Raw genomic sequence first — 57,671 nt, forward strand, 5'->3', positions numbered from 1 at the left:
GGTGCGGGGGTTCCTGGACGAGTTCACGTGGGTGCTGCCGGCGGTGCACATCGGGGTGATCGGGATGCTGATCCTCACGCGCTGGTGGGACTTCTGGACAAGCTGATCCGAGGACCGGGTTCGCGCCCCGGAGGCGGACCGAGCCCCATAAAGAAGTGTCATAGGCTTTCCGGGTGGAGCCCGACCTCTTTACCGCAGCAGCCGAAGAGCGGCAGGAAAAAGACCCGTCCAGCAGCCCCCTGGCCGTCCGGATGCGTCCGCGCGTCGTGGACGAGGTGGTGGGGCAGCGGCATCTGCTGAAGCCGGGGTCCCCGCTGCGCCGGCTGGTGGGGGAGGGGAACGGAGGGCCCGCGGGGGCGTCGTCCGTGATCCTCTGGGGGCCGCCGGGCACCGGCAAGACGACTCTCGCCTACGTCGTCTCCAGGGCGACCAACAAGCGCTTCGTGGAGCTGTCCGCGATCACCGCGGGCGTCAAGGAGGTGCGGACCGTCATCGACGGTGCCCGCCGCGCCTCGGGCGGTTACGGCAAGGAGACCGTCCTCTTCCTGGACGAGATCCACCGGTTCAGCAAGGCCCAGCAGGACTCGCTGCTGCCCGCCGTGGAGAACCGCTGGGTCACCCTCGTCGCGGCCACCACGGAGAATCCGTACTTCTCGGTGATCTCCCCGCTGCTCTCCCGTTCCCTGCTGCTCACACTGGAGCCGCTCGACGACGACGACCTGCGCGGTCTGCTGCGCCGGGCGCTCACCGAGGAGCGCGGCCTGGGCGGCGCGGTGACACTGTCCGGTGGCGCGGAGGCTCATCTGCTGCGGATCGCGGGGGGTGACGCGAGGCGCGCGCTGACGGCGCTGGAGGCGGCGGCCGGGGCCGCGCTCGACAAGGGCGAGGAGGAGATCTCGCTCGGCACGGTGGAGGAGACCGTCGACCGCGCGGCGGTGGCCTACGACCGGGACGGCGACCAGCACTACGACGTGGCGAGCGCGCTGATCAAGTCGATCCGGGGCTCCGACGTCGACGCCGCGCTGCACTACCTGGCGCGCATGATCGACGCGGGGGAGGACCCCCGGTTCATCGCCAGGCGGCTGATGATCTCGGCGAGCGAGGACATTGGTCTCGCCGACCCCACCGCCCTGCCACTGGCGGTGGCCGCCGCCCAGGCCGTGGCGATGATCGGCTTCCCGGAGGCGGCGCTCACGCTCAGCCACGCGACGATCGCGCTGGCACTCGCCCCGAAGTCGAACGCGGCGACGACCGCGATCGGGGCGGCTCTCGACGACGTCAGGAAGGGCCTGGCGGGCGCGGTACCGGCGCATCTGCGGGACGGGCACTACAAGGGCGCGGCCAAGCTGGGGCACGCCCAGGGCTATGTCTATCCGCACGACGTGCCGGGCGCCATCGCCGCACAGCAGTACGCGCCCGACGGGGTGCGCGGCAAGCGGTATTACGAGCCGACGCGGTACGGCGCGGAGGCGCGTTACGCCGATGTCGTGGACAAGGTGCGCGAGCGGCTGCGCGGCGGCGGCTGACCGGTTCCGCGTGGCCCGGGGTCCCTCAGCGGGCCGCCGCGTCGAACAGCGTGTGCATCGCCCGCCGCAGCTCCCGGATGTCCCGTACCGGCTCGGGGAAGTCGAACCGCGCGTCGAAGCAGGTCACACCGGTAAAGCGCACCCGCAGCCCGAAACGGTCCAGCGCGACGGGCACGGCCGCGGTGCGGGCCGTGGTACCGGCCGTGGCGCTCGCGTCGGACCGCTCGCCGAGCAGCGCGCGCAGCGACCGCACCTCGGCGCCGTGTGCCGCGTGCAGGTGCTGCAGCAGCTCCGCCTCGTGCTCCGCCAGCGGGTCGGGCTCCGCCGCGACGAACTCCTCGGGTTCCACGCCCTCGGTGCCCCACAGGTCGTCCACCCACGCCTCGCCGGCCTCCAGGCGCAGCACCGTGCGGCCGGGGTCCGCCCGGCCCGGTTCGCGAGTGAGCCGGCCCGTGACCCGGGCCCGGCCCCTGATGCGGTGCGGTACGGAGACGGGTGCGACGTCCGTCACCTCCAGTACCGCGGTCAGTCCGTCGTCCTGCGCGTGCGTGGCGGCCCGTACGGCGGGGGAGCCGGCCGGGAAGACGAGGAACACCTCCCCGTCCGGTCCGATGTGCCGTGAATCGGGCATGAGCTGGTGGGGCCCCGCCGCCTCCAGCCCCGGAATGAGCAGCACCGCCGAGCATGTACCCTGTACGAGAGTTCGTGTGCGCTCGGCTGCTGACGGCATCCGGGCGGTTTCAAGCCCGCTGGGACGCGGCTGACCATGAGCTGATCGGACCTCCGTCGAGTCGGTGCCCTGTGCGTCGAGGCTGTTCGTGATGCGTGTGGTGTTCCCAGGGCGAGACATGCGATCTCCTTTGAGTAAGGTGAGCCTAACCTAACCTACAATGGAGGTCTGGAGAACGTGCCTAACCAGTCGCGTCCCAAGGTCAAGAAGTCCCGTGCGCTCGGTATCGCCCTGACGCCGAAGGCCGTCAAGTACTTCGAGGCCCGTCCGTACCCGCCGGGTGAGCACGGTCGTGGACGCAAGCAGAACAGTGACTACAAGGTCCGTCTGCTGGAGAAGCAGCGCCTGCGCGCGCAGTACGACATCAGCGAGCGCCAGATGGTCCGCGCGTACGACCGCGCCCGCAAGGCCGAGGGCAAGACCGGCGAGGCCCTGGTCATCGAGCTGGAGCGCCGGCTCGACGCCCTGGTGCTGCGGTCGGGCATCGCCCGCACCATCTACCAGGCCCGTCAGATGGTCGTCCACGGCCACATCGAGGTCAACGGCTCCAAGGTCGACAAGCCGTCCTTCCGGGTCCGCCCCGACGACGTCGTGATGGTCCGCGAGCGCAGCCGCTCGAAGGTTCCCTTCCAGGTCGCGCGTGAGGGTGGCTACGACACCGACGGCGAGACCCCGCGCTACCTCCAGGTCAACCTGAAGGCCCTGGCGTTCCGCCTGGACCGTGACCCGCAGCGCAAGGAGATCCCGGTCATCTGCGACGAGCAGCTGGTCGTCGAGTACTACGCCCGCTGACGCGGACGCACCCAGCGCCGCGTCCCAGCAGCGCCACGGCCCGCCGCCGCCCGCCCTCGCAGGTGGGAGCGGCGGGCTGCCGCGTTCGCCGGACGGTACGCGGAGCCCGTACGGGGCACGGTCCGCCGCCGCGGGGACCCCTTAATGCGGTACGGGACCCGGCCCCGGGCGCGATAGGGTCTGAGGACGACTTCCCAGTCGCCTTCCAGATGACAGCCGGCCACGGTGCCGGCAATCCGAAGAATCAGGGAGCGGTGCGGTGTGACCGGTGGAGAGGTTGCCGGGATCCTGGTGGCCGTGTTCTGGGCCATCCTGGTCTCCTTCCTGGCCGTGGTGCTGGTGAGGCTGGCACAGACGCTCAAGGCGACCACCAGACTCGTGGCGGACGTGACCGAGCAGGCCGTGCCCCTGCTGGCGGACGCCTCGGCGACGGTCCGCTCCGCGCAGACCCAGCTGGACCGGGTCGACGCCATCGCGACGGACGTCCAGGAAGTCACCTCCAACGCCTCCGCGCTCTCCACGACCGTGGCCTCCACCTTCGGTGGCCCCCTGGTCAAGGTCGCGGCCTTCGGCTACGGCGTGCGCCAGGCCATGAACCGCCGGGGAGCGGCGGCCACGGGCGAGCCGGCCGACGGTCCGGCGGCCCGCCGCAGGGTGGTCGTCGGCCGTACGCTCCCCTCCGCCAGGCGCGGGAAGAACGGGAAGAACGGAAAGAAGAGGGACTGACGCAGCGATGTTCCGCCGTACGTTCTGGTTCACCGCGGGCGCGGCCGCCGGTGTCTGGGCCACCACCAAGGTCAACCGCAAGCTGAGGCAGCTGACCCCGGAGAGCCTCGCGGCCCAGGCCGCCGACAAGGCGCTCGACGCGGGGGCCCGGGTCGGCCTGCGCGTGCGGGAGTTCGCCGTCGACGTCCGCACCGGCATGGTGCGGCGCGAGTCCGAACTGGGCGCGGCCCTCGGCCTGGACGCACCGGCCGATCCGGCGCTGCCCGCGCCCCGGCGGCGCGCCGCGATCGAATACGCCGAGCGGCTCCGCCCGTCCGGCCGGCTCCCGGCCGCCGGCACCCCCCGTACCGGCGACACCTCCCGTACCGACGAGCACCCCAGAACCGCACACTCCTACGATCCGTACGACCGGAATGAGGACCACTGATGGAGTCGGCTGAAATTCGCCGCCGCTGGCTGAGCTTCTTCGAGGAGCGCGGGCACACCGTCGTGCCTTCGGCGTCGCTCATCGCGGACGACCCGACTCTCCTGCTGGTCCCGGCGGGCATGGTGCCCTTCAAGCCGTACTTCCTGGGGGAGGTCAAGCCGCCCGCCCCGCGCGCCACCAGCGTGCAGAAGTGCGTCCGTACGCCGGACATCGAAGAGGTCGGCAAGACCACCCGGCACGGCACGTTCTTCCAGATGTGCGGCAACTTCTCCTTCGGCGACTACTTCAAGGAAGGCGCCATCACCTACGCCTGGGAGCTGCTCACCACGCCCCGGGACAAGGGTGGTTACGGCCTCGACCCCGAGCGGCTGTGGATCACGGTCTACCTCGACGACGACGAGGCCGAGCAGATCTGGCGCGACAAGATCGGCGTGCCGGCCGAGCGCATCCAGCGCCTGGGCAAGAAGGACAACTTCTGGTCCATGGGCGTCCCCGGCCCCTGCGGCCCCTGCTCCGAGATCAACTACGACCGGGGCCCCGAGTTCGGCGTCGAGGGCGGCCCCGCCGTCAACGACGAGCGCTACGTGGAGATCTGGAACCTGGTCTTCATGCAGTACGAGCGCGGCGAGGGCAGCGGCAAGGACGACTTCCCGATCCTCGGCGACCTGCCGTCGAAGAACATCGACACCGGTCTCGGCCTCGAACGCCTCGCCATGATCCTCCAGGACGTGCGCAACCTGTACGAGATCGACACCTCGATGGCCGTCATCGAGAAGGCCACCGAACTGACCGGCGTCCGCTACGGCGACGCCGAGAACACCGACGTCTCCCTCCGCGTCGTCACGGACCACATGCGCACGTCCGTGATGCTCATCGGGGACGGAGTCACCCCCGGCAACGAGGGCCGCGGCTATGTGCTGCGCCGCATCATGCGCCGCGCCATCCGCAACATGCGGCTGCTCGGCGCCACCGGGCCGGTCGTCGCCGACCTGGTCGACGTGGTCATCGCCACGATGGGGCAGCAGTACCCGGAGCTGGTGACCGACCGCAAGCGGATCGAGACCGTGGCCCTGGCCGAGGAGGCCGCCTTCCTCAAGGCCCTCAAGGGCGGGACGAACATCCTCGACACCGCCGTCAGCGAGACCAAGGCCACCGGCGGCACCGTCCTCTCCGGCGACAAGGCGTTCCTGCTCCACGACACCTGGGGCTTCCCGATCGACCTCACCCTGGAGATGGCCGCCGAACAGGGCCTGTCCGTGGACGAGTCCGGTTTCCGCCGCCTGATGAAGGAGCAGCGGGAGCGCGCCAAGGCCGACGCCCGGGCCAAGAAGTCCGGCCACGCCGACCTCTCCGCCTACCGGGCCGTGGCCGACACCAGTGGCTCGACCGAGTTCACCGGCTACACCGCCACCGAGGGCGAGTCGACCGTCGTCGGCCTGCTGGTCGACGGGGTGCCCTCGCCCGCCGCCACCGAGGGGGACGACGTCGAGGTCGTCCTCGACCGCACCCCCTTCTACGCCGAGGGCGGCGGCCAGCTCGCCGACCAGGGCCGGATCAGGCTCGACTCCGGCGCCGTCATCCAGGTCCGCGACGTGCAGCAGCCGGTCCCGGGTGTCTCCGTGCACAAGGGAACCGTCCAGGTCGGCGAGGTGACGGTCGGCGCCTCCGCCTACGCCGCCATCGACGGCCACCGGCGCCGCGCCATCGCCCGCGCCCACAGCGCCACGCACCTCACCCACCAGGCGCTGCGCGACGCGCTCGGCCCGACGGCCGCCCAGGCCGGTTCGGAGAACTCGCCGGGCCGCTTCCGCTTCGACTTCGGTTCCCCCGCCGCCGTACCCGGCACGGTCCTCACCGACGTCGAGCAGAAGATCAACGAGGTCCTCGCCCGGGAGCTGGACGTCCACGCCGAGGTCATGGGCATCGACGAGGCCAAGAAGCAGGGCGCCATCGCCGAGTTCGGCGAGAAGTACGGCGAGCGGGTCCGGGTGGTCACCATCGGTGACTTCTCCAAGGAGCTGTGCGGCGGTACGCATGTGCACAACACCGCCCAGCTGGGTCTGGTGAAGCTGCTCGGCGAGTCGTCCATCGGCTCCGGCGTACGGCGCATCGAGGCCCTCGTCGGTGTCGACGCCTACAATTTCCTGGCCAAGGAGCACACCGTCGTCGCCCAGCTCCAGGAGCTGGTCAAGGGCCGCTCCGAGGAACTGCCCGAGAAGATCTCCGGGATGCTCGCCAAGCTGCGGGACGCCGAGAAGGAGATCGAGAAGTTCCGCGCCGAGAAGGTGCTCGCCGCCGCCGCCGGGCTGGTCGAGAGCGCCAGGGACGTGCGCGGCACCGCCCTGGTCACCGGACAGGTCCCGGACGGCACCTCGGCCGACGACCTGCGCCGGCTGGTCCTCGACGTACGGGGCCGGCTGGACCAGCAGGCGGGGGCCGCCGACCGGCCGGCCGTCGTCGCCCTGTTCACCACCGCGGGCGGCCGCCCGCTGACGGTGATCGCCACCAATGAGGCCGCCCGTCGGCGCGGGCTCAAGGCCGGTGACCTGGTCCGTACCGCCGCCAAGACCCTCGGCGGCGGCGGTGGCGGCAAGCCCGACGTCGCCCAGGGCGGTGGCCAGAACCCGGCCGCCGTCGGGGACGCCGTCGCCGCCGTCGAGCGCCTGGTCGGCGAGGCGGGCTGACGCCGATGCGACGCGGACGCCGACTCGCGATCGACGTCGGGGACGCCCGGATCGGGGTCGCTTCCTGCGACCCCGACGGGATCCTCGCCACACCGGTGGAGACCGTGCCGGGACGCGACGTCCCGGCGGCCCACCGGCGACTGCGGCAGATCGTGACGGAGTACGAGCCCATCGAGGTGCTCGTGGGGCTGCCCCGCTCGCTGCACGGCGGCGAGGGACCGGCGGCGGTGAAGGTACGCGCGTTCGCCCAGGACCTCGCACGGGGCATCGCGCCGCTGCCGGTACGACTGGTGGATGAGAGGATGAGCACCGTGACGGCCAGTCAGGGACTGCGCGCCTCGGGCGTCAGATCCAAGAAGGGCCGGGCCGTGATCGACCAGGTGGCGGCGGTCGTCATTCTCCAGAGTGCATTGGAGGCCGAACGGGTCTCTGGTGATCCTCCGGGTGATGGCGTCGAAGTGGTCATCTGATCGCGATACGGTAACGTTCCGCGCGATGCGGCGGTTTCGAACAGCCGCCGCACAGTAAAGAGGCGAGACGGAAGCCGTGCCCGCGACTCGGTACCCGCGCCTCGCGGCTCAAGGGGATCGATGACTGACTATGGCCGGGGCCCAGGCTCCGAACCGTGGCACCCTGAGGAACCCCAGTACGGGGGCCCGGGGTGGGGAGCGCAGGCGTCCGTGGACGGCGCCGCTCCCCAGGGCGGGCAGCCGCAGCAGGTGTACGCGCAGCAGGCGCAGCCCCAGACGTACTACGAGTCCGGGCACGATCCGTACCAGCAGGTCCACCAGACGCAGCCGCAACCCCAGTACACCGGTCAGCAGGTCGGCGACGGGTATGCGGGCGGCCAGTTCCAGGGTGGCCAGCACCACTACGCCCCGGCCCCCGAGCAGCCCTACCACGACCCCTCGTACGGGGCGCAGGGGCAGCAGCCTCCGCAGCGGTACGGCGGCGCCCAGCACAACGATCCGCAGTACGGCGGAACCCCGTACAACGAACCGCAGTACAACGATCCTCAGTACCACGACCCCCAGTACAACGGCGGTTGGGACACCGGTCAGCAGGCGGCGATGCCGTACGGCGGCCAGCCCGCACCCCCCTACGACGTACGGCAGGCGGGCGGCCCCGAACAGCGGCCGGACGACTACGTCACCCCCGACGCCTACCCGCCGCCCCGGCCGCCCGCGCACCGCGACCCCGAGCCGGGTCCCGACGCCGGCACGGCGGACGACGACGCCCGGGACACCAAGGAGACGACCGGAGACGACGGCGCCAGGGAGACGGCGGGCGGCGCGGCCCGCCGCGACCGCCGGGGCAAGGGCGGCAAGACCGGCAAGGGCAAGAAGAGCCGCAACGGTGTGGCCTGCCTGTTCGTCACCGTGGTGCTGGTCGGCGGAGTGGGCGGGGTCGGCTACGTGGGCTTCCAGTTCTGGGCCGACAGGTACGGACCGCCGCCGGACTTCGCGGGCAAGGGGTCGGGAACGATCCAGGTCGAGATCCCGCAGGGCTCCGCCGGCTACGAGATCGCCGCCATCCTGGTGAAGAATGGCGTGGTCAAGAGCCAGCGCGCGTTCGTCGCCGCGCAGCAGGCCAACCCCAAGGGCAACACGATCCAGGCGGGTGTCTACACCCTGGCCAAGGAGATGTCCGCGGCGAGCGCGGTCGAGCGGATGCTCAGCCCCAGCAGCCACAACTCCCTGATCATTCCCGAGGGCACTCGCAGCGCCAAGGTCTACGCACAGATCGACAAGCAGCTGGACCTGCCCGACGGGACGACGGAGAAGGCGGCGAAGGAGCACTACGGCCAGCTGGGCCTGCCCAAGTGGGCGAAGAGCGGTTCACCGGTGAAGGACCCGCTGGAGGGCTTCCTCTACCCCGCCAGCTACCCGGTGGCGAAGGGGACCAAGCCGGAGGACGTCCTCAAGAAGATGGTCGCCCGGTCCAACGCCGAGTACAACAAGCTGGACCTGGAGGGCAACGCCAAGAAGTACGACCTCGACAGCCCCTGGGACCTGCTCACCGTCGCCAGCCTCGTGCAGGTCGAGGGCAAGACGCAGGACGACTTCCGCAAGATGGCCGAGGTCGTCTACAACCGCCTCAAGCCCACCAACACGGAAACGAACCAGCTGCTCCAGTTCGACTCGGCCTTCAACTACCTCAAGGGCCAGAGCGAGATCGAGATCAGCGAGTCCGAGATCAACAGCAACCAGGACCCGTACAACACCTACACTCAGAAGGGCCTCACGCCCGGCCCGATCAGCAACCCGGGCCCCGAGGCACTCGCTGCCGCGCTGGATCCGACCGACGACGGCTGGCTCTACTTCGTGGCGACCGACGGCAAGCACAAGACGGAGTTCGCCAAGACCCATGATGAGTTCCAGGAGCTCAAGAACAAGTTCAACTCCCGCGGCAGCGGCGGCTGAGACGCGCCGGGCGGCCGTCCTGGGGTCGCCCATCGCGCACTCCCTCTCACCGGTGCTGCACCGCGCCGCGTACGCGGAGCTCGGCCTCGGCCACTGGTCGTACGACCGCTTCGAGGTGGACGAGGCCGCTCTGCCGGGGTTCCTGGCCGGGCTGGACGTTTCCTGGGCGGGCCTGTCGCTGACGATGCCGCTCAAGCGGGCGGTCATCCCGTTGCTCGACGGGATCTCGGACACGGCCGCCTCGGTCGAGGCGGTCAACACCGTCGTGTTCGGCGCGGACGGCCGGCGGCGTGGCGACAACACCGACATCCCCGGCATGGTGGCGGCCCTGCGGGAACGGGGGGTGACGGCGGTGGAGTCCGCCGCGGTCCTGGGCGCGGGCGCCACCGCGTCCTCGGCGCTGGCTGCCCTGTCCCGGATCTGCGCCGGCCCGGTCACCGCGTACGTGCGCAGCGAGGCCCGCGCGGCCGAGATGCGCGGGTGGGGCGACCGGCTCGGTGTCGAGGTCCGCACGGCGGACTGGGCCGCGGCCGCCGCGGCCTTTGAAGCGCCGCTGGTGATCGCGACCACCCCGGCCGGCACCACCGACGCGCTGGCGGCGCGGGTGCCGGAGCGGCCGGGCGCGCTCTTCGACGTGCTCTACGAGCCCTGGCCCACCGCGCTCGCCGCCGCCTGGTCGGCACGGGGCGGCGCGGTCGTCTCCGGCCTCGACCTCCTCGTACACCAGGCGGTGCAGCAGGTCGAGCAGATGACCGGCCGCGCGCCCGCCCCCCTCGCCGCGATGCGCAAAGCGGGTGAGCAGGCGCTCGGCGCCCGGTAGGCCCGCGCGGTGGGACCGTGCGAGTGGTTCCGGATGTGTGGAACCGCGTCCGGTTGCTGGACCGGAGGCGGGGCCGGGCCCTCCCCGTGGGAGGATCGACAGTGGCGGGCCGGGGCCGCGCACCCGGTGATGCCGCTTGTCGTTCCAGGCGCGAAGATGAGGAGCACCGTTGAGCAGGTTGCGCTGGCTGACCGCGGGGGAGTCGCATGGCCCGGCACTGGTGGCCACGCTGGAGGGGCTTCCCGCCGGTGTGCCGATCACCACGGACGCGGTGGCGGATCATCTGGCCAGGCGACGCCTCGGCTACGGTCGCGGCGCGCGGATGAAGTTCGAGCGGGACGAGGTCACCTTCCTCGGCGGGGTGCGGCACGGCCTGACGCTGGGCTCACCGGTCGCGGTCATGGTCGGCAACACGGAGTGGCCGAAGTGGGAGAAGGTCATGGCGGCCGATCCGGTGGATCCGGCCGAGCTGGCGGAGCTGGCGCGCAACGCGCCGTTGACCCGGCCCAGGCCGGGCCACGCCGACCTCGCGGGCATGCAGAAGTACGGTTTCGACGAGGCGCGGCCGGTCCTGGAGCGGGCCAGCGCCCGGGAGACCGCCGCGCGGGTGGCGCTCGGCGCCGTCGCCCGGTCGTACCTGAAGGAGACGGCCGGGATCGAGATCGTGTCCCACGTGATCGAGCTGGCCACGGCCAAGGCGCCCTACGGGGTCTACCCCACGCCGGACGACGTGGCGCGGCTGGACGCGGACCCGGTGCGCTGCCTGGACCCGGAGGCCAGCGACGCGATGGTCGCGGAGATCGACCAGGCCCACAAGGACGGTGACACGCTCGGCGGCGTGGTCGAGGTCCTCGCGTACGGGGTGCCCGTCGGACTCGGCTCGCACGTGCACTGGGACCGCCGGCTGGACGCCCGGCTGGCCGCCGCCCTGATGGGGATCCAGGCGATCAAGGGGGTCGAGGTGGGTGACGGCTTCGACCTGGCGAGGGTGCCCGGCTCCCGGGCGCACGACGAGATCGTGACGACCGACGAGGGCATCAGGCGTGCCTCGGGCCGCTCCGGCGGTACGGAGGGCGGGCTGAGCACCGGCGAGCTGCTGCGCGTACGGGCCGCGATGAAGCCGATCGCGACCGTGCCGCGGGCGCTGGCGACCGTCGACGTGGCCACCGGGGAGGCGGCGCAGGCGCACCACCAGCGCTCGGACGTGTGCGCGGTGCCGGCCGCCGGCATCGTGGCCGAGGCCATGGTGGCGCTGACCCTGGCGGACGCGGTCGCGGAGAAGTTCGGCGGGGACAGTGTGGCGGAGACGCGCCGCAACGTCGGCTCGTACCTCGACAGCCTCCGGATCCGATGAGCGGGGAACGGCCGGCGCAGGCGCAGGCGCAGGCGCCGGTGATCGTGCTGGTCGGGCCGATGGGCGTCGGCAAGACCACCGTGGGCGAACTGCTCGCGGAGCGGCTCGGCACCGGCTTCAGGGACAGCGACGCCGACATCGTCGCCGCGCAGGGCCGTGAGATCGCCGACATCTTCGTCGACAACGGCGAGGCGCACTTCCGGTCGCTGGAGCGGGAGGCGGTACGGCTCGCGCTCGCCGAACACCGGGGCGTCCTCGCGCTCGGCGGCGGCGCGGTGCTGGACTCCGGCACCCGTGAGCTGCTGGCCGGGCTGCCCGTGGTGTTCCTGTCGATGGAGGTCGCCGAGGCGGCCCGGCGCGTGGGGCTGAACACGGCGCGGCCACTGCTGGCGGTCAACCCCCGTCAGGAGTGGAAGCGGCTGATGGAGGCCCGCCGCCACCACTACACGGAAGTGGCCCGGGTGGTCGTCACGACCGACGGCCGTACACCCGGCGAGGTCGCCGACGCCGTCCTCGACGCCCTGGAGCTGAAACACCTCCCCGAGGCGGGCCCGGCGGCGGACGACGCCGGGGCCCCGGGAACGCACGCCAAGGAGAATCCCGCATGACGGACCAGTCAGTCACCCGGATCCAGGTCGGCGGCTCGGCCGGGCACGACCCCTACGAGGTGCTGGTCGGCCGGCAGCTGCTGGGCGAGCTGCCCACGCTCGTCGGCCCCCGGGCCCGGCGGGTCGCCGTCATCCACCCCGAGGCGCTCGCCGACACGGGCGAGGCGCTGCGCCAGGACCTCGCGGACCAGGGGTACGAGGCCATCGCGGTCCAGGTGCCCAACGCCGAGGAGGCCAAGACCGCCGAGGTCGCCGCCTACTGCTGGAAGGCGCTCGGACAGACCGGCTTCACCCGCACCGACGTGATCGTCGGGGTCGGCGGCGGCGCCACCACGGACCTGGCCGGTTTCGTGGCGGCGACCTGGCTGCGCGGGGTGCGCTGGATCGCCGTGCCCACGACCGTACTGGCCATGGTGGACGCGGCGGTGGGCGGCAAGACGGGGATCAACACCGCCGAGGGCAAGAACCTCGTCGGCGCCTTCCACCCGCCCGCCGGCGTCATCTGCGACCTCGCCGCGCTGGACTCCCTGGGCGTCCACGACTACGTCAGCGGACTGGCCGAGATCATCAAGGCCGGGTTCATCGCGGACCCCGTCATCCTGGACCTGGTCGAGGCCGACCCGGGGGCCGCCCGCACACCCGCGGGGCCGCACACCGCAGAGCTGATCGAGCGCTCGATCCGGGTCAAGGCGGAGGTCGTCTCGGGCGACCTCAAGGAAGCCGGACTGCGCGAGATCCTCAACTACGGCCACACCCTGGCGCACGCCATCGAGAAGAACGAGCGCTACAAGTGGCGGCACGGCGCGGCCGTCTCGGTCGGCATGGTCTTCGCCGCCGAGCTGGGCCGGCTCGCCGGGCGGCTGGACGACGAGACGGCCGACCGGCACCGCGCGGTGCTGGAGTCCGTCGGACTGCCGCTGACCTACCGGGGCGACCAGTGGCCCAAGCTGCTGCAGACGATGAAGGTCGACAAGAAGTCGCGCGGTGACCTGCTGCGCTTCATCGTGCTGGACGGTCTGGCCAAGCCGACCGTGCTGGAGGGGCCGGACCCGGCGGTGCTGCTCGCCGCGTACGGGGAGGTGTCCGCGTGACGCGGCGCGTCCTCGTCCTCAACGGGCCCAACCTGGGCCGGCTGGGCTCGCGCGAACCCGACGTCTACGGGGCGACCTCGTACGCGGGCCTGGTGGACGTCTGCCGGACCCTCGGCAAGGAGCTCGGCCTCGACGTCGATGTGCGGGAGACGAACGACGAGGGGGAGCTGATCCGCTGGCTGCACGAGGCCGCGGACGGTTCGATTCCGGTCGTTCTCAACCCGGGGGCGTTCACGCACTACTCGTACGGGATGCGGGACGCGGCGGCGCAGCGCACCGCGCCGCTGATCGAGGTGCACATCTCCAACCCCCACGCGCGCGAGGAGTTCCGCCACACATCGGTGGTCGCCGAGGTGGCCAGCGGTACGGTCGCGGGGTTCGGAATCGGCTCGTACCGGCTGGCGTTGCGGGCGCTCGCGGAGGAACTGACGGGCTGACGGGGCACGATGGGAATGCCGGAGGCGTTCCCACGTTGACGGCCGGGGGCGGTACCGTTCGGTAGCGCGCGGCCCGCCAGGCCGCCGACCAGTGCCCCGCCGGACGACCGTGCCGGAGGGCACGGGCCGCGGTCGCGGTCACAGTCGCACGAGTCAGTCGCACGAGACGGAGTGGCACCGGATGCAGCACGCAGTGGGGGCTCCGGCTCCGTTGCCGCCCTCCCGGAGGCCGGGGCAGACCCCCGGCGGGTGGGGGCACCAGGCGCCGTCGCCGGGGATATCGCAGGGCGGACCGGTCCCCGGCCCGTCAGGGAGCGTCGCGGGCGGGCCTCCGGTCCCGCAGTACCCCCCGGCGCCGGGAGCCGCGGAAGCCGGCCGGCCGGGGTACGGAGCACGGCCGGCCGGCCCGGTGGCCCGGCAGGGCTCCGGCGGGGCGCCCGGCGCGGGGGTCCCGCAGGCGCCCGGTCCGTACCAGGGCCAGGGCACGTACCAGGGCCCCGCCGGGTATCCGGCCTCCGGCCCCCATGGGGGAGTCGGCCCCGCCGGTTCCGGTCCGCATCCGGCGGCGGGACCCCATCCGGGCGGCGTCGCGCACCAGCCTCCCGGACCGGTGCCCGGCCGGCCGCAGCCGCACCACGCGCCCGCGGCGCCCCCGCACCAACCTCCCGGCCCCGTGCCGCAGCACGCCGCGCCGCCGCCGCTGGGCGGCGGGCCGAGGGGGGAATCCACCGGGCACATCCAGCTCCCGCCCGGGGGGCCGGTGCCCGTCCCCCCGCCGCCGCCCGCCGACAGCGGCACCGGCACCGCGACGCTCGCCGTCCTGCTGATCGGGCCCGCCGGCGCCGGCAAGACGACCGTCGCCCGCCACTGGGCCAGGAACCGGCCCGTGTCCACCGCGCACATCAGCCTGGACGATGTCCGCGAATGGGTCTGCTCCGGCTTCGCCGACCCGCAGGACGGCTGGAACGACCACTCCGAGGCGCAGTACCGGCTGGCCCGCCGCACCTGCGGCTTCGCCGCGCGCAACTTCCTGGCCAACGGCATCTCCTGCATCCTCGACGACGCGGTCTTCCCCGACCGCCCGGTCGTCGGCCTCGGCGGCTGGAAACGCCATGTCGGGCCCGGCCTGCTCCCCGTCGTCCTGCTCCCCGGGCTGGAAGTCGTGCTGGAGCGCAACGCCGAGCGCAGCGGGAACCGCAGGCTCTCCGACGAGGAGGTCGCCGGCATCCACGGCCGGATGGCCGGCTGGTACGGCTCGGGGCTGCCGATCATCGACAATTCCAAGTACGACGTGGAGACGACCGCCCGGGCCCTGGACGATGTCCTTGCCCGCGCCCTGAAGAGCCCGCCGAACTGGTAGACCCGGGCGGGCCGGCGGTTCCCCGCCGCGGTTTCCGGACCCCGCCCCGGCCCGCTTGCGCGCCGCGTCCGCAGGTGTGTCCCGTCCGCACCCCGGTCGGACGCGCCGAACCGGCCGGGGAGGCACGAGGCTCATACGATCGGGTCATGTCCGACGTGTATGCGGCCCGTCGCGCGCGGCTGCGTGAGCGGTGCGCGGCGGCCGGTGACGCGGCGGCCCTGGTCTCCCGTCCCGCCAACGTCCGCTATCTCGCGGGCGCGGCCCCGCGGGGCGCCGTCCTGCTGCTCGGCCCCGGCGGGGACACGCTGCTGTGTCCCCGCGCCCCGGCGGCCGACGCCTTCGACGGGCGGCCCGCCGCCGGGCTGCGGCTGACGGTCCTGCCGGGGGCCGGCGACCCCGCCGTCGCCGCCGGTGTCCTCGCCGCCGCCACCGCCGGTTCGCTCGCCGTCGAGGAGCACCATCTGACCGTCGCCCGGCACCGCGAGATCCGTGCGGCCGCGCCCCGGCTCCGCCTGGACGACCTCGGCCGCGCCGTCGAACAGCAGCGGATCGTCAAGGACGAGGAGGAGATCGGCTGCCTGCGGATCGCGGCCGAGATCGCCGACCAGGCGCTGAACGAACTGCTGGAGTCGATCCTCGTCGGCCGGACCGAACGCCATCTCGCGCTGGAGCTGGAGCGCCGGCTCGTCGACCACGGCGCGGTCGGCCCCGCGTTCCCCACGACCGTCGCCACCGGCCCCAACTCCGGCCGCCACGGACACCTGCCGTCGGACCGGCGGGTGGAGGAGGGGGACTTCCTCTCCGTCGGCCTCGGCGCCGACTACCGCGGGTACCGGTGCCTCATCGGCCGCACCTTCGTGATCGGGACCTCACCCGCCCAGTGGCAGATCGAACTGTACGAGCTCGTCTTCGCCGCCCAGCGGGCCGGGCGGGAGACCCTCGTACCGAGCGCGGGCTACCGGGACGTGGACCGGGCGGCGCGGGCCCCGCTGGAGGCCGCGGGCCACGGTGAGCGGCTCGCACCCCGTACGGGACACGGTGTCGGCCTCGAAATTGACGAGGACCCTCAGCTCGCCCCCACGGCCATGGGTAAACTGGACGCTTGTGTGCCGGTCACCGTCGGGCCGGGGGTTCACCTCCCGGGCCGGGGCGGGGTCCGGATCGATGACACGCTCGTCGTCCGCCCCGAGGCGGACGGCGGACCCGAGCTACTCACCATCACGACCAAGGAACTGCTCGCGCTCTAGCGCGTACCCTCGGTCGTCCGCCAGCTTTCAGTCCAGGAGATTCCGCAACCGTGGCTTCCACGAACGACCTCAAGAACGGCATGGTGCTCAAGCTCGACGGGGGCCAGCTCTGGTCCGTCGTCGAGTTCCAGCACGTCAAGCCCGGCAAGGGCCCCGCCTTTGTGCGCACCAAGCTGAAGAACGTGCTCTCCGGCAAGGTGGTCGACAAGACTTTCAACGCCGGTGTGAAGGTCGAGACGGCCACCGTTGACCGCCGTGACATGCAGTTCTCCTACATGGACGGCGACTACTTCGTCTTCATGGACATGGAGACCTACGACCAGCTGCACGTCGACCGCAAGGCCGTCGGCGACGCCGCCAACTTCCTGATCGAGGGCTTCACCGCCAGCGTCGCCCAGCACGAGGGCGAGGTGCTCTACGTCGAGCTGCCGGCCGCCGTCGAGCTGACCATCCAGCACACCGACCCGGGCGTCCAGGGCGACCGTTCCACCGGTGGCACCAAGCCCGCCACGCTGGAGACCGGCTACGAGATCGGTGTCCCGCTCTTCATCACCACGGGTGAGAAGATCAAGGTCGACACCCGCTCCGGCGAGTACCTCGGCCGGGTGAACAGCTAACCGTGGCCGCCCGCAACAAGGCCCGCAAGCGCGCCTTCCAGATCCTCTTCGAGGCCGACCAGCGCGAGGCGCCGGTACGGGACGTCCTCGCGGACTGGGTACGGCACGCCCGGACGGACGACCGCCAGCCGCCGGTCGGCGAGTACACCATGGACCTGGTCGAGGGATACGCGCGCCACGCGGCCCGTATCGACGAGCTCATCACCACCTACGCGGTGGACTGGGCGCTGGACCGGATGCCGGCCGCCGACCGGAACATCGTGCGCCTCGGCGCGTACGAACTGCTGTGGGTGGACGACACCCCGGACGCCGTGGTGATCGACGAGGCGGTCCAGCTCGCCAAGGAATTCTCCACGGACGAGTCCCCGTCCTTCGTGAACGGGATGCTCGGCCGGTTCAAGGAACTGAAGCCGAGCCTGCGCCGCGCCGCGACCGACTGACGTCCGTCGGGCGGGGGAGCGGCCCCGGAACGCGCCGGAGGGCGGCCCCCTGTCCGACGGGGGGCCGCCCTCCGGCGCCTGACATCCTCACCGTGACCGGTCGGGGGCCGGGCGGGGCCCGGCCGGCCGATCAGCTGTCCTCGTGGGCGACCGCCCGGCGCGCGTCCGCGTCCAGGACGCCCCAGCTGATCAGCTGCTCGGTCAGGACGGACGGCGACTGGTCGTAGATGACGGCGAGCGTGCGCAGGTCGTCCTGGCGGATCGAGAGCACCTTGCCGTTGTAGTCACCACGCTGGCTCTGGATCGTCGCCGCGTAGCGCTGGAGGGGACCGGCCTTCTCCTGCGGCACGGTCGCGAGGCGCTCCAGATCCAGGACGAGCTTCGGCGGCGGCTCGGCGGCGCCGCCGGGTGTCGTACCGGGAAGGAGCTCCTGCACCGGAACCCCGTAGAAATCCGCCAGCTCGGCCAGGCGCTGCACCGTGACGGCACGGTCGCCGCGCTCGTACGAACCGACCACCACTGCCTTCCAGCGGCCCTGGGACTTCTCCTCGACGCCATGCAGCGAGAGGCCCTGCTGGGTGCGGATGGCGCGGAGCTTGGCCCCGAGCTGCTTTGCGTATTCGCTGGACATATAGCTCCCCGGACGAAGTCTGGTAACTCACTGTGAGGTTACGCAGCGTTACCTGAATCAGTCAAGCCGGGAGGTACGGACCAGTGCCACCACGGGGCCGCCGGGCCGTCCCGCGCCGGGGCGGCGGCGGGCCTGTCGGCGCCCCCTGTTAACCTGGTCGGCGTAGTTTTGGTTTCGACGTCCTTTAATGTCCGTCCCGTGAGGCGGAGAAGGAGGTCCGTTTCGTATGGACACAGGAAACGCGCGCAGCCCCGGGAAAACGGCTGTGGACGCCGGTGCGGCGCGCCCCGTTCTGGAGGCCCCCGACATCGCGCGGGTCCTCACCCGCATCGCGCACGAGATCGTCGAACGCGCCAAGGGCGCGGACGACGTCGTCCTGCTCGGCATTCCCACCCGCGGGGTCTTCCTCGCCCGTCGGCTGGCCGCGAAGCTCGCCGACATCACCGGCCGGCCGGTCCCCGTCGGCTCCCTCGACATCACGATGTACCGCGACGACCTGCGCCTGCGGCCCGCCCGCGCGCTGGCCCGCACCGACATCCCGGGCGACGGGATCGACGGGCGGCTCGTGGTCCTCGTGGACGACGTGCTCTTCTCCGGCCGGACGATCAGAGCCGCCCTGGACGCGCTCGGCGACATCGGCAGGCCCCGGGCCGTCCAGCTCGCCGTCCTGGTCGACCGGGGCCACCGCGAGCTGCCGATCCGCGCCGACTACGTGGGCAAGAACCTGCCCACCTCCCTGCGCGAGACGGTCAAGGTCCAGCTCGCCGAGGAGGACGGCCGGGACACCGTGCTGCTCGGCCTCCAGCAGCCCACCGGTACCCAGCAGGCCGCCGCCGCGGGCGAGCAGTAGCGGCAGCGACGCCCTCCGTACGCCACCCGGCCGTACGGCCGCGCCTCCGCGTGCCCGTACGCCCGCACACCGACACACCGGAGCACCCTCCCGATGCTGCGCCTCCCGGGGACGAACCCCCGCACACCCGGCCATCTGATCTCCGCCGCCGATCTCAGCCGCGACGAGACCGTGCTGATCCTCGACACGGCCGAGGAGATGGCCCGGGTGGCCGACCGGCCCATCAAGAAGCTGCCGACCCTGCGCGGCCGTACCGTCGTCAACCTGTTCTTCGAGGACTCGACCCGCACCCGGATCTCCTTCGAGGCCGCCGCCAAACGGCTCTCCGCCGACGTCATCAACTTCTCCGCCAAAGGCTCCTCCGTCTCCAAGGGCGAGTCCCTCAAGGACACCGCGCTGACCCTGGAGGCCATGGGCGCCGACGCCGTCGTCATCCGGCACGGCGCCTCCGGTGCCCCGTACCGGCTCGCCACCTCCGGCTGGATCGACGGCGCCGTCGTCAACGCGGGCGACGGCACGCACGAACACCCCACCCAGGCGCTGCTCGACGCGTTCACGCTGCGCCGCCGGCTGGTCGGCGCGGACGCGGGCCTCGGGCACGACCTCGCGGGGCGGCGCGTCACGATCGTCGGTGACGTGCTGCACAGCCGGGTCGCCCGTTCCAACGTGCTGCTGCTGCACACGCTCGGCGCCCACGTCACCCTGGTCGCCCCGCCCACCCTGGTCCCCATCGGGGTCGAGCGGTGGCCCTGCGAGGTCTCCTACGACCTGGACCGGGTGCTGCCCGACTCCGACGCCGTGATGATGCTGCGGGTGCAGCGCGAGCGGATGAACGCCGCCTTCTTCCCGACCGAGCGGGAGTACGCGCGCCGCTACGGCCTCGACGGCGACCGGATGGGCCGCATGCCCGGGCACGCCGTCGTGATGCACCCCGGCCCGATGAACCGGGGCATGGAGATCACCGCCGAGGTGGCCGACTCCGGCCGCTGCACGGCCGTCGAACAGGTCGCCAACGGCGTCTCGATCCGGATGGCCGTGCTCTACCTGCTCCTGGGCGGCAACGAACCCGCCGTCACCCACTCGCTCCCCCGTACCGAGGAGAACACGCAACCATGAGCACGATCCTGATCCGGGGCGCGAAGATCCTCGGCGGCGAGGCGGCGGACGTCCTGATCGACGGCGAGACCATCGCCCGCGTCGGCACCGGCATCGAGGCCGGGGACGCCACGGTCGTCGAGGCCGCGGGGCAGGTCCTGCTGCCCGGCCTGGTCGACCTGCACACCCATCTGCGCGAGCCCGGCCGCGAGGACTCCGAGACCGTCCTGACCGGCACCAAGGCCGCCGCCGTCGGCGGGTTCACCGCCGTCCACGCCATGGCCAACACCTTCCCCGTGGCCGACACCGCCGGTGTGGTCGAGCAGGTCTGGCGGCTCGGCCGGGAATCCGGCTACTGCGACGTCCAGCCCGTCGGCGCCGTCACCGTCGGCCTGGAGGGCAAGAACCTGGCCGAGCTGGGCGCCATGCACGAGTCCGCCGCGCGTGTGCGCGTCTTCTCCGACGACGGCAAGTGCGTGGACGACGCCGTGATCATGCGCCGGGCGCTGGAGTACGTGAAGGCGTTCGACGGGGTCGTCGCCCAGCACGCCCAGGAGCCCCGGCTCACCGAGGGCGCCCAGATGAACGAGGGCGTCGTCTCCGCCGAACTCGGCCTCGGCGGCTGGCCCGCCGTCGCCGAGGAGTCGATCATCGCCCGTGACGTCCTCCTCGCCGCCCACGTCGGCTCCCGGGTGCACATCTGCCACCTCTCCACGGCCGGCTCCGTCGAGCTCGTCCGCTGGGCGAAGTCCAAGGGCTGGCAGGTGACCGCCGAGGTCACCCCGCACCACCTGCTGCTCACGGACGAGCTCGTACGGTCGTACAACCCGGTCTACAAGGTGAACCCGCCGCTGCGCACCGAGGCCGACGTGACGGCCCTGCGCGAGGCCCTGGCCGACGGCACGATCGACTGTGTCGCCACCGACCACGCGCCCCACCCGCACGAGGACAAGGACTGCGAGTGGGCCGCCGCGGCCATGGGCATGGTGGGCCTGGAGACGGCGCTCTCGGTCGTCCAGGAGACGATGGTCGAGACCGGACTGCTGGACTGGGCGGGGGTCGCCGACCGGATGTCGTTCCGGCCCGCCCTCATCGGCCGTCTCGAGTCGCACGGCCGTCCCGTCTCGGCAGGCGAGCCCGCGAACCTCACTCTGGTCGATCCGGCTTACCGTGGTCCCGTGGACCCCGCGGGTTTCGCCTCCCGCAGCCGTAACACCCCCTACGAGGGGCGTGAGCTGCCGGGACGCGTCACCCACACCTTCCTGCGGGGCCGTGCCACGGTCGTCGACGGGATTCTGGCGTGACAAGCCTGACAACAAGCGTGACAAGCGCGAAGCACCTCCTGCCCCTGGCCGCCGAGCAGAAGTCGGCGGACGTGACCGACTGGGCCGCCCGCCTCGGCTGGGTGGCCGGACTGCTGCTGTTCATCGCCTTCGTGTACTGGCTGATGCGCCAGGGCTGGCGGTGGCGCGGCAGCCTCCAGTCCGCGCTGCCCGAGCTGCCCACCGCGCCGGACAGCCCCGGTGAGCCCGTGCTGCGCATGACGGGCCGCTACCACGGCTCCACGACGGCCGGGCAGTGGCTCGACCGCATCGTGGCGCACGGCCTGGGCGTCCGCAGCCGGGCGGAGCTCACGCTCACGGACGCGGGCCTCACCGTCGTACGCCCGGGGGCGGCCGACTTCTTCGTCCCGGCCGGGCAACTGCGCGAGGCCCGGCTCGACAAGGGCATCGCGGGCAAGGTCCTCACCGAGGGCGGTCTGCTGATCGTCACCTGGAGCCACGGCGACACGCTGATCGACTCCGGCTTCCGCTCCGACCGCTCCGCCGAACACGCGGACTGGGTCGAGGCCCTCAACGCGGCCGTCGAGGGAGCCGGTGCCGTCCGCACGGCCGCCGGCGAGACCGCCGGCCCCCCGAACCACCTCAGCACCACCACGAAGGAAGGCCCCGCACGATGACCACCTCCACCCGGGGAAGCACCCGCCCCACGGCGCCCGACGCCGTACTGGTCCTGGAGGACGGCCGCACCTTCCGCGGCCGCGCCTACGGGGCCGTGGGGGAGACCTTCGGCGAGGCCGTCTTCTCCACCGGCATGACCGGCTACCAGGAGACCCTCACCGACCCGTCCTACCACCGCCAGGTCGTGGTGATGACCGCCCCGCACGTCGGCAACACCGGCGTCAACGACGAGGACCCCGAGTCGAAGCGGATCTGGGTCTCCGGCTACGTCGTCCGCGACCCCGCCCGCACCCCCTCCAACTGGCGCTCCCGGCGCTCCCTCGACGACGAGCTGGCCGCCCAGGGCGTCGTCGGCATCAGCGGCGTCGACACCCGCGCGCTCACCCGCCACCTGCGCGAACGCGGCGCGATGCGGGTCGGCATCTTCTCCGGCGAGGCGGTGGCCGACGACGCGACGCTGCTGGACCGCGTCCGCCGGGCCCCCGAGATGACCGGGGCCGACCTGTCCGCCGAGGTCGCCACCGAGGAGGCCTACGTCGTCCCCGCCGTCGGCACCAAGCGCCTCACCGTCGCCGCCCTCGACCTCGGCATCAAGGGCATGACCCCGCGCCGGATGGCCGAGCGCGGCATCGAGGTGCACGTCCTGCCCGCCACCGCCACCCTGGACGAGGTGTACGCCTGCGGACCCGACGGCGTCTTCCTCTCCAACGGCCCGGGCGACCCGGCCACCGCCGACCTGACCGTCGTCAAGGGTGTCCTGGAGCGCGGTACGCCGCTGTTCGGCATCTGCTTCGGCAACCAGCTCCTGGGCCGGGCGCTCGGCTTCGGCACGTACAAGCTCAAGTACGGCCACCGGGGCATCAACCAGCCCGTGCAGGACCGGACCACCGGAAAGGTCGAGGTCACCGCGCACAATCACGGATTCGCCGTGGACGCCCCGCTCGACCGCGTCTCCGACACCCCCTACGGCCGCGCCGAGGTCTCCCACGTCTGCCTCAACGACGACGTCGTGGAGGGGCTCAGGCTGCTCGACCGGCCGGTCTTCAGCGTCCAGTACCACCCCGAGGCGGCCGCGGGCCCGCATGACGCCGCGTACCTGTTCGACCGCTTCGCAGAGCTCATGGAGGCCCAGCGTGCCTAAGCGCACCGATATCCAGTCCGTCCTGGTCATCGGGTCGGGTCCGATCGTCATCGGCCAGGCCGCCGAGTTCGACTACTCCGGCACCCAGGCCTGCCGGGTCCTCAAGTCCGAGGGCCTGCGGGTGATCCTGGTCAACTCCAACCCCGCCACGATCATGACGGACCCGGAGATCGCCGACGCCACCTACGTCGAGCCGATCACCCCCGACTTCGTGGAGAAGATCATCGCCAAGGAGCGCCCCGACGCGCTCCTGCCCACCCTCGGCGGCCAGACGGCGCTCAACACCGCCATCGCGCTGCACGACGCGGGCACGCTCGACCGTTACGGCGTCGAGCTGATCGGCGCCAACGTCGAGGCGATCAACAAGGGCGAGGACCGCGACCTCTTCAAGGAGGTCGTCGCGGCCGTCAACGCCAAGATCGGCCACGGCGAGTCCGCCCGCTCGGTCATCTGCCACTCGATGGACGAGGTGCTGGCCGGGGTCGACGAACTCGGCGGCTACCCCGTCGTCGTCCGGCCCTCCTTCACCATGGGCGGCGCGGGGTCCGGCTTCGCACACGACGAGGAGGACCTGCGCCGGATCGCCGGACAGGGCCTGATGCTCTCCCCGACCACCGAGGTCCTCCTGGAGGAGTCCATCCTCGGCTGGAAGGAGTACGAGCTGGAGCTGATGCGCGACAAGAACGACAATGTCGTGGTCGTGTGCTCCATCGAGAACTTCGACCCGATGGGCGTGCACACCGGCGACTCGATCACGGTCGCGCCCGCGATGACGCTCACCGACCGCGAGTACCAGGTCCTGCGGGACATCGGCATCGCCGTCATCCGCGAGGTCGGCGTCGACACGGGCGGCTGCAACATCCAGTTCGCCGTCAACCCCGAGGACGGCCGGGTCATCGTCATCGAGATGAACCCGCGCGTCTCCCGCTCCTCCGCGCTGGCCTCCAAGGCCACCGGTTTCCCGATCGCCAAGATCGCGGCCCGGCTCGCCGTCGGCTACACGCTGGACGAGATCCCCAACGACATCACCGAGCAGACCCCGGCGTCCTTCGAGCCCACGCTCGACTACGTCGTGGTCAAGGTGCCCCGGTTCGCCTTCGAGAAGTTCCCCGCCGCCGACTCCAGCCTCACCACCACCATGAAGTCGGTGGGCGAGGCCATGGCCATCGGCCGCAACTTCACCGAGGCGCTCCAGAAGGCCCTGCGCTCCCTGGAGAAGTCCGGCAGCCAGTTCTCCTTCACCGACGAGCCGGGCGGCGCCGACCAGGGCCTCGACGAGCCGGGCGTGAAGGACGCGCTGCTGGAGACCGCCAGGATCCCCACGGACGGCCGGATCAGCACCGTCATGCGCGCGATCCGCGCCGGAGCCACCCCCGAGGAGGTCTTCGCGGCGACGCGGATCGACCCCTGGTTCGTGGACCAGCTGTTCCTGATCAAGGAGTACGCGGACGAGCTGGCCGCCGCGCCCGAGCTCTCGCCCGAACTCCTGGCGGCGGCCAAGCGGCACGGCTTCTCCGACGCCCAGATCGGCGCGATCCGGGGCCTGCGCGAGGACGTCGTCCGCGAGGTGCGGCACGCCCTCGGCGTGCGTCCGGTCTACAAGACGGTCGACACCTGCGCCGCCGAGTTCGCGGCCAGGACGCCGTACTTCTACTCGTCCTACGACGAGGAGAGCGAGGTCGCGCCGCGCGAGAAGCCCGCCGTGATCATCCTCGGCTCGGGCCCCAACCGGATCGGCCAGGGCATCGAGTTCGACTACTCCTGTGTGCACGCCTCCTTCGCACTCGGCGCCGCCGGCTACGAGACCGTGATGGTCAACTGCAACCCGGAGACCGTCTCCACCGACTACGACACCTCCGACCGGCTCTACTTCGAGCCGCTCACCCTGGAGGACGTCCTGGAGATCGTGCACGCCGAGACGCAGGCCGGACCGGTCGCAGGCGTCATCGTCCAGCTCGGCGGCCAGACGCCGCTCGGGCTCGCGCAGGCGCTCAAGGACAACGGCGTACCGGTCGTCGGCACGCCTCCCGAGGCGATCCACGCGGCCGAGGACCGGGGCGCCTTCGGCCGGGTCCTCGCCGAGGCCGGGCTGCCCGCGCCCAAGCACGGCACGGCCACCACCTTCGACGAGGCCAAGGCCATCGCCGACGAGATCGGCTACCCGGTGCTCGTACGGCCCTCGTACGTCCTCGGCGGACGCGGCATGGAGATCGTGTACGACGAGACCCGGCTCTCCGCGTACATCGCCGAGTCCACGGAGATCGGTCCCAGCCGGCCGGTCCTCGTGGACCGCTTCCTCGACGACGCCATCGAGATCGACGTGGACGCGCTCTACGACGGCACCGAGCTGTACCTGGGCGGCGTCATGGAGCACATCGAGGAGGCCGGCATCCACTCCGGCGACTCGGCGTGCGCCCTGCCGCCCATCACGCTGGGCGGTTTCGACATCAAGCGGCTGCGCGCCTCGACCGAGGCCATCGCCCGGGGCGTCGGCGTACGCGGGCTGATCAACATCCAGTTCGCGATGGCCGGGGACATCCTGTACGTCCTGGAGGCCAACCCGCGCGCCTCCCGTACGGTCCCCTTCACCTCCAAGGCCACGGCCGTACCGCTCGCCAAGGCCGCGGCCCGCATCTCGCTGGGCGCCACCGTCGCCGAGCTGCGCGCCGAGGGCCTGCTGCCCGCGACCGGCGACGGCGGCACCCTGCCGCTGGACGCGCCGATCTCCGTCAAGGAGGCCGTGATGCCGTGGTCGCGGTTCCGCGACATCCACGGGCGCGGGGTGGACACCGTCCTCGGACCGGAGATGCGTTCGACGGGGGAGGTCATGGGCATCGACTCCGCCTTCGGCACGGCGTACGCCAAGTCGCAGTCCGGCGCGTACGGTCCGCTGCCCACCAAGGGCCGCGCCTTCATCTCCGTCGCCAACCGCGACAAGCGCTCGATGATCTTCCCGGCGCGCGAGCTGGTGGCGCACGGCTTCGAACTGCTCGCCACCTCCGGCACCGCCGAGGTCCTCAAGCGCAACGGCATCCACGCGACCGTCGTGCGCAAGCAGAGCGAGGGCGAGGGGCCCGGCGGTGAGAAGACCATCGTCCAGCTGATCCACGACGGCGGCGTCGACCTGATCGTCAACACCCCGTACGGGACCGGCGGCCGCCTCGACGGCTACGACATCCGGACGGCCGCGGTGGCCCGGGGCGTTCCCTGCCTGACGACGGTGCAGGCGCTGGCCGCCGCCGTCCAGGGCATCGACGCCTTCAAGAACGGCGAGGTCGGGGTCCGCTCCCTCCAGGAACACGCGGCACACCTGACGGCCGCGCGCCAGGTCTGACCGGCCGGCGGCAGGCAAGCCCGTCCCGTCGGAGGGGGGACACCGGCCTCGGTGTCCCCCCTCCGACGGGACCCCACCGACCTTTGAGGTCCGACGAGAAGAAGACGGACGCCCCCTCCCATGCACCTGTACCGCTTGCTCTTCCGGCTCGTGTTCCGGCGGATGGACCCCGAAGCGGCCCACCACCTGGCGTTCCGGTGGATCCGGCTCACCGCGCGCGTCCCCGTCCTGCGGACGTTTCTGGCGGCCTTCCTCGCCCCCCGCCACAAGGAGCTGCGCACCGAGGCGTTCGGCCTGCGGATGCACGGCCCGTTCGGGCTCGCGGCCGGCTTCGACAAGAACGCCGTCGGCATCGACGGCCTCGCGATGCTCGGCTTCGACCATGTCGAGATCGGCACGGTCACCGGCCGGCCGCAGCCGGGCAACCCCCGCACCCGGCTCTTCCGGCTGACGCCCGACCGGGCCCTGATCAACCGGATGGGCTTCAACAACGACGGGTCCGCGGCCGTCGCGGCCCGGCTCGCGGCCCGCAGGCCCGTCTTCAGGACCACGGTCGGCGTCAACATCGGCAAGACCAAGGCCGTCCCGGAGAGCGAGGCCGTCGCCGACTACGTCCTGTCCACCGAGCGCCTGGCCGCCCACGCCGACTACCTCGTGGTCAACGTCAGCTCGCCCAACACTCCCGGCCTGCGCAGCCTTCAGGCGGTCGACCGGCTCCGGCCGCTGCTGACCGCCGTACGGGCCGCCGCCGACCGCGGCGTCACCCGCCGCCGGGTCCCGCTCCTGGTGAAGATCGCGCCCGACCTCGCGGACGAGGACATCGACGCCGTCGCGGACCTCGCCGTCGAACTCGGCCTCGACGGCATCATCGCCACCAACACCACCATCGCCAGGGAAGGGCTCGGCCTGGCCTCGGACCCGGCCCTGACCGCCGAGACGGGCGGCCTGTCGGGAGCGCCGCTGAAGGCGCGCTCGCTGGAGGTCCTGCGCCGGCTGTACGCCCGGGTGGGCGACCGGATCACGCTGGTCGGCGTGGGCGGCGTCGAGAACGCCGAGGACGCCTGGCGACGCATCCTCGCGGGCGCCACCCTGGTGCAGGGCTACAGCGCGTTCATCTACGAGGGGCCGCTGTGGAGCCGTGAGATCCACCACGGGCTCGCGGCCCGGCTGGCCGCGAGCCCCTACGCCACGCTCGCCGAGGCCGTCGGCGCAGACACCCGGAAGGTGACCGAATGACCGATCGCACGCCCGGCGCCACGCCGACCGCCGTTTCCGGCACCACGCCCGTCGGTACCGGGACCGGCCGCCCGGTCCCGGAGCCCTTCGGGGCCCGGCTGCGGCGCGCCATGGACACCCGCGGCCCGCTCTGTGTGGGCATCGACCCGCACGGTTCGCTGCTCACGGCCTGGGGCCTGGACGACGACGTCGCGGGCCTGGAACGCTTCACCCGTACGACGGTGGAGGCGCTGGCCGACCGGGTCGCCGTGCTGAAACCGCAGTCGGCGTTCTTCGAGCGCTTCGGCTCGCGCGGCGTGGCCGTACTGGAGAAGGCGGTGGCCGAGGCGCGGGCGGCCGGGGCGCTGGTCCTGATGGACGCCAAGCGCGGTGACATCGGCTCGACCATGGACGCGTACGCGCGGACCTACCTGGCGCCGGACTCGCCGCTGTTCTCGGACGCGGTGACGGTCTCCCCGTACCTCGGCTTCGGGTCCCTGCGGCCCGCGCTCGACGCCGCTGCCGCGGCCGGCTCGGGAGTCTTCGTGCTGGCCCTCACCTCCAACCCGGAGGGCGCCGAGGTGCAGCGCGCCACGGCCGCGGACGGCAGGTCGCTGGCCCAGGTGATGCTGGACCACCTGGCGGCGGAGAACGCGGGAGCCACGCCCCTCGGCTCGGCCGGCGCGGTCGTCGGCGCCACGCTCGGCGACCCGGGCGCGGATCTCGCGATCAACGGTCCGCTGCTCGCTCCCGGCATCGGCGCGCAGGGCGCGACCCCGGCGGATCTGCCCCGGGTGTTCGGGGCGGCCGTCGGGGATGTCGTCCCGAGCGTCAGCCGGGGTGTTCTGCGTCACGGACCGGACGTCAGTGCGCTGCGGGAGGCCGCGCTGCGGTTCGCCGACGAGGTACGGACGGCGGTCGCGGGCGGCTGAGGCCGTCCTCTGTCCGTCCCGGGCCCGCCCTGAACCCGGTCGGCGGAGAGCCCGGGGCGGAGCCGGAGGCGACAGCGCGGGGGAACTCCAGCTGGACGATGGCCAAGTTCCTGTCCAAATACCTGGACAAAATTACCAAAACGTCGCACCTATGCGATGCTGACCAGGACTTTTCGTCTGTTCTCGCTGACTCGGGCGGTCATGGCCGCTAGTCTCCGTCGAGAGCCGACGTGCAGTTCACGTGCAGTGCGTTGCCCGTTGCTCGCCTGGTGTGGGGCGATCAGGTCCCTCACCGGTCCGTATCCGACAGTTCGACATCCGAGGTGACGTAGGCGTGGCTCTTCCGCCCCTTACCCCTGAACAGCGCGCAGCCGCGCTCAAAAAGGCCGCCGCGGCTCGCCAGGAGCGGGCCGAGGTCAAGAATCGACTCAAGCACTCCGGCGCCTCCCTCCATGACGTCATCAGGCAGGGACAGGAGAACGACGTCATCGGCAAGATGAAGGTGTCGGCCCTGCTCGAGTCCCTGCCCGGCGTGGGCAAGGTCCGCGCCAAGCAGATCATGGAGCGGCTCGGCATCTCCGAGAGCCGTCGTGTACGTGGTCTCGGCTCCAACCAGATCGCCTCGCTCGAGCGGGAGTTCGGCGGCGGCGGAGCCTGACGTTCCCGGGCACTGCCGGGAACCTGGATAATCGCCGCATGGCAGCAGAGGTACGACCGCGGCTGACCGTGCTCTCCGGCCCCTCCGGGGTCGGCAAGAGCACGGTCGTCGCGCATATGCGCAAGGTCCACCCCGAGGTCTGGCTCTCGGTGTCGGCCACCACCAGGAAGCCGCGCCCCGGCGAGCGCGACGGTGTCCAGTACTTCTTCGTCTCCGACGACGAATTCGACAAGCTGGTCGCCAACGGCGAGCTGCTGGAATGGGCGGAGTTCGCGGGCAACCGCTACGGCACCCCCCGCCAGGCGGTCCTCGACCGGCTGCGGGCGGGGGAGCCCGTCCTGCTGGAGATCGACCTCCAGGGCGCGCGACAGGTCAAGGAGTCCCTGCCCGACTCCCGGCTGGTCTTCCTGGCGCCGCCGAGCTGGGAGGAGCTGGTGCGCCGGCTCACCGGCCGGGGGACGGAGTCGGCCGAGGTGATCGAGCGCCGGCTCGAGGCCGCCAAGGTCGAGCTGGCCGCGGAGTCGGAGTTCGATACGACGCTGGTCAACACCTCCGTCGAGGACGTGGCGCGCGAACTGCTAGCCTTGGTGGCAGTCGCATGATCTGTCGTGGTCCCTTCGATCACGATCTCCTTGAATTTTCTTCGGAAGGCCAGAGAGTGTCCTCTTCCATCACCACGCCCGAGGGCATCATCAACCCGCCGATCGATGAGCTGCTCGAGGCCACGGACTCGAAGTACAGCCTCGTGATCTACGCCGCCAAGCGCGCGCGTCAGATCAACGCTTACTACTCGCAGCTCGGCGAGGGCCTGCTCGAGTACGTCGGTCCGCTGGTGGACACGCACGTCCACGAGAAGCCGCTCTCGATCGCCCTGCGCGAGATCAACGCGGGTCTGCTGACGTCCGAGGCCATCGAGGGCCCGGCCCAGTAGCCGCACGGCCCGCGGGCGTACGGTCCCGACGGGCGTACGGTCTTCGCGGCGCACTTCCACCACAGGCCCGGCAGCACGACTGCCGGGCCTGTGGTGTGTCATGTCGGAGGATGAGACGTGGGGCCGGACGGTCCCGGACGAGGGGAGAGGCACGGTGGCCGAGCCGAAGGTCGTGCTGGGAGTCGCGGGCGGCATCGCCGCGTACAAGGCGTGCGAACTGCTGCGCCGGCTCACGGAGAGCGGGCACGACGTACATGTCGTACCGACCGCCTCCGCGCTCCACTTCGTGGGGGAGGCGACCTGGTCAGCGCTCTCCGGCCACCCGGTCGCGACCGAGGTCTGGACCGATGTCCACGAGGTCCCGCACGTCCGGATCGGGCAGTCCGCGGACCTGGTCGTCGTCGCCCCCGCCACCGCCGACCTGCTCGCCAGGGCGGCCCACGGGCTCGCCGACGACCTGCTCACGAACACGCTCCTCACCGCGCGCTGTCCGGTCGTCCTCGCCCCGGCCATGCACACCGAGATGTGGGAGCACCCGGCCACCCGGGAGAACGTGGCGACACTGCGCCGCCGCGGCACCGTTGTCATCGAGCCCGCCGTCGGCCGGCTCACCGGCGTGGACACCGGCAAGGGACGGCTGCCCGACCCCGGGGAGATCTTCGAGGTCTGCCGCCGGGTGCTGGCCCGGGGCGTCACCGAGCCCGACCTGGCCGGGCGCCATGTGGTGGTCAGCGCCGGGGGTACGCGCGAGCCGCTCGACCCGGTGCGCTACCTGGGGAACCGTTCCTCGGGCAAGCAGGGCTACGCCCTGGCCAAAACGGCCGCCGCCCGTGGCGCGCGCGTCACGCTCATCGAGGCGAACACGGGGCTGGCGGACCCGGCGGGCGTGGACGTGGTCCACGTGGGCACGGCCGTGCAGCTGAGGGAGGCCGTGCTCAAGGCCGCCGCGGAGGCCGACGCGGTGGTGATGGCGGCGGCGGTCGCGGACTTCCGGCCCGCCGACTACGCCCAGGGCAAGATCAAGAAGAAGGACGGCGAGGAGCCCGCGCCGCTCGTCCTGGTCCGCAACCCGGACATCCTCGCCGAGATCTCGGCCGAGCGGGCCCACCCGGGGCAGGTGGTCGTGGGCTTCGCGGCGGAGACGGACGACGTCCTGGCCAACGGGCGCTCCAAGCTCCGGCGCAAGGGGTGCGACCTGCTCGTCGTGAACGAGGTGGGGGAGCGGAAGACGTTCGGCTCGGAGGAGAACGAAGCGGTGGTCCTGTCGGCGGACGGCAGCGAGACACCGGTGCCGCACGGGCCGAAGGAGGCGCTGGCGGACGTGGTCTGGGACCAGGTGGCGGCGCGGCTCGCGGGCTGAGCGCGCACACCGGGCCATGGCGCCCCGGGGCCGTCCGGCGTTGCGTGAATTCTCCGTTGCGGGCGGGGCGCGGGCGCGGGCGGCGGGTCATGGGCGCACGGGGGAGGGGGAGCGGGGACGGCTCGAGAACCGGTCGAGCCCCGGTCCGGCGGCCCTGGCCACGCCGGATCGGTGTGTCGCATAATGCAGTGCCGCGGGCGACGGGGACTCCCACAGATCGAGACACTTCGCCCTGTAGCCTCGTACGACCGATAAAGTGGTCGTGGAATGTCGGCGGGCCCGGCCCCTCCGCCGTTCCACCCATGATCAGCCAGCAGCCGCTGCAACCCCAGGGAGCGATGTGTCCCGCCGTCTGTTCACCTCGGAGTCCGTGACCGAAGGTCACCCCGACAAGATCGCTGACCAGATCAGCGACACCATTCTTGACGCGCTCCTGCGGGAGGACCCGACTTCCCGGGTCGCCGTGGAGACCTTGATCACCACCGGTCTGGTGCACGTGGCCGGCGAGGTGACGACCAAGGCCTACGCGCCCATCCCCCAGCTGGTGCGCAACAAGATCCTGGAAATCGGCTACGACTCCTCGAAGAAGGGCTTCGACGGCGCTTCCTGCGGCGTTTCGGTGTCCATCGGCGCGCAGTCCCCCGACATCGCCCAGGGCGTGGACGCGGCGTACGAGAAGCGGGTGGAGGGCGATGAGGACGAGCTCGACAAGCAGGGCGCCGGCGACCAGGGCCTGATGTTCGGCTACGCCAGCGACGAGACGCCCGAGCTGATGCCGCTGCCGATCTACCTGGCCCACCGGCTCTCGCGCCGCCTGTCCGAGGTCCGCAAGAACGGCACCATCCCGTACCTGCGCCCCGACGGCAAGACCCAGGTCACCATCGAGTACGACGGTGACAAGGCCGTCCGCCTCGACACGGTCGTCGTCTCCTCTCAGCACGCCTCCGACATCGACCTGGACTCGCTGCTCGCCCCCGACGTGCGCGAATTCGTCGTCGAGCACGTTCTCAAGCAGCTCGTGGACGACGGCATCAAGCTGGAGACCGAGGGCTACCGCCTGCTGGTGAACCCGACCGGCCGCTTCGAGATCGGCGGCCCGATGGGCGACGCCGGCCTGACCGGCCGCAAGATCATCATCGACACCTACGGCGGCATGGCCCGCCACGGCGGCGGCGCCTTCTCCGGCAAGGACCCGTCCAAGGTCGACCGCTCCGCCGCCTACGCGATGCGCTGGGTCGCCAAGAACGTCGTCGCCGCAGGCCTGGCGTCGCGCTGCGAGGTCCAGGTCGCGTACGCGATCGGCAAGGCCGAGCCCGTCGGCCTCTTCGTGGAGACCTTCGGCACCGCCAAGGTCGACACGGACAAGATCGAGCACGCCATCGGCCAGGTCTTCGACCTCCGCCCCGCCGCGATCATCCGCGACCTCGACCTGCTCCGCCCGATCTACGCCCAGACCGCGGCGTACGGCCACTTCGGCCGCGAGCTTCCCGACTTCACCTGGGAGCGCACGGACCGCGTGGAGGAGCTGCGCAAGGCCGCGGGCGTCTGACCCGGCCCACCGCGCCCCACAGCCGTACGGAAACGGCCCCGGACCGCCCCTCGAGGACGGTCGGGGCCGTTCCACGTGTACCGGGGCCGCCGCTCGCGGACGCCGGACGCGACGGAGAAGGGGGTGTCGGTGCGGTCTGGTAGGTATGGAACTGTGCGCAGCGACGACAGGCAGTCCGGGGAATCCGCCGGTGGCGGGCCCGAGCAGCTTGCCCTGATCCGGGAGACGGTGCGCACGGCGAGAGTGCCGCGGGCGAAGCCGCGGACATGGCGGGGGGCCGCGCTGGCGGGGGAGATGCCGGTCGCGCGGGTGGTGGTCAACAAGGGAGTGCTGCATCTCGACCAGTTCTTCGACTACGCCGTGCCGGAGGAGCTCGACGAGGTGGCCCGGCCCGGGGTGCGGGTGCGGGTGCGGTTCGGGGCCGGAGCGCATCAGGTGCGGGGCGGGCGGCGCGAGGGCGGGCGGCTGATCGACGGGTTCATCGTCGAGCGGCGGGCCGCCTCGGACTACTCGGGGCCGCTCGCCGCGCTGGCGGACGTGGTGTCGCCGGAGCCGGTGCTCAGCGCGGAGCTGCTCGGCCTCGCCCGGGCGGTCGCGGACCGCTACGCGGGCAGTCTGGCCGATGTCCTCCAGCTCGCGGTCCCGCCGCGGAACGCGCGCGCCGAGGCCAAGCCCTCGCCGGATCCGCTGCCGCCGCCCGCCGCACCCGGGCCGGGCACCTGGGAGCGGTATCCCAACGGGCCGGCGTTCCTCGACGCGCTCGCGGGCGGCGGGTCCCCGCGGGCGGTGTGGACGGCGCTGCCCGGGCCGCACTGGGCGGGCGAGCTGGCCGCCGCCGTGGCGGCGACGCTGGCCTCCGGGCGGGGCTCGCTGGTCGTCGTGCCGGACGGGCGGGCCGCCGCGCGGGTCGACACCGCGCTCACCGCGCTCCTCGGCGAGGGGCGGCACGCGCTGCTGACGGCGGAGGCGGGCCCCGAGCGGCGGTACCGGCAGTGGCTCGCCGTCCGGCGCGGCTCCGTACGGGCGGTCGTCGGGACCCGGGCGGCCATGTTCGCGCCCGTCCAGGACCTGGGGCTGGTCGCCGTCTGGGACGACGGTGACAGCAGCCACAGCGAGCAGCACGCCCCCCAGCCGCACGCCCGTGAGGTGCTGCTGCTGCGCGCCGCCCACGACCAGTGCGGTTTCCTGCTGGGCGGCACGTCGTGCACGGTCGAGGCGGCCCAGCTCGTCGCGACCGGCTGGGCGCTGCCCCTCGCGGCCCCCCGAGAGCGGGTGCGGGCGGCCGCCCCGCTGGTCCGTACGGTCGGCGACGGCGAGCTGGCGCGTGACGAGGCGGCCCGGGTGGCCCGGTTGCCCAGTCTCGCCTGGCAGGCCGTCAGGGAGGGGCTCAGGACCGGGCCGGTGCTCGTACAGGTGCCCCGGCGCGGCTATGTGCCGCGGCTGGCCTGCGAGCGCTGCCGGGCGCCGGCCAGGTGCCGGCACTGCGCGGGTCCGCTCCAGGCACCCGCCGAACGGGACCTGCGCTGCGGCTGGTGCGGCCGGGACGAGCCGGGCTGGCACTGCGCGGAATGCGGCTCCACCCGGCTGCGCGCGAGGGTCGTGGGGGCACGGCGTACGGCGGAGGAACTGGGCCGGGCGTTCCCCGCCGTCCCGGTCCGTACGTCGGGGCGGGACCATGTGCTGGAATCCGTTCCGGACCGCCCCGCGCTGGTGGTGTCCACCCCCGGCGCCGAGCCGGTGGCCGACGGCGGCTACGCGGCCGCGCTGCTGCTCGACGGCTGGGCGATGCTCGGCCGCCCCGATCTGCGGGCGGGGGAGGAAGCGCTGCGCCGCTGGATACACGCGGGCTCGCTGGTACGCGGGCAGGCCGAGGGCGGCACCGTGGTGGTGGTCGCGGAACCGACGCTGCGTCCGGTGCAGGCGCTGGTCCGCTGGGACCCGGTGGGCCACGCACGGCGTGAACTGGCCGAGCGCGCGGAGCTGGGATTCCCGCCGGTCTCCCGGATGGCCGCCGTGACCGGCCCGCCGGACGCGCTGACCGCGTTCCTCGCCGCGGCCGCCCTGCCGGGCGACGCCGAGGTGCTGGGGCCCGTGCCCCTGCCGATGACCGATCCGGGCCGGCCCCGCAGGACCGGCGACCCGCCACCGGGGGAGCGCTGGGAGCGGGCCCTGGTGCGGGTGCCGCCGGGCAGTGGGGCCGCGCTGGCGGCCGCCCTGAAGGCGGCGCGGGCGGGGCGGTCCGCCCGGGGCGGCGATCCCGTGCGGGTCAGGATCGACCCGCCGGACATCGGCTGAGACGTACGCCGTGGGCGGGAGCGGCTGCCGCGTGGGCGGAGTGGGGCCTTGCGTGAGGGCGGTGCGGTCGGGCGGCTGACGGCCGCACCGCCCCGATCCTGGGGCCGGGGCCTTCGGCGCCGCCCCCGCCCTGGGCCGGGCCCGCGCCGCCGCCCTGCCTCGCTCCGCGTCGCAGGGCGGCTGATGCTCCCGGTGCGCCCGGCGGCGACGGACGGGTCAGCCGCCGCGCGGGCCCGGGAAGGCGGTCGTGCGGGACTCGCCGCGGAGCGACTGCGCGCCCGCCGTCGGCTGCGGAGGCATCGAACGAGCCGCCGGGACCGCCGGGAGGGGGGTGCCCGGGACGGTCGTCGGGTGCTGGCGGGGCGTCGTGGCGTCCTGCGCGCGGTCGGTGTCGGCCGCGCTCGCCTGCTGCGCGGCCCTGCGGGTGCCGTAACGCCGGTGCACCGCCTGCTTGGTGACGCCCAGGGCCGATCCCACGGCGTCCCACGAGAATCCCAGCGAGCGGTCGAAGTCCACCGCCGCCGTCACCAGTGTCTCGACGCTGTCGCGCAGCTCCTGGGCGAGCCGGACGGTGGGGGCGGGGGCCCTGCCGTAGACGACGAAGCCCGTGGCGGGGCCCGAGCGCCGCGGGCGGTAGACGTTGCCCAACTGGGCGGTGAGGGTGCGCAGCGCGTCCACCTGCCGTCGTACCCGCTCGATGTCCCGCACCAACAGGTGCAGACTTGCCCGGGCTTGTGCGTCGTGGGTTGCGTGGTCGGCCATGAACAAGCCTCTCGAACCGGCGTTGAAAAGGACCGGGCCGATTGCGAGCGGCCCGTGGGTCAATCTGTCTTGACAACGCGCCGACGGCCGTTGTGGTCACGCTGCGGGGCGTATCCGTCCACGAGCGGGGCGCACGGGCCGCCGTACGCCCCCGGGCCGCCGTACGCCTCGGGCCGCCGTACGCCCCGGGAGGGCGGACGGCCCCCGGGAGTGCTGACGGCGGGCGGACCCTAGACTGGTGCGCTGCTCGTCGCGCCGGTCCGTCCGGTCGGCCGGTCCGACGGCCGGGTCACCCGGCGACAGCCCGCCCGCCCCGTACGCCACCAGCCCGAGAGGCAGTCAGCCACCGATGAAGCTCGTCTTCGCCGGCACCCCCGAGGTCGCCGTACCCGCCCTGGACGCACTCATCGCCTCCGACCGGCACGAGGTCGCCGCCGTCGTGACCCGGCCCGACGCGCCCTCGGGGCGCGGGCGCAGGCTCGTCGCCTGCCCGGTCGCGCAACGCGCGGAGGAGGCCGGGATCGAGGTGCTCAAGCCGGCCAGGCCGCGCGACGAGGACTTCCTGGCACGGCTGCGCGAGATCGGCCCCGACTGCTGTCCGGTCGTCGCCTACGGCGCGCTGCTGCCGCGGGTCGCCCTCGACGTGCCCGCGCACGGCTGGGTGAACCTGCACTTCTCGCTGCTGCCCGCCTGGCGCGGCGCCGCGCCCGTGCAGCACGCCGTGCTGGCGGGGGACGAGGTCACCGGCGCGTCCACCTTCCAGATCGAGGAGGGGCTGGACTCCGGGCCGGTGTACGGCGTGCTCACCGAGCAGGTGCGTGCCGCGGACACCAGCGGGGACCTGCTGACCCGGCTGGCCTTCGCCGGGGCGGGGCTGCTCGTCGCGACCATGGACGGCATCGAGGACGGCACGCTCAAGCCGAAGCCGCAGCCCGCCGAGGGCGTCTCCCTCGCGCCCAAGATCAATGTCGAGGACGCCCGGGTGGACTGGGCCGCGCCGGCGCTGCGCGTGGACCGTCTGGTGCGCGCCTGCACGCCCGCGCCCGGGGCCTGGACCGTGTTCCGCGGCGAGCGGCTCAAGCTGATCCAGTTGACGCCGCTGCCCGACCGCCGGGAATTGTCACCCGGCGAGATCGCCGCCGCCAAGAACAGCGTCCATGTGGGCACCGGCTCGCACGACGTCGAACTCCTCTGGGTCCAGCCGCAGGGCAAGAAGCCGATGCGCGCCGCCGACTGGGCCCGGGGGGTACGGATCGCGCAGGGTGAGCGCCTGGGCGCGCACGCCTGACCGGACCTGACCTCATCGGACCGGTTCGGGCCGGGCTGGGTTGGAGCGGGCCGGTTCGGAGCGGACCGGGTCTGATCTGGCTGGGCCGAATCGGACGGTGGCCCGTCGGCCCCTGCCCTTTCCCCTGCCTCGGCCTCGGCTCTTTCCCCTGCCCCCTGCCGCTGCCGTCGGGGTGCCGGGACCGTCTCCGGACGGGCCCGGCCGCCGGACTCCCCGTCGCCCGGCGGCCTTGGCTCGCCCGGCGACCGTCCCGTCGCCCGACCCTGCCCGCCCGCGCGCCGGGCCGCCGGACGTACGCTGGCGGGGATCGACCTCTCTCACCGCGGAGCACCTTTGAACGACCAGGCCCGTCGCCGTCCCGCCAAGCCGTACCGCCGCCCCAAGAAGGACCCTGTCCGGGTGCTCGCCTTCGACGCGCTGCGGGCCGTCGACGAGCGGGACGCGTACGCGAACCTCGTCCTCCCGCCGCTGCTCAGGAAGGCCCGCGAGAGCGGCGGCTTCGACGCGCGGGACGCGGCGCTCGCCACGGAACTCGTCTACGGCACGCTGCGCCGTCAGGGCACCTACGACGCGATCATCGCCTCGTGCGTCGACCGGCCGCTGCGCGAGGTCGACCCGCCGGTCCTCGACGTGCTCTCCCTGGGCGCGCACCAGCTGCTGGGCACGCGGATCCCGAGTCACGCGGCGGTCTCCGCCAGCGTGGAGCTGGCCCGTGTGGTCCTCGGGGACGGCCGGGCAAAGTTCGTCAACGCCGTCCTTCGCAAGATCGCCCAGGACGACCTGGAGACCTGGGTACAGCGGGTCGCCCCGCCGTACGACGAGGACCCCGAGGACCATCTCGCGGTCGTGCACTCCCATCCGCGCTGGATCGTCTCCGCGCTGTGGGACGCCCTGGGCGGCGGCCGGGCCGGTGTCGAGGAACTCCTCGAGGCCGACAACGAGCGACCGGAGGTGACCCTCGTGGCCCGGCCGGGCCGGGCCACCACCGAGGAACTGCTGGCGTCTCTGGGCGAGGAGGGCGGGCTCCCCGGCCGCTGGTCGCCCCATGCCGTACGGCTCGCCGACGGCGGTGAGCCGGGCGCGGTCGACGCCGTACGGGAAGGGCGCGCCGGCGTCCAGGACGAGGGCAGCCAGCTCGTCGCGCTCGCCCTCGCGGCCGCGCCCCTGGAGGGCCGGGACACGCGCTGGCTGGACGGCTGCGCGGGGCCCGGCGGCAAGGCGGCCCTGCTGGGCGCGCTGGCCGCCGGGCGCGGGGCCGCCCTGCTCGCCGCCGAGAAACAGCCGCACCGGGCCCGGCTGGTCGAGCGGGCACTGGCCGGGAACCCCGGGCCGTACCAGGTCGTCGTCGCGGACGGTACGCGTCCGGCCTGGGTCCCCGGCACCTTCGACCGGGTCCTGGTCGACGTCCCCTGCTCGGGCCTCGGCGCGCTGCGCCGGCGGCCCGAGGCGCGCTGGCGGCGCCGCCCGGAGGACCTGGACGGCTTCGCGCCGCTCCAGCGCGCTCTGCTGCGCGAGGCGCTGGAGGCCGTACGGATCGGTGGCGTCGTGGGCTACGCGACCTGTTCTCCGCACCTCGCCGAGACCAGGGTCGTCGTGGACGACGTCCTGCGCGGGCGCGGCGCGGGCCATGGCCGCGGTGGCCCCGCGGTCCGGGCCGAGTGGATCGACGCCCGGCCGCTGATGCCGGGCGTACCGGCGCTGGGGGAGGGGCCCGACGTACAGCTGTGGCCGCACCTGCACGGCACGGACGCCATGTATCTGGCGCTGCTGCGGCGGACCGCGTGAACCGCCGACGACCGTGATCCGCGAGAGCTCCGGGAACCCCGCCATCGTAGGGGGCTCTGCGTGTCGGTACATGTCCCTACGATGTTCGGCCGCGTGTCCGAGGTCGTCTGTAGGTGTTCGCCGATGTCCGTACGCGACCTACGAAGATGACGAGCGGGGCAGCGTGGTGAACGGGGCCGAATGAATCCGAACCAGGTCGGCCGGTCCGTACGAAAGCCTCCGGTCCGGCCGGACCGGAGGCTTTCGTACCGCCGCGAGAACATGCGAATTGCGTCGACTGCGAGGTTCGGCGGGGGGCCGACGGGCCGTCGCCCGCTCCACGGGCATGTACCGATCTTCGCCTGACGGTCAGGAACGGTCAGGAAGCGGTCCGGAGCATGGCAGGCTTGGCACATGGCGCAGATCAATCCCAGCATCCTGTCCGCCGACTTCTCGCGACTCGCCGAGGAGGCGAAGGCGGTCGAAGGCGCGGACTGGCTCCATGTCGATGTCATGGACAACCACTTCGTGCCGAACCTGACCCTCGGGACGCCGGTGGTCGAGTCGCTCGCGCGGGCGACGGACATCCCGCTGGACTGCCACCTGATGATCGAGGAGCCCGACCGCTGGGCCCCGCAGTACGTCGAGGCGGGCGCCGGGTCGGTGACCTTCCACGTGGAGGCCGCCGCCGCGCCCGTACGGCTCGCGCGGGAGATCCGCGCCAAGGGGGCGCGGGCCTCCATGGCGCTGAAGCCCGCGACGCCCGTGGAGCCGTACGAGGACCTGCTCCCCGAGCTGGACATGCTGTTGATCATGACGGTGGAGCCCGGCTTCGGCGGTCAGGCGTTCCTGGACATCATGCTGCCGAAGATCCGCCGTACCCGGGAGCTGATCGCCAAGCACGGTCTCGAACTGTGGCTCCAGGTGGACGGCGGGGTCTCGGCGACGACGATCGAACGGTGCGCGGAGGCGGGCGCGGACGTGTTCGTCGCCGGCTCCGCGGTGTACGGGACGGACGACCCGGCGGCGGCGGTCCGGATGCTCCGCAACCAGGCGGACGAGGCAACCGGCTCGGCCGCCTGGGCGTGCGGTCACTGAGCCGCCACGCGTCCCCGGGCGCGGGGACCGGGTGAGCCGGGTGCCGGTGGCCCCGGGGCCAGTGGACCAGTGGGCCACGGGAACGTGAACGCGGCCCCTCGGGGCCGATCAAGGACCGCCGCATCTGACAGGATGCGGTGCGAGTCCACGGTGTGAACAGCAGAGTGTGAACAGCAGTGAGGAGATCGCGGTGTCTGCAATGTCGGCGGGTCGGTCAGCCCTGCGGATGGGACCCGCGGAGCTGGTGCAGGCGGCGGCCATGGCCCGCCGTTTCTACCTGGAGGGCAAGTCCAAGATCCAGATCGCCGAGGAGTTCGGCGTCAGCCGCTTCAAGGTGGCCCGGGTCCTGGAGACGGCCCTGGAACGCGACCTCGTGAGGATCGAGATCAGGGTGCCCGCGGAGCTGGACGCGGAGCGCTCCGACGCGCTGCGCGCCCGCTACGGGCTGCGGCACGCGGTGGTCGTCGAATCGCCCGCCGAGGGCGTGGACGAATCGCCGGACCCGGAGAACCTCGGCGAGGTCGCCGCCGATCTCCTCGGTGAGCTGGTCACCGAGGGCGATGTGCTGGGGCTGGCCTGGGGCCGGTCCACGATTCACATGGCGGCGGCGCTCGACCGGCTGCCGCCGTGCACCGTCGTCCAGCTCACGGGCGTGTACGACGCGGGCACCGCCGAGCGCGGCTCGGTGGAGGCGGTACGCCGTGCCGCCCAGGTGTCCGGGGGAGAGGCGCACCCCATCTACGCCCCGATGCTGCTGCCCGACCCGGCGACGGCCGCCGCGCTGCGCAACCAGACCGGGATCGCGCGCGCCTTCGACTACTTCGACAAGGTCACGGTGGCCGCCGTGTCGATCGGCTCGTGGGAGGCCGGTATCTCCACGGTGCACGACATGCTCACCGAGGAGGAGCGCGGCCACTACGCCACGCTGGGGGTCGCCGCCGAGATGTCCGCGCACCTCTTCGACGCCGAGGGCCGCCGTGTGGGGCGCGACCTGGGCGAACGGTGCATCACGGTCGAGGCCGAGCGGCTGCGGCGGGTTCCGGAGGTGGTGGCGATCGCGGGCGGGCTGCGCAAGGGCGAGGCGATCGGCGCGGTACTGCGGTCGGGGCTGGTCACGAGCCTCGTCACCGACACGGCGGCGGCGGACTTCCTGCTGACGGAGTTCACCCCGGGACCCCGCCCGGCCCTGGAGCGCTGCGACCCCGACGCGGACTGACGGCGGCTCGCCGCCGCGCGCGGGAGCCCGGTGGCGCGCGGCGCCCGGCACGTACCGTCGGCCACGGCGCCGGGTCCCGGGTGATCCGGTGGCCGGACGGCCCGGGGGCGATGCCCGCCGGAGCCGGGGCGACGTGCCGTCCGAACGGCGCGACACCGGTGGGCGCCCTGCCGGTGGCGGGCGGAGCGGCGCCGTTGGACGCCGCCGGCCACTCGTCGGGCGTACGGGCCGGGCCGCGCCGCGCGCGGGATCCGCGCCACCGTACGCGTACGGTCCGGTGCGCCCGGCGGCGTGCCCCGCCCCGAGCCGTCCCCGCCCGGGCCAGGTACCGGGGCGCGGACGCGTACGGCAGTTCTTTCCCAAGAGCACGGGCGTATGTGGCGACATCGCATGCGCTCTCATGGGCTTCCTGCGTGACGTCAGGCCGCAACCTCGTCCACCAGCATTCGCAACGTCAGCGAGTGCTTTTCAGGTGGAAGCGCGTCCATGGCGCCTTGGGCGTACGCCATCCCGCCCGCCTTGTCCCCGGAGCGCGCGAGCATCAGTCCGCGGTGAAGCTCCAGGTGGGTGGCGAACCGCGGAAGTGAAGGGGGGAGTTCGCGGCGTGCGTTCGCCTGTGCTTCGACGGCAAGCCTCTCATCGCCGAGCCTGGCGAACAGCAGGGACAGGAAGACGTTCATCCGCCACCAAGGGACGGCGTAATCGCTTGGCTCGTTGTCCGACCCGGCAGCGTCGAAAATTCTCCGGCCCTGGTCCGCCAGAAGGTACGCCGTGTCTCGGTCCCCGCGAATAGCAGCCACGTGCGCCTTGCCCATGACGGCGTTGAGGAGTCCGAGGGACGGCCGGTCGGAAATCGCCATTGCCTGATCGGCGAGAAGATCTGCCACGCCAAGGGACGCGCCTTCGTAGCCCAGTGCGATGGCCGCGCGGCCACGCACCCATACACGAGTGTTCTCGTCGCTACTCTCGTCGGCGGCACGCGCGGCCGTGCGGTACCAGCCGACGGTCTTCGAGCCGTCCGAGCCGGGGAAGGTCTTGGCATAGAGCGTCATCAGGCGGCTTGCGACCGACCATAGATGCGGGGTATCGAGCTGTTGTTGAACGATGACGAGTTCCCCCGACACGCGGCGCTGAATGTCCGACGCGCCAAGGCTCATGTACTCAGTGCCGTACGTGGAAAGCCGGTCTTCCCACGCGTCGAGTGTCGGTCCGCCATCGAGGCGAGCGGCGAAGCCGGCGGACAGGAGGTCCGACGCGACCACGGGAGCTATCGCAGTAGCGGCAATGTCACTGATGAATGTGCGTCGTTTCACTTCACCCTCAAGAACAGCCAGCGGAACGTCCAGGACTGCGGACAGACACCGGAGGTAGTAGGGCCCGGGTACCGTCCTGCAACGCTCCCAGCGGCTGACGTACTCCCGCTCAAGGGTCGTGCCGAAAGCGTCGTTGATTTCTGACGCTAGCCGCCCCTGGCTCCAACCACGAGCCTGCCGAAGGTCCCTGATCAGTGCTCCCATGGACATGCATCCATCTTGCCCCTACAGGCGCCCCTGCGCGGGCGAACACACAGGCGGGCGTGGGAGCTTGCCACTACTGATGCCCCTACCTCGTCTCACCCGTCGGGCGAAATCCTTCGTAGACGTAAGTGTCCCGGCGCCGCGCGAACGGCCCGGGACGTGGTCAGCGCTATGAGGGAGCGCCAACAATGGAACAGATTAGTCATTCCCGCCAGGTGGAAGACACGGGGCTCCGGGATCACGCCGAGAACCGGAGGCCGGCGCTGGAGGGGGCCGTCAAGACCGCGTACCGCGCGCTGCTGAAGCACATGGAGAAGTGCCGGCCGTGCCGTGAGTACGGCGTGGACTGCCCGACGGCGCGGAGTCTGCGTAGCGTGTGGAAGCGGGCGGCCGTCGCTGCGAACGCACAGGGGCTCGCGTGACGACGTCGATCGCGGGACTGCCCGTCGACATGAGCCGTCGACCGGCACGGCCGGCGCGGCGTCCGGGCGCCTGGATCCCGTTGTGCACCTGCCCGGGGCTGCACGTCCGTGTCTTCCGTCGTCGCGGGAAGGTGGCGGTGCAGTGGACATGACGATTCGCGTCTACCGGGTCGCCTCTGACGGCACCCGGACCGAGACGGTGCCGGACTACCGGGTCGACGGGACAGCGAAGCCGAACCGGAAGCTGGGCTATCCGCGCACCTGCGCATGTCCGATGCACAAGGGCGGACCCATCAATCCGCCGGTCAACGGGCCGGACGCCCCGTGGGCCAACGTCGTATCGTCCTCCCGGAGCCTCGGCGGGCGCCGGACTCCGTAGCGATGATCCCGGCCTGACCCTGGACTCCCGTGCGGCGGGGCGCCCACCTGTCGCACGGGATGAGGGGCGGAGGCGCTTTGCCCGGCATCCTCCGCCCGCCGGCCCCGGACATCGCCACCCCCGTCGGAGGCGCCTGGGGGCCTTTTGCGTGCCGATCCAGGTAAAGCCACTTGCGAGGGATAGCCCGTACCCTGGCCTTATGCGCTTTTTGAGCCCCCAGACCGGGGATACGAGCCCACGTCCTTCGGTGCCGTACGACTTGACGTACGACGACGTCTTCATGGTGCCGAGGCGGTCCGCCGTCGGTTCCCGGCAAGGCGTGGACCTGTCCACCACCGACGGTACGGGCACCACGATCCCGCTCGTGGTCGCGAACATGACCGCCGTCGCGGGGCGCCGCATGGCCGAGACCGTCGCCCGGCGCGGTGGCCTCGTGGTCATACCCCAGGACATTCCGATAGACGTCGTCGCGGAGGTCGTCTCCTGGGTCAAGGCGCGCCATCTCGTCCTCGACACCCCCATCGTCCTGGCCCCGGCCCAGACCGTTGGCGACGCGCTCTCCCTGCTGCCCAAGCGCGCCCACGGCGCGGGGGTCGTGGTCGACGGCGGGAACCGGCCCGTCGGTGTCGTCACCGAGCACGACCTGGCCGGCGTGGACCGCTTCACGCAGCTGTCCGAGGTCATGTCGAAGGACCTGCTGGTGATTCCCGCCGACACGGACCCGCGCGACGCGTTCCTCACCCTGGACAACGCCCATCGCAAGCTCGCCCCGGCCGTCGACGCCGACGGCGCCCTGGTCGGGGTGCTGACCCGCACGGGCGCGCTGCGCGCCACCCTCTACACGCCCGCGACCGACGCCGACGGCCGGCTGCGGATCGCCGCCGCCGTCGGGATCAACGGGGACGTCGCGGGCAAGGCCGCGCAGCTCCTCGAGGCGGGCGTGGACACGCTCGTCGTCGACACCGCGCACGGTCACCAGGAGTCGATGCTCGCCGCGGTCAAGTCCGTCCGCGCGCTCGGCCCCGCGGTGCCGGTCGTCGCGGGCAACGTGGTCGCCGCCGACGGCGTGCGCGACCTGGTCGACGCGGGCGCGGACATCATCAAGGTCGGCGTCGGCCCCGGCGCCATGTGCACCACCCGCATGATGACGGGGGTGGGCCGGCCGCAGTTCTCCGCGGTCCTGGAGTGCGCGGCCGAGGCGCGCAAGTACGGCAAGCACGTCTGGGCCGACGGCGGCGTCCGGCACCCCCGCGACGTGGCCATGGCCCTGGCGGCGGGCGCCTCCAACGTGATGATCGGCTCCTGGTTCGCCGGCACGTACGAGTCTCCCGGCGACCTCCAGCAGTCCGCCGACGGACGGCTGTTCAAGGAATCCTTCGGCATGGCGTCGGCCCGCGCCGTCCGCAACCGTACGAGCGAGGAGTCGGCCTACGACAGGGCGCGCAAGGCGCTGTTCGAGGAGGGCATATCCACGTCCCGGATGTTCCTGGACCCGGAGCGCCCCGGCGTCGAGGACCTGATCGACTCGATCATCGCGGGGCTGCGCTCGGCGTGCACGTACGCCGGCGCCAACACCCTTGAGGAGTTCGCGGAGAACGCGGTCGTCGGCGTTCAGAGCGCCGCCGGTTACGCCGAGGGCCAGCCGCTGCACGCCAGTTGGAGCTGAGCCGCGGCAACGCTGATCCGCGGCAACGCCGCTGGGCCGCGGCAAAGCTGAGCGGGGGCAGGCCACCGCACCGCGGCACACCGTCCCGTCCGGCCACGGCGCGACTCGCGCGTTCCGCGCGGTGGCCGGACGGGAGCCGGGACGGGATCCGCGCGGAGTCCCGGCGAACCGGTGCGAGATCCGCGCGAACTCCCACGCATGTCCCGGGCGGAACCGGGTAGACGGGCTTCCACTGACAGCGGAGCACGCACCAAAGGGGAGGACGAAGTGTCCACGGCGAGCACGGTCCCGACCGAAGACGCGCGGTACGGATCCCAGCAGCGGGCCGAGGCGGCGCAGCTGGATCTCCCTTACGTCGAATGTCCGGCGGAGATGGCGCCCAAGGACGCCCGGGACATCTCCAAGGTCTTCTTCACCCGGCTGGCCGAGCTGGAGGAAGGCACCCACGAGCACAGTTACGTCCGGAACACGCTGATCGAGCTGAATCTGGCCCTGGTCCGCTACGCGGCGGCCCGGTTCCGCAACAGGGCAGACCAGATGGAGGACATCGTCCAGGTCGGCACCATCGGCCTGATCAAGGCGATCGACCGGTTCGAGCTCACGCGGGAGGTGGAGTTCGCGACCTTCGCCGTTCCCTACATCGTCGGTGAGATCAAGCGGTTCTTCAGGGACACCAGCTGGGCCGTGCACGTGCCCCGCCGGCTCCAGGAGCTGCGGATCGACCTGGCCAAGGCGACCGACGAGCTCTCGCACCGGCTCGACCGTGCGCCGACCACGGCCGAACTGGCCGAACACCTCGGCCTGGACGAGGAAGAGGTCATCGAGGGCGTCGTCGCGAGCAACGGCTACACGGCCGGTTCGATCGACATGCCCGCGGACGAGTCGGACCACACGGGTGCGATCGCGGACCGGCTGGGCGCGCCCGACGCGGGACTGGAGACGGCGGAGAACGTCCAGGCGCTGAAGCCGCTGATGGAGGAGCTGGACGAACGGGAGCGGCGCATCCTGCGGATGCGGTTCGGCGACGAGATGACGCAGTCCGAGATCGGTGCGGAGCTGGGGGTGTCGCAGATGCACGTCTCCCGGCTGCTGGCCCGGATCACCGGGCGGCTGCGGGCGGGGCTTCTGGTCGAGTAGCCGAGCAGCGTCACCGCTGGTTCCGCATGTGGTCATCGAGGAACCGGCGTGTTGCCGCGCAGGAGTGCGGCTCCCGGCGGGGTGAGGGTGTCTGGAAGCGGTGCGGGCAGGCTCGCTCAGGCAGATCTCCCACAGTGTGTCCGGTGCTGCCGCGACGCGTGTCCGTGCCAGGTCGGCGTCGGTGAGATGGATCCGGAGCACGCGTTTCCCCCGGCCGTCTGGCCGGGGGGTCTCCGCTGCCGGGCGCCGGCCCGTGTGCACGGGGGCTACGCGCCGCCCGTCACACGCCCGCCGCGCGCGCCGCCGTGTACACCTCGGCCGCCACGTCGATCAGTTCGGCCGCGTCCCGGGTCGTGGTCTGGACGTCCAGCAGGAATCCGGGGACGCCGGACTCCGTGTGCGCCACCAGGTCCTCGACGATCTGGGCCACGCTGCCCTGGAAGGGCTGCCGGCCGTCACCCTCGTACGGCTTCGCGCTGTACCGCGCGTTGACGCGGACACAGGCGTCGAGCGGCCTCGTCCTGCCCCGCTCCTCGGCCAGTTCGCGCAGGTGCCGCCACTCCCGGGTCAGCTCCCGCGCCCCCATGGCCACCGGCATCCAGCCGTCCGCCCGGTCCACCAGCCGGCGCTTGGCGCGCGGGCCGGCGGCGGCGAGGAAGACCGGGATGGGCCGGGCCGGCTTGGGGCCCACCTCGGACGGGGCGATGGTGGTCAGCTCGCCCGTGTACGCGACCGGGTCCGGCCCCCACACGGCCGCGCACACGTCCAGCAGTTCGTCCAGCACCGCGCCGCGCTTGTCGAACGGGGCGACGGAGGCGGCGGCGTACTCGTCGTGCGACCAGCCCGTGCCGAAACCGGCGACCACCCGGCCGCCGCTCGCCGCGTCCAGCGAGGCGAGCGTCCGGGCCAGTTGGAACGGGACGTGCAACGGTGCGACCAGGACGCTGGTGCCGAGCCGGGCCCGTTCGGTGGCCGCCGCGGCCAGCGTCAGGGTGACCAGCGGGTCGGCCACACCGCGGTACGTGTCGGGCCACGGGACGCCCGGCACGCCGAACAGGCCCTGGGTGGCGGGTACGGGGAAGAGGACGCGCTCGAAGACCCACAGACTCTCGTAACCGATCTCTTCCGCGGCGCGCGCCACGGCGGCCACGTCGCGGCCGAGGACGTGGTGCTTCAGCTGCGGAAGACCGAGACCGAGTGTGACCGGCATCACGTGCACTCCTTTGTGGCGGACGGATCGGGGAACCACCGTAAGCACAAAGCTAGTTGAGTCATCAACCTTTTGTGGTGCCGGTGGGGCGGGACCGGCTGGATCCGGCCGCTTCCGTCCTCGCCCGGCGAACGGCCAGGACGGTCGACCGAAGGGGCATGGGCCGGCGCCCGTACGACACATGGCCACCCGGCGGGCGGCCGATCGTAGGCATCGTCTGGGCTCCTCTCATGAGACCCATCTGCCCCCCTGTCACCCCTCCCCGCATCTCGGGGGAACCTCGGGGCGCCTGTGTCGTGCTGACGGGGCGCAGCCGGACCGAGGTCGGTGGGGGATTTTCGAGGCCCAGTGTTGACGGGGGCCCGCCGAGCGCCACACGCAATGCGTCGACTGACTCGGTTTGTCTCGATGAGGGTGTTCGGCTATTAATCACTTCGGCTCCGCGGCGTGCGGGCCATGGGAAAGCGGAGAGTGATCATGGCGGGCGTCGGGTGGAAGCTGCACGGCGATGGCAAGCACCTGCGGCCGGGCGAGGTCGTCAGGCCCGATGAGCGTCTGTCCTGGGGGCGCACCATCGGCTTGGGTGCCCAGCACGTCGTTTCGATGATCGGCGCGTGTTTCGTTGCCCCGATCCTTATGGGCTTGGATCCGAGCCTGGCGCTGATGGCGTCGGGGGTGGCGACGGCGCTGTTTCTGTTGCTGACCCGTGGCCGTATTCCCAGCTACCTGGGTTCATCGCTGTCCTTCGTGGGCGTGTCCGCAGTCATCGCGAGCCAGGGCGGGGATGCCGGCACCTTGACGGGCGCCCTGCTGGTGGTCGGCGCGTGTCTGGCCGGGTGCGGCATCGCCATCCATGTACTGGGCGCCCGGGTGATCCATGCGGTGCTGCCGCCCGCGGTGACCGGCGCGGTGGTCATGCTCATCGGTTTCAACCTGGCCCCCGTGACAGCTTCCACGTACTGGCCCCAGGACCAGTGGACCGCGCTGGCCACCATGTTGTTCACCGGTCTTGCCCTGGTGGTGCTGCGCGGCTTCTGGGCCCGCATCGCGATCTTCCTGGGCCTGGTCTTCGGGTACGGCCTGTCCTGGATCTTCGACAAAACCCTGGGCAAGATTCATTCGGCGGACGGGTCGGGCAAGATCACCGATCACTGGCGGATCGACTTCTCCGGGGTTTCCCATGCTGACTGGATCGGCGTGCCCACCTTCCACGCCCCGAACTTCTCCGCCTCGGCGATCCTGGTCGCCCTGCCCGTCCTGGTGGCGCTCATCGCCGAGAACGCGGGGCACGTCAAGGCGGTCGGTGAGATGACGGGGGATCCGCTGGATGACCAGATGGGCCGGGCCATTGCCGCGGACGGCGCGGCGACCATGCTGTCCACCGCGGTCGGGGGACCCGCGACGACCACGTATGCGGAGAACATCGGTGTGATGGCCGCGACCCGCGTCTACTCCACCGCCGCGTACTGGGCCGCCGCGGGCTTCGCGCTGCTGTTCGGGCTATGCCCGAAGTTCGGCGCCGTCGTCGCGGCCATCCCCGGCGGGGTTCTCGGCGGGATCACGGTGATTCTCTACGGGATGATCGGGCTGCTCGGTGCGCAGATCTGGGTTCGCAACAAGGTCGACTTCTCCCAGCCCCTCAATCTGGTGCCCACCGCAGCCGGCGTCATCATCGGCATCGGCGGTGTCTCGTTGAAGTTCACCGACAACTTCGAATTGTCCGGCATCGCGCTGGGCACCCTCATAGTCCTGACCGGCTACCACGCCCTGCGCTGGCTTTCGAAGGCCGCCGGAACCCAGCAACCTCCCCTCCTGGACGGCGGCACCACCGACTACGACAAGGGCGCCAGCAGCGCCCGATAAACGTCCGGCTCCGGTGACCGCCAGGTCATGCTCACCCCCCGCCCGGGCGGCCGGCTGCCGCTGGTGGAGCTGGACAGGCCGGTGTCCGTGCCGCGGGTGGCGGAGAACGACGGGGGAGTGCACCGGGTGCACGGCCGCGACTTCGTCCGCGAACGCGCCGACGGCCGTACGTACCGCGTGGGCATGGGCGGGAGACAGCACTGTGCGTGACCTGGTCTACACCGGTTTCATGTCGCTCGACGGCGTCGTGGACTCGCCCGGCGGCGGGGCGGGGGAGGAGCACCGCAGCGGCGGCTGGGTGGTCAGGGACCTCGAGTTCGTCCCGGAAGCCTGGTCGCTGAAGGGCGAGGAGCTCGCCGACACGACGGCGCTGATGTTCGGCCGCCGCAGCTACGAGGCGTTCGCGCCGGTCTGGCCCGGCTCGGAGGACCACGCCGACTACAAGGAGCTGCCCAAGTATGTGGTGTCGACCACGCTGTCCGACGACGCCCTCGTCGACGGCTGGGGGCCGACGGCCATCCTGCGCTCGACCGAGGACGTCGCCGCGCTCAAGGAGGGCGAGGGCGGCGCGATCTTCATCCACGGGAGCGCGGAGCTGGCCCGGCGGCTGTTGGACGCGGGCCTGATCGACCGGTACAACCTGCTCGTCTTCCCCGTGCTGCTCGGTGCCGGGAAGAGCGTGTTCGGCCGGGCCGACCGGGACAAGCAGATGCTGATACTGCGGGAGTCGGAGAGCTACTCGAACGGGATCCTGAAGCTGGTCTACGACGTCAAGCGCTGATCCAGGCCGAGGGCGATCGCGCCGCCGGCGCCCTCGCGCAGTTGCCTGGCGGTGCGTCCGACGTAGGAGCGCAGCGCCCGGGCCAGGTGCGGCTCGTCGAAGTATGCGAGCTTGGCGACGACGTCGCCGACCGGGTCGCCGGCCGCCAGCAGCTCCGCCGCCGTGCGGGCCCGCTCGATCTGCCGGACGGCGCCCCGCGTCAGCCCGGTCGCGGCGCGGAACCGGCGTTCGACCGTGCGCCCCGAGACGGCCGGGCGGTGACCCCGCAGCACCTCGGTGACGAGCGGGTCACGGAGCACAATTCCGGCCCGGACGAGACGCTCGACCAGGGCCTCGGCGTCGTCGGGGCCGGGCGTTTCCCAGCGCGCGCCGTCCAGCCGGAACGTCCGGCGCGTGGTGTCGGGGAGCTCGACGCCGCCGTCGACCAGCGCCGGCATGGGCAGAGCCCGCAACGAGGTGCCCACGGCGAACTCGATTCCCGTGAAGGTCGCGCCCTCCGGCACCGGCGCCGTGCCGGTCCGCGTCTCGGGGCCGGTGACGCCCGCGTACGCACGGTCGTCCTGCTCCCAGAACACCAGGCCCCAGCGCACCGCTGCGACGGACGTCATCGCCGTGACCTTCTCGCTCGTGCAGGTCCACACGGTGTCGACCCACGGCACGTCGGACCGGCGCGTCTCGAAGCGCAGTTCCACGGGCGAAGGATACGCCGCGTCAGGCAGCCGCGTTGTGCGTCGGGGTGATGAGGTGAGCACGCAGGCCTCGAGCTGTAACAGGTCTGGCCGGCATGGTTCCACCGTAGAGAAACCCCCCGCCGCGCACCCGCGCTCCTCCAGCCCCGCTGCGGAGCTGTGGGCTTGGTCAAACTCACATGGCAAACGGGCAAGATCACCCGTCAGAGGTCACAAACGCCGGCTCCTGACGGGTAACTTGGCGGCAAGGGAGTTTGACGACCGGCTGATTTCTGCCACTTGTTCTTGAGCGGGGACTCTTCAGTGGCGGGAACGGTTCGGCTTGCCGGGGTCATGGTCGGAGCCGGGTGAACCGCCCATCATGCCCAGCATGTCTCTGCCGCCGGTACGCACGAACCGGGCGACCAGGATGGCGGCCATCAGGAGAAAGGCGATGTTGAGCCAGGTGGTGTAGTTCCAGCTCACCCCACTGTCCGGGACGGTGGCCTGGGCGCGGTCGGGGACCAGGCCGAGGCTGCCGAAGACGAACTCGACGACGTATCCGGCCAGGACCATGGCGGTATAGAAGGTGCCGAGCACGAAGAGGGCCATGCGGACGCCGTAGTACTTCCGGTAGATGTTCAGGATCGGCAGGATCAGCAGGTCGGCGAAGAGGAACGCCACGACCCCGCCGAAGCTGATACCGCCCTTCCACAGCACGACGGCCAGCGGCACGTTGCCCACGGAGCACACGAACGAAGCGATCGCCACCAGCGGCCCGATGAGCGGTCCCCACAGCTTGGACGCGAGCGGGTGGCCGTCAAAGAAGAAGGCACGCCAGAAGGTGTCGGGGACCCAGGCGGCGATGGCGCCGGCGATCAGCAGGCCGGCAGCGAGGTCGCGCAGGATCGCGGCCCATTCCATGACGAAGACGTGGGAGACCGAGGTGAAGCCGTCGCGGGAGATCAGCCGGCGGGTGAAGGGGCCCTGGCGCTGCACGGACATGTCCATCGTGGCGTGTCCCTCCATGGAGCCGGCCACCCCACGTTCGGCCTGTTCGCGGGCGCTGCGGAGCAGCTGGCCGCGCAGGAAGAGGCGGAACAGCACCGCCAGAGCGGTGATCATGACGGCGCCTCCGGCGAACTCGGCCGCGGCGAACTGCCAGCCCATGAGCAGGGCGAGGATCACGCCGAGTTCGACGACGAGGTTGGTGGAGGCGATCTCGAAGGTCATCGCCGCGGTGAAGTCCGCGCCCTTGCGGAACAGGGATCGGGCCAGGGCGACCGCAGCGTAGGAGCAGGACGAGGAGGCGATGCCCAGCCCGGTCGCGGTGGCCAGGGTGCGGGGGCGGTCGTCACCCAGCAGGGAGACGACAGTGGCCTTGCGCACCACGGCCTGGACCACGGCGGACAGGGTGAAGCCCAGGATCAGGGCCCACGTGATCTCCCATGCCATGGAACCGGTGACCGACAAGGCGTGCCAGATCGCATGCATACGCGTCCTCCCTGCTCCGACTGAGGAGGAATCCGCCCAGCTTGGCCGGTCACACTCGTATCGCAGGCGGTCAAGATCATTGCCAGAGGTCAGTGTGCAACCCCGCCGCCCGTCACCGATGAAGCCACACCGCCCCTCTTACGAGGGAGCCCCACGCCACTGGATCCCCACCACGCCACCGCCTGGCTGACGGACGGGAGGCCCGCGGACATCACCTTCGCGCCCTACCGGATTCCCGACGAGGACCGGGATGAGGTTCCCCCGCTGTACGGGGGAACCTCATCCCGGGGTCACCAGGGAATGACACCGTCGTCGTTGAAGAACGAGCCGGTCGGGCCGCCGTCAGGCAGCGTGGCGAGCCGAATCGCTGTGGCCGCGCCCTGCTCGGGAGTGCGGGACCCGTAGAAGCCGTTGAAGTCGGTCGCGACCAGGCCCGGGCAAGCGGCATTGATCAGGATGTTCGTGCCGGCGAACTGCCGAGCGTAATGCACGGTGACGGCGTTGAGGAACGACTTCGTCGGCGAGTAGGCCGCCATGATCGGGCCGACATCGATGTCGGGGTCCGCCTGCCAGGTCAGGGAGCCGACGGAACTGGAGGCGTTGACGACGCGCGGTGATGTCGAGCGCCGCAGCAGCGGCAGCATGGCGTTGGTCACCCGGATGACACCGATGACGTTGGTCTCCACCACCGTACGGACCACGTCGAGGTCGAGCATGGTCGGGTCCTGCCCCCACCCCGGCCCCGTCGGAGGTCCTGAGATGCCGGCGTTGTTGACCAGGGCGTCCAGGCGCCCGGCCTGCCGTTCGATCAATTCCGCGGCATCGGTGACGCTCTGGTCGCTGGTCACGTCCAGCGGCACCCCGAACGCGTCCACCCCGGCGCCGCGCAGCTTCTGGGCGGCGGCCTCGCGCCGGTCCTCATCGCGGGCTCCTACGCCCACGCGGTACCCGAGTGCGCCAAGCCCAGCCGCGATTTCGTACCCGATTCCCTTGTTCGCGCCGGTCACCAGCGCGATCCTCGTTTCGCTCATGCCGTTGATACTCGCTCGCGGACGAGCGGCGCATCCAACACCAATACGGTGCCCTGTCATACCTGGTGGGTATCACTGACGTAGGCTGCGGCCGTGGACACCTTGGAGACTCGCGAGCTGAAATACTTCATGGCCGTTGCCGAGGAACTGCACTTCGGCCGCGCCGCCGAGCGCCTCGGCATGGCCCAGCCGCCGCTGTCCCGGGCGATCCAGCAGCTTGAGCGGCGCCTCGATGTCTGCCTGCTGGAACGCAACCGCCGCGGCGTCTCCCTGACCGGCGCCGGAGAGGTGCTGCTGCGCGAGGGCCGCGCAGCCCTCGACGCGACCACCGCTGCCGTTCGCCGCACCCGTCGCGCCGGTGGCACCGACAGTGCGGGCGGCCACCGCAACCGCCTGGTGCTGGCGGTGAAGGCGGCAGCCTCTCACGAGCTGCTACAGAAGCTCCTCGACGCCTACGCGGTCGAGCCCGATGCCGCCGAGATCGAGGTGCTACCGGGCGGCACGTGCGAGCAGGAAGAAATGCTGCGCGACGGCCGCGCCGATGTGGCGCTCATGCACTCGCCGTACGACTCCCTCGCCGGGTTCGACAGCGAGGAACTGCTGACCGAGGGACAGATCGCCATCCTGCCCGCCGGGCACCCCCTCGCCGCGCACAAGACTTTGTCCCTGGCCGACATCAGCGACATCCCCGACCTTCCGCTTGCCCGCTGGCCCCGCCACGGCACGTACCCACCCGGCCCAGGACCCGAGATCCACGACCAGACGCAACTGGCTCAACTGATCGCCCTCGGACGCACCATGGCCGTCTTCCCGGACTCCGCTCGCGCCTGGCTGTGGGCCGAGCACACCGCCGTCCCCCTGACCGACGCACACCCCATCGTCACCCACATCGCCTGGCCCCCGCACAGCCGCTCCCTGGCCCTCGCCGGGCTGATCCGCACGGCCGCACAGCTATGACCCTCTCCTGCCTTCCCTCTCCGCCATCCCCCTGATGTCACACTGCCGCCGACCCCCGCACCCCACCGCCGCCCGTCCACGGACACCGGACCAGAGCCCGCGCCAGACCGCGTAGGGCACCATCGCGGCTTCCCACATCGCCCGGTACGGCGAGCACTCCGCGCAGTGCCTGCTCACCCAGGCGTTCGTCGCGACCGCGACGTGCGCGAGGCCCTCGGCCAGTTGCTGCGTCTGACCGTGGCCGCTCCCGGTTCGGCGGCCGGGAAGTGGCCGGACGGCAACACCGGCCGCACCCGGGCCGGGCTCACCACCTCCATGCCGGTCCCCGACGACCTCGCCAGTTGTATGCCCCCTGCGCAGAGGGGCTCCTCGTCGACTGTGGTTACCACCGTGAGCTGAACTTCTCGATCACTGTGTGGCCGGATGTCCTTCCCTGGGGCGGCGTGCTGACGGTACGCCGTGCGACCTTGCGGTGCCCTGGTAGCCGGCAGCCGTGTGCGGATGCGATGTGGCTACTGCCCCGGACAGCGCTGATCGCCTCACCGATGCCCGCACGCTGTTCGACGCCGTACACCGTGTCCGGTCCGCGCAGCCTGCTCACGCCTCCGGGCGGCGATGTCACCAGGGTGAGCGGATGAGGGACGCCGGCTCAGTGGCTGATGACGACCTTTCCGAAGCGCGGTCCCCGCTCGAAGTGGGCGAACGCCTCCGATGCCTGGTTGAAGGGGAAGACGCGGTCGATGACGGGCCGGAGACGACTTCGGCCGAGGGCCTCGTTCATCTGCTCGAAGTCGCTGCGACTGCCCACGCTGATCGACCTGAGGGTTGCGGCCCGGCGGAAGAAGCGGGTCACGTCCATGTCGTTACCTGACGCGAGGTTGCCGACAAGGGCGATCTGGCCGCCGTAAGCGACGGCCTCGATGGACTGTGGGAGGGTACCGGCGCCGCCGATCTCCAGGACGCGACCGGCGCCGCCGTCGGTGAGCTCCCGCACCCGCGCACCCCATCGCGGTGTCTCCTTGTAGTTGACGATGTCGGCTGCGCCAAGGGCGCGGAGGCGTTCGGCCTTGTCGTCGTCGGACGTCGTGGCCACCACACGTGCGCCGGCCAGACGGGCGAACTGCAACGCGAAGACCGACACACCGCCCGAGCCCTGGACAAGCAGGATGTCGCCCGGTCCGACCCCAGCCACCGCCGACCACGCGGTGAGTGCGGCGCACGGCAGTGTGGCTGCCTCCTCGAAGGACAGTTGGTCGGGGACGGGGACCAGGCTCTGCTGATCGAGGACGACGTGATCGCTGAGCCACCCGTCGCGCTGCGTGCCACGCAGTCCTCCCCATCCGGGAAACGGGCCGTACAGCCAGGTGGGATGGAAGGTGCCCACGACACGATCACCGACCCGGAACCGCGAGACCCCGTCCCCGACGGCCTCGACGACGCCCGCGCCGTCGGAGAGCGGGACGCGCCCCCGTACGTCGACGGAGTAGCTGTCGGAGACGATGAGTCGATCGCGGGCATTGAGGGAGGTGGCCCTGACCTTCACCAGCACTTCACCCGCCGACGGGTCGGGTACCGGGCAGTCGGTGGTGAGCGCCAGACCACCACCCGCCCGCACCTTGAATGCGCGCATGTGCAGCCTCTCTTTCGTGAACTACCGCCACGGTAGGCTGACGGTTCTGGACGATTGGCATCTTTCCGTCCACTGTTTAGTGCAGAGCGTCCAGGAGGGTACATGGATCCGGTCGACGACCTCCTCGCCACGATGAGGATCGAGGACGCGCGATATATCCGAGTGGAGGCAAACGCGCCGTGGGGTGTCTCGTTCCCCCCACGGCACCTGGCCCGGCTGATCCTCATCTCAGGCGGCTCGTGCCAGCTCGACTCGGACGTCCTGGCCCGTCCACAGCGCCTGCGGTCGAACGACTGCTTCCTGGTTCGCGCGGGCGTGGGCTTCACCCTGCGAGACGCGGACGACAGCGAGATTCTCGACTGCGACGACCTGGCGGCTCAGGCATCCGGTCACCTGGTACGAGTCGGAGGCGACGGCGAGCCGACCCGGATTCTCTCCACTCGTTTCACTTTCGACGCCGTCGCCGCCGAACCGCTCTTCGCGCTCCTGCCGCCATTGTTCCGGTTGCCCCCGGACGACGCCTCCGGCGAGCTCCTGCGCGCCACGTTCGAGCTCATCGAACACGAGAGCTCGGCCAATCGACTCGGCGCCGGCTTCGTCATGGGCCGTTTGTCCGACGCGCTCTTCGTCCAGGCCCTGCGAACCTGCTGCGCGGACGTCGGGAGCGGCAGTGTCGGCTGGGTCGCCGCCCTCCGGGACCCCCGGCTGGCCCTCGCCATGCAGGAGTTGCACGCAGACTTGAGCCGTTCGTGGACGGTCGGCGAACTCGCCCGAACGGCGGGGATGTCACGCTCGGCGTTCGCCACGCTGTTCAAGGAGCGGACGGGGGACACCCCGCTGAGCTACCTCACGACATGGCGCATGTACCGGGTGAAAGTTCTGCTTCGAGAGACGCCACTGAGCGTTCAGGAGATCGCCGTCAGGGTCGGCTACGACACCGGGACCGCCCTGAGCCGGGCTTTCTCGAAGAGGGAAGGCGTCTCACCTGGAACCTGGAGGAAGACGGCCGGGGCACCCGGGGAGCGAGTCGCGAGGAGCTGACTTCACCAAAGGTCACGCCCACATCAGGGGTGATGCGAGGGTGACGGTTGCCTGACAGGACTCGGCGGTCTTGTCGTAGCGGGTCGCGATGCCGCGCCATTGCTTCAAGCGGTTGAAGCACCGTTCCGCAACGTTGCGCTGCTTGTGGATTTCGCGATCGACCGCCGGCGGGCGTCCGCCGAGGCTGCCGCGCCGTGCGCGGTTGGGGCGGCCAGGTGACCGGCGCGTCCTGTGCCCCTGGGCCGGGGCCACCACGGCGACCGGACCGTCCGGCACCCCCCGGCGGGACCGTCACCCGGCCCCCATCTCATCGCTGCCGTCGGTCGGTACGGTCCGGCGGGCCGGTGCGGCGCGCAGCCCGTACGGTCCGGCGGGCCCGTGCGGAGGCAAAGCCCGTACGGCCGTGGGCCCGCGCGGCGGGAACCCGCGGCCGTGGCTCAGGTCGTCGGGTCCGCCGCCGGGGCGGGCTCGCCCGTGGTGACCGGGGTGCTGCGCCGGTCACCCGTGCGCAGC

Annotated in this window: 52 protein-coding genes and 2 pseudogenes (1 of these 54 running past the window's edge); 43 read left to right on the forward strand and 11 right to left on the reverse strand. The window is 72.0% G+C overall.

Features of this window, described 5'->3' with window-relative positions:
- The first annotated feature begins 173 nt into the window (after positions 1-173).
- Positions 174-1,526: a replication-associated recombination protein A gene (locus IG02_RS0133660; protein ID WP_030756848.1), complete on the forward strand. Its 1,353-nt coding sequence runs from the start codon at positions 174-176 to the stop codon at positions 1,524-1,526.
- A 25-nt stretch (positions 1,527-1,551) separates the two neighbouring features.
- On the opposite strand, the gene IG02_RS0133665 is transcribed toward IG02_RS0133660, so the two are convergent.
- Positions 1,552-2,256, reverse strand: a complete 705-nt coding sequence (locus IG02_RS0133665; RefSeq protein WP_030756851.1) for a DUF2470 domain-containing protein — start codon at positions 2,254-2,256, stop codon at positions 1,552-1,554.
- Between the two features lie 177 nt (positions 2,257-2,433).
- Here IG02_RS0133665 and rpsD point away from each other — a divergent pair, with 177 nt between their 5' ends.
- The 15 genes from rpsD to nusB all read left to right on the forward strand — a co-directional run bounded on the left by rpsD (position 2,434) and on the right by nusB (position 17,282).
- Positions 2,434-3,048, forward strand: a complete 615-nt coding sequence (gene rpsD / locus IG02_RS0133670) for a 30S ribosomal protein S4 (RefSeq protein ID WP_030756854.1) — start codon at positions 2,434-2,436, stop codon at positions 3,046-3,048.
- A gap of 261 nt (positions 3,049-3,309) precedes the next feature.
- Positions 3,310-3,774 carry a DUF948 domain-containing protein gene (locus tag IG02_RS0133675; protein ID WP_030756857.1) on the forward strand — a complete coding sequence of 155 codons (465 nt, stop codon included), beginning with the start codon at positions 3,310-3,312 and terminating at the stop codon, positions 3,772-3,774.
- A gap of 7 nt (positions 3,775-3,781) precedes the next feature.
- Positions 3,782-4,201, forward strand: coding sequence for a hypothetical protein (locus tag IG02_RS0133680; RefSeq protein WP_030756860.1), 420 nt, complete (start codon positions 3,782-3,784; stop codon positions 4,199-4,201).
- Positions 4,201-6,885: an alanine--tRNA ligase gene (alaS, locus tag IG02_RS0133685; protein ID WP_030756863.1), complete on the forward strand. Its 2,685-nt coding sequence runs from the start codon at positions 4,201-4,203 to the stop codon at positions 6,883-6,885. Before IG02_RS0133680 ends, alaS begins: the two co-directional genes overlap by 1 nt.
- A 5-nt stretch (positions 6,886-6,890) precedes the next feature.
- On the forward strand, positions 6,891-7,355 hold the full coding sequence (gene ruvX, locus IG02_RS0133690) for a Holliday junction resolvase RuvX (protein WP_030756866.1): 465 nt from the start codon (positions 6,891-6,893) through the stop codon (positions 7,353-7,355).
- Between the two features lie 120 nt (positions 7,356-7,475).
- The gene (gene mltG, locus IG02_RS0133695; protein WP_030756868.1) at positions 7,476-9,308 is read left to right on the forward strand and encodes an endolytic transglycosylase MltG; all 1,833 of its coding nucleotides are present in this window, start codon (positions 7,476-7,478) and stop codon (positions 9,306-9,308) included.
- The gene (locus IG02_RS0133700; protein ID WP_051766086.1) at positions 9,256-10,128 is read left to right on the forward strand and encodes a shikimate dehydrogenase; all 873 of its coding nucleotides are present in this window, start codon (positions 9,256-9,258) and stop codon (positions 10,126-10,128) included. Before mltG ends, IG02_RS0133700 begins: the two co-directional genes overlap by 53 nt.
- Positions 10,129-10,297: 169 nt before the next feature.
- Positions 10,298-11,482: a chorismate synthase gene (gene aroC / locus IG02_RS0133705; RefSeq protein WP_030756873.1), complete on the forward strand. Its 1,185-nt coding sequence runs from the start codon at positions 10,298-10,300 to the stop codon at positions 11,480-11,482.
- A complete protein-coding gene (locus IG02_RS37260) occupies positions 11,479-12,090 on the forward strand; it encodes a shikimate kinase (protein WP_051766088.1) in 612 nt (203 codons plus the stop codon). The genes aroC and IG02_RS37260 overlap by 4 nt, the downstream gene beginning before the upstream one ends.
- Positions 12,087-13,181: a 3-dehydroquinate synthase gene (gene aroB, locus IG02_RS0133715; RefSeq protein ID WP_030756876.1), complete on the forward strand. Its 1,095-nt coding sequence runs from the start codon at positions 12,087-12,089 to the stop codon at positions 13,179-13,181. Before IG02_RS37260 ends, aroB begins: the two co-directional genes overlap by 4 nt.
- Positions 13,178-13,618, forward strand: coding sequence for a type II 3-dehydroquinate dehydratase (gene aroQ, locus IG02_RS0133720; RefSeq protein WP_030756877.1), 441 nt, complete (start codon positions 13,178-13,180; stop codon positions 13,616-13,618). Before aroB ends, aroQ begins: the two co-directional genes overlap by 4 nt.
- Positions 13,619-14,027: 409 nt before the next feature.
- A complete protein-coding gene (locus tag IG02_RS0133730) occupies positions 14,028-14,978 on the forward strand; it encodes an AAA family ATPase (RefSeq protein WP_078855042.1) in 951 nt (316 codons plus the stop codon).
- A 146-nt stretch (positions 14,979-15,124) separates the two neighbouring features.
- Complete coding sequence (locus IG02_RS0133735; RefSeq protein ID WP_030756882.1) at positions 15,125-16,225, forward strand: M24 family metallopeptidase; 1,101 nt, start codon at positions 15,125-15,127, stop codon at positions 16,223-16,225.
- A gap of 50 nt (positions 16,226-16,275) precedes the next feature.
- On the forward strand, positions 16,276-16,842 hold the full coding sequence (gene efp / locus IG02_RS0133740; RefSeq protein ID WP_030756885.1) for an elongation factor P: 567 nt from the start codon (positions 16,276-16,278) through the stop codon (positions 16,840-16,842).
- Between the two features lie 2 nt (positions 16,843-16,844).
- Complete coding sequence (nusB, locus tag IG02_RS0133745; protein ID WP_030756888.1) at positions 16,845-17,282, forward strand: transcription antitermination factor NusB; 438 nt, start codon at positions 16,845-16,847, stop codon at positions 17,280-17,282.
- Between the two features lie 130 nt (positions 17,283-17,412).
- On the opposite strand, the gene bldD is transcribed toward nusB, so the two are convergent.
- Positions 17,413-17,913, reverse strand: coding sequence for a transcriptional regulator BldD (gene bldD / locus IG02_RS0133750; protein WP_030756891.1), 501 nt, complete (start codon positions 17,911-17,913; stop codon positions 17,413-17,415).
- 226 nt (positions 17,914-18,139) lie between these two features.
- Between bldD and pyrR the strand changes: the two genes are divergently transcribed.
- From pyrR to IG02_RS0133820, 14 genes are all read left to right on the forward strand, one after another.
- Positions 18,140-18,763, forward strand: a complete 624-nt coding sequence (pyrR, locus tag IG02_RS0133755) for a bifunctional pyr operon transcriptional regulator/uracil phosphoribosyltransferase PyrR (RefSeq protein ID WP_051766090.1) — start codon at positions 18,140-18,142, stop codon at positions 18,761-18,763.
- A 93-nt stretch (positions 18,764-18,856) separates the two neighbouring features.
- Positions 18,857-19,879, forward strand: coding sequence for an aspartate carbamoyltransferase catalytic subunit (locus IG02_RS0133760; RefSeq protein ID WP_051766092.1), 1,023 nt, complete (start codon positions 18,857-18,859; stop codon positions 19,877-19,879).
- Positions 19,876-21,162, forward strand: a complete 1,287-nt coding sequence (locus IG02_RS0133765; protein ID WP_030756901.1) for a dihydroorotase — start codon at positions 19,876-19,878, stop codon at positions 21,160-21,162. Before IG02_RS0133760 ends, IG02_RS0133765 begins: the two co-directional genes overlap by 4 nt.
- A gap of 17 nt (positions 21,163-21,179) precedes the next feature.
- The gene (locus IG02_RS0133770; protein ID WP_030756904.1) at positions 21,180-21,818 is read left to right on the forward strand and encodes a hypothetical protein; all 639 of its coding nucleotides are present in this window, start codon (positions 21,180-21,182) and stop codon (positions 21,816-21,818) included.
- Positions 21,815-22,960 carry a glutamine-hydrolyzing carbamoyl-phosphate synthase small subunit gene (gene carA, locus IG02_RS0133775; protein WP_030756907.1) on the forward strand — a complete coding sequence of 382 codons (1,146 nt, stop codon included), beginning with the start codon at positions 21,815-21,817 and terminating at the stop codon, positions 22,958-22,960. The genes IG02_RS0133770 and carA overlap by 4 nt, the downstream gene beginning before the upstream one ends.
- Positions 22,953-26,294: a carbamoyl-phosphate synthase large subunit gene (gene carB / locus IG02_RS0133780; RefSeq protein ID WP_030756910.1), complete on the forward strand. Its 3,342-nt coding sequence runs from the start codon at positions 22,953-22,955 to the stop codon at positions 26,292-26,294. Before carA ends, carB begins: the two co-directional genes overlap by 8 nt.
- A 126-nt stretch (positions 26,295-26,420) precedes the next feature.
- Positions 26,421-27,530, forward strand: coding sequence for a quinone-dependent dihydroorotate dehydrogenase (locus IG02_RS0133785; protein WP_030756913.1), 1,110 nt, complete (start codon positions 26,421-26,423; stop codon positions 27,528-27,530).
- Positions 27,527-28,441 carry an orotidine-5'-phosphate decarboxylase gene (gene pyrF, locus IG02_RS0133790; RefSeq protein ID WP_267958559.1) on the forward strand — a complete coding sequence of 305 codons (915 nt, stop codon included), beginning with the start codon at positions 27,527-27,529 and terminating at the stop codon, positions 28,439-28,441. Before IG02_RS0133785 ends, pyrF begins: the two co-directional genes overlap by 4 nt.
- Before the next feature lie 334 nt (positions 28,442-28,775).
- A complete protein-coding gene (gene mihF / locus IG02_RS0133795) occupies positions 28,776-29,099 on the forward strand; it encodes an integration host factor, actinobacterial type (protein ID WP_030756919.1) in 324 nt (107 codons plus the stop codon).
- Positions 29,100-29,137: 38 nt separating this feature from the next.
- Entirely contained in the window at positions 29,138-29,701 is a 564-nt protein-coding gene (gene gmk, locus IG02_RS0133800) for a guanylate kinase (protein ID WP_030756922.1), read from the forward strand.
- A gap of 56 nt (positions 29,702-29,757) precedes the next feature.
- Complete coding sequence (gene rpoZ / locus IG02_RS0133805) at positions 29,758-30,030, forward strand: DNA-directed RNA polymerase subunit omega (protein ID WP_003970369.1); 273 nt, start codon at positions 29,758-29,760, stop codon at positions 30,028-30,030.
- Positions 30,031-30,184: 154 nt separating this feature from the next.
- Positions 30,185-31,390 (forward strand): bifunctional phosphopantothenoylcysteine decarboxylase/phosphopantothenate--cysteine ligase CoaBC, encoded by a 1,206-nt coding sequence (coaBC, locus tag IG02_RS0133810; protein WP_030756925.1) that lies wholly within the window; start codon positions 30,185-30,187, stop codon positions 31,388-31,390.
- 340 nt (positions 31,391-31,730) lie between these two features.
- Positions 31,731-32,939 (forward strand): methionine adenosyltransferase, encoded by a 1,209-nt coding sequence (gene metK / locus IG02_RS0133815; RefSeq protein ID WP_030756927.1) that lies wholly within the window; start codon positions 31,731-31,733, stop codon positions 32,937-32,939.
- Between the two features lie 153 nt (positions 32,940-33,092).
- A complete protein-coding gene (locus IG02_RS0133820) occupies positions 33,093-35,234 on the forward strand; it encodes a primosomal protein N' (RefSeq protein WP_030756929.1) in 2,142 nt (713 codons plus the stop codon).
- A gap of 216 nt (positions 35,235-35,450) precedes the next feature.
- Here IG02_RS0133820 and IG02_RS0133825 read toward each other — a convergent pair whose 3' ends face one another.
- Positions 35,451-35,996 carry a hypothetical protein gene (locus tag IG02_RS0133825; protein WP_030756930.1) on the reverse strand — a complete coding sequence of 182 codons (546 nt, stop codon included), beginning with the start codon at positions 35,994-35,996 and terminating at the stop codon, positions 35,451-35,453.
- 349 nt (positions 35,997-36,345) lie between these two features.
- Here IG02_RS0133825 and fmt point away from each other — a divergent pair, with 349 nt between their 5' ends.
- The 4 genes from fmt (at position 36,346) to IG02_RS0133845 (ending at position 41,362) form a co-directional block, all read left to right on the forward strand.
- Positions 36,346-37,284 carry a methionyl-tRNA formyltransferase gene (gene fmt, locus IG02_RS0133830; protein ID WP_030756932.1) on the forward strand — a complete coding sequence of 313 codons (939 nt, stop codon included), beginning with the start codon at positions 36,346-36,348 and terminating at the stop codon, positions 37,282-37,284.
- 333 nt (positions 37,285-37,617) lie between these two features.
- Positions 37,618-39,069: an RsmB/NOP family class I SAM-dependent RNA methyltransferase gene (locus IG02_RS0133835; RefSeq protein WP_030756934.1), complete on the forward strand. Its 1,452-nt coding sequence runs from the start codon at positions 37,618-37,620 to the stop codon at positions 39,067-39,069.
- Between the two features lie 393 nt (positions 39,070-39,462).
- Positions 39,463-40,146, forward strand: coding sequence for a ribulose-phosphate 3-epimerase (gene rpe / locus IG02_RS0133840; RefSeq protein ID WP_030756936.1), 684 nt, complete (start codon positions 39,463-39,465; stop codon positions 40,144-40,146).
- Between the two features lie 166 nt (positions 40,147-40,312).
- On the forward strand, positions 40,313-41,362 hold the full coding sequence (locus IG02_RS0133845) for a sugar-binding transcriptional regulator (RefSeq protein WP_199814132.1): 1,050 nt from the start codon (positions 40,313-40,315) through the stop codon (positions 41,360-41,362).
- A gap of 419 nt (positions 41,363-41,781) precedes the next feature.
- On the opposite strand, the gene IG02_RS0133850 is transcribed toward IG02_RS0133845, so the two are convergent.
- A complete protein-coding gene (locus IG02_RS0133850; protein ID WP_030756942.1) occupies positions 41,782-42,885 on the reverse strand; it encodes a helix-turn-helix domain-containing protein in 1,104 nt (367 codons plus the stop codon).
- 558 nt (positions 42,886-43,443) lie between these two features.
- On the opposite strand from IG02_RS0133850, the gene IG02_RS0133860 reads away from it, so the two are divergent.
- The 3 genes from IG02_RS0133860 to IG02_RS0133870 all read left to right on the forward strand — a co-directional run bounded on the left by IG02_RS0133860 (position 43,444) and on the right by IG02_RS0133870 (position 46,483).
- A complete protein-coding gene (locus tag IG02_RS0133860) occupies positions 43,444-43,680 on the forward strand; it encodes a hypothetical protein (protein WP_030756949.1) in 237 nt (78 codons plus the stop codon).
- Between the two features lie 199 nt (positions 43,681-43,879).
- Positions 43,880-45,346 (forward strand): GuaB1 family IMP dehydrogenase-related protein, encoded by a 1,467-nt coding sequence (locus IG02_RS0133865; RefSeq protein ID WP_030756952.1) that lies wholly within the window; start codon positions 43,880-43,882, stop codon positions 45,344-45,346.
- 267 nt (positions 45,347-45,613) lie between these two features.
- Entirely contained in the window at positions 45,614-46,483 is an 870-nt protein-coding gene (locus IG02_RS0133870) for an RNA polymerase sigma factor SigF (protein ID WP_030756955.1), read from the forward strand.
- A gap of 280 nt (positions 46,484-46,763) precedes the next feature.
- Here the strand turns inward: IG02_RS0133870 and IG02_RS0133875 are convergent, their stop codons facing one another.
- Positions 46,764-47,693 carry a TIGR03619 family F420-dependent LLM class oxidoreductase gene (locus IG02_RS0133875; protein WP_030756958.1) on the reverse strand — a complete coding sequence of 310 codons (930 nt, stop codon included), beginning with the start codon at positions 47,691-47,693 and terminating at the stop codon, positions 46,764-46,766.
- A gap of 477 nt (positions 47,694-48,170) precedes the next feature.
- Between IG02_RS0133875 and IG02_RS0133880 the strand changes: the two genes are divergently transcribed.
- The 3 genes and pseudogenes from IG02_RS0133880 (at position 48,171) to IG02_RS0133890 (ending at position 50,337) form a co-directional block, all read left to right on the forward strand.
- Positions 48,171-49,556: a uracil-xanthine permease family protein gene (locus IG02_RS0133880; RefSeq protein WP_030756961.1), complete on the forward strand. Its 1,386-nt coding sequence runs from the start codon at positions 48,171-48,173 to the stop codon at positions 49,554-49,556.
- Between the two features lie 3 nt (positions 49,557-49,559).
- A pseudogene (locus IG02_RS0133885) lies at positions 49,560-49,748 on the forward strand (RNA methyltransferase); the annotation flags it as partial.
- A gap of 10 nt (positions 49,749-49,758) precedes the next feature.
- Positions 49,759-50,337 carry a dihydrofolate reductase family protein gene (locus IG02_RS0133890; protein WP_030756967.1) on the forward strand — a complete coding sequence of 193 codons (579 nt, stop codon included), beginning with the start codon at positions 49,759-49,761 and terminating at the stop codon, positions 50,335-50,337.
- Here IG02_RS0133890 and IG02_RS0133895 read toward each other — a convergent pair.
- The 3 genes from IG02_RS0133895 to IG02_RS0133905 form a co-directional block, all read right to left on the reverse strand.
- Entirely contained in the window at positions 50,319-51,029 is a 711-nt protein-coding gene (locus tag IG02_RS0133895) for a helix-turn-helix domain-containing protein (RefSeq protein ID WP_030756970.1), read from the reverse strand. The genes IG02_RS0133890 and IG02_RS0133895 overlap by 19 nt on opposite strands.
- A gap of 297 nt (positions 51,030-51,326) precedes the next feature.
- On the reverse strand, positions 51,327-52,499 hold the full coding sequence (locus IG02_RS0133900; RefSeq protein ID WP_030756973.1) for a permease: 1,173 nt from the start codon (positions 52,497-52,499) through the stop codon (positions 51,327-51,329).
- Positions 52,500-52,789: 290 nt separating this feature from the next.
- Positions 52,790-53,530 carry an SDR family oxidoreductase gene (locus IG02_RS0133905; protein ID WP_030756975.1) on the reverse strand — a complete coding sequence of 247 codons (741 nt, stop codon included), beginning with the start codon at positions 53,528-53,530 and terminating at the stop codon, positions 52,790-52,792.
- Positions 53,531-53,623: 93 nt separating this feature from the next.
- Here IG02_RS0133905 and IG02_RS0133910 point away from each other — a divergent pair, with 93 nt between their 5' ends.
- Together IG02_RS0133910 and IG02_RS40135 are read left to right on the forward strand one after the other, a co-directional pair.
- The gene (locus tag IG02_RS0133910) at positions 53,624-54,487 is read left to right on the forward strand and encodes a LysR family transcriptional regulator (protein ID WP_030756977.1); all 864 of its coding nucleotides are present in this window, start codon (positions 53,624-53,626) and stop codon (positions 54,485-54,487) included.
- 165 nt (positions 54,488-54,652) lie between these two features.
- Entirely contained in the window at positions 54,653-54,886 is a 234-nt protein-coding gene (locus IG02_RS40135; protein ID WP_037805064.1) for a DUF3703 domain-containing protein, read from the forward strand.
- 250 nt (positions 54,887-55,136) lie between these two features.
- Here IG02_RS40135 and IG02_RS0133920 read toward each other — a convergent pair whose 3' ends face one another.
- Positions 55,137-56,117, reverse strand: a complete 981-nt coding sequence (locus IG02_RS0133920; RefSeq protein ID WP_030756979.1) for a zinc-dependent alcohol dehydrogenase family protein — start codon at positions 56,115-56,117, stop codon at positions 55,137-55,139.
- Positions 56,118-56,219: 102 nt separating this feature from the next.
- Here IG02_RS0133920 and IG02_RS0133925 point away from each other — a divergent pair, with 102 nt between their 5' ends.
- On the forward strand, positions 56,220-57,158 hold the full coding sequence (locus IG02_RS0133925; protein ID WP_037805066.1) for an AraC family transcriptional regulator: 939 nt from the start codon (positions 56,220-56,222) through the stop codon (positions 57,156-57,158).
- 12 nt (positions 57,159-57,170) lie between these two features.
- On the opposite strand, the pseudogene IG02_RS43300 reads toward IG02_RS0133925, so the two are convergent.
- Together IG02_RS43300 and IG02_RS0133930 are read right to left on the reverse strand one after the other, a co-directional pair.
- Positions 57,171-57,380, reverse strand: a pseudogene (locus IG02_RS43300) (transposase); the annotation flags it as partial.
- Positions 57,381-57,595: 215 nt separating this feature from the next.
- Positions 57,596-57,671 carry the final stretch of an MFS transporter gene (locus IG02_RS0133930; RefSeq protein ID WP_051766103.1) on the reverse strand. The gene runs 1,088 nt beyond the window's last position, so 76 of the gene's 1,164 nt are visible here — the last part of the coding sequence; the start codon falls outside the window, past its right edge; its stop codon occupies positions 57,596-57,598.

Origin of the sequence: Streptomyces sp. NRRL F-5135 (assembly GCF_000719775.1) — a bacterium.
In the GTDB taxonomy this organism is placed as follows: domain Bacteria; phylum Actinomycetota; class Actinomycetes; order Streptomycetales; family Streptomycetaceae; genus Streptomyces; species Streptomyces hebeiensis.

What these genes read in the sequence shown, in the direction of transcription:
- IG02_RS0133665 (WP_030756851.1), bottom strand. Translation starts at nt 2,256, where the DNA reads ATGCCGTCAGCAGCCGAGCGCACACGAACTCTCGTACAGGGTACATGC.
- IG02_RS0133680 (WP_030756860.1), top strand. Translation starts at nt 3,782, where the DNA reads ATGTTCCGCCGTACGTTCTGGTTCACCGCGGGCGCGGCCGCCGGTGTC.
- alaS (WP_030756863.1), top strand. Translation starts at nt 4,201, where the DNA reads ATGGAGTCGGCTGAAATTCGCCGCCGCTGGCTGAGCTTCTTCGAGGAG.
- ruvX (WP_030756866.1), top strand. Translation starts at nt 6,891, where the DNA reads ATGCGACGCGGACGCCGACTCGCGATCGACGTCGGGGACGCCCGGATC.
- mltG (WP_030756868.1), top strand. Translation starts at nt 7,476, where the DNA reads ATGACTGACTATGGCCGGGGCCCAGGCTCCGAACCGTGGCACCCTGAG.
- IG02_RS0133700 (WP_051766086.1), top strand. Translation starts at nt 9,256, where the DNA reads ATGAGTTCCAGGAGCTCAAGAACAAGTTCAACTCCCGCGGCAGCGGCG.
- IG02_RS37260 (WP_051766088.1), top strand. Translation starts at nt 11,479, where the DNA reads ATGAGCGGGGAACGGCCGGCGCAGGCGCAGGCGCAGGCGCCGGTGATC.
- aroB (WP_030756876.1), top strand. Translation starts at nt 12,087, where the DNA reads ATGACGGACCAGTCAGTCACCCGGATCCAGGTCGGCGGCTCGGCCGGG.
- IG02_RS0133735 (WP_030756882.1), top strand. Translation starts at nt 15,125, where the DNA reads ATGTCCGACGTGTATGCGGCCCGTCGCGCGCGGCTGCGTGAGCGGTGC.
- bldD (WP_030756891.1), bottom strand. Translation starts at nt 17,913, where the DNA reads ATGTCCAGCGAATACGCAAAGCAGCTCGGGGCCAAGCTCCGCGCCATC.
- pyrR (WP_051766090.1), top strand. Translation starts at nt 18,140, where the DNA reads ATGGACACAGGAAACGCGCGCAGCCCCGGGAAAACGGCTGTGGACGCC.
- IG02_RS0133760 (WP_051766092.1), top strand. Translation starts at nt 18,857, where the DNA reads ATGCTGCGCCTCCCGGGGACGAACCCCCGCACACCCGGCCATCTGATC.
- IG02_RS0133765 (WP_030756901.1), top strand. Translation starts at nt 19,876, where the DNA reads ATGAGCACGATCCTGATCCGGGGCGCGAAGATCCTCGGCGGCGAGGCG.
- carA (WP_030756907.1), top strand. Translation starts at nt 21,815, where the DNA reads ATGACCACCTCCACCCGGGGAAGCACCCGCCCCACGGCGCCCGACGCC.
- pyrF (WP_267958559.1), top strand. Translation starts at nt 27,527, where the DNA reads ATGACCGATCGCACGCCCGGCGCCACGCCGACCGCCGTTTCCGGCACC.
- gmk (WP_030756922.1), top strand. Translation starts at nt 29,138, where the DNA reads ATGGCAGCAGAGGTACGACCGCGGCTGACCGTGCTCTCCGGCCCCTCC.
- IG02_RS0133825 (WP_030756930.1), bottom strand. Translation starts at nt 35,996, where the DNA reads ATGGCCGACCACGCAACCCACGACGCACAAGCCCGGGCAAGTCTGCAC.
- fmt (WP_030756932.1), top strand. Translation starts at nt 36,346, where the DNA reads ATGAAGCTCGTCTTCGCCGGCACCCCCGAGGTCGCCGTACCCGCCCTG.
- rpe (WP_030756936.1), top strand. Translation starts at nt 39,463, where the DNA reads ATGGCGCAGATCAATCCCAGCATCCTGTCCGCCGACTTCTCGCGACTC.
- IG02_RS0133850 (WP_030756942.1), bottom strand. Translation starts at nt 42,885, where the DNA reads ATGTCCATGGGAGCACTGATCAGGGACCTTCGGCAGGCTCGTGGTTGG.
- IG02_RS0133865 (WP_030756952.1), top strand. Translation starts at nt 43,880, where the DNA reads ATGCGCTTTTTGAGCCCCCAGACCGGGGATACGAGCCCACGTCCTTCG.
- IG02_RS0133875 (WP_030756958.1), bottom strand. Translation starts at nt 47,693, where the DNA reads ATGCCGGTCACACTCGGTCTCGGTCTTCCGCAGCTGAAGCACCACGTC.
- IG02_RS0133880 (WP_030756961.1), top strand. Translation starts at nt 48,171, where the DNA reads ATGGCGGGCGTCGGGTGGAAGCTGCACGGCGATGGCAAGCACCTGCGG.
- IG02_RS0133900 (WP_030756973.1), bottom strand. Translation starts at nt 52,499, where the DNA reads ATGCATGCGATCTGGCACGCCTTGTCGGTCACCGGTTCCATGGCATGG.
- IG02_RS0133905 (WP_030756975.1), bottom strand. Translation starts at nt 53,530, where the DNA reads ATGAGCGAAACGAGGATCGCGCTGGTGACCGGCGCGAACAAGGGAATC.
- IG02_RS0133920 (WP_030756979.1), bottom strand. Translation starts at nt 56,117, where the DNA reads ATGCGCGCATTCAAGGTGCGGGCGGGTGGTGGTCTGGCGCTCACCACC.
- IG02_RS0133925 (WP_037805066.1), top strand. Translation starts at nt 56,220, where the DNA reads ATGGATCCGGTCGACGACCTCCTCGCCACGATGAGGATCGAGGACGCG.